Annotated in this window: 54 protein-coding genes and 1 pseudogene (1 of these 55 cut by a window edge); 13 read left to right on the forward strand and 42 right to left on the reverse strand. The window is 37.5% G+C overall.

All coding sequences use genetic code 11. The annotated features are described in order from the left end of the window. Window positions 1-1,099, forward strand: the 3' portion of a protein-coding gene (locus K6I41_RS09655; protein ID WP_250374183.1) for a thiolase family protein. It extends 74 nt beyond the left edge of the window; 1,099 of the gene's 1,173 nt are visible here — the last part of the coding sequence; its start codon lies beyond the left edge, outside the window; it ends in the stop codon at window positions 1,097-1,099. A gap of 45 nt (window positions 1,100-1,144) precedes the next feature. Here the strand turns inward: K6I41_RS09655 and K6I41_RS09660 are convergent, their stop codons facing one another. The 4 genes from K6I41_RS09660 to K6I41_RS09675 all read right to left on the reverse strand — a co-directional run bounded on the left by K6I41_RS09660 (window position 1,145) and on the right by K6I41_RS09675 (window position 4,235). Then, on the reverse strand, window positions 1,145-2,038 hold the full coding sequence (locus tag K6I41_RS09660; RefSeq protein WP_003651675.1) for a LysR family transcriptional regulator: 894 nt from the start codon (window positions 2,036-2,038) through the stop codon (window positions 1,145-1,147). Between the two features lie 243 nt (window positions 2,039-2,281). Then, on the reverse strand, window positions 2,282-3,175 hold the full coding sequence (locus K6I41_RS09665; protein WP_049836599.1) for a LysR substrate-binding domain-containing protein: 894 nt from the start codon (window positions 3,173-3,175) through the stop codon (window positions 2,282-2,284). 544 nt (window positions 3,176-3,719) lie between these two features. After that, window positions 3,720-3,941: a hypothetical protein gene (locus K6I41_RS09670; RefSeq protein WP_250375773.1), complete on the reverse strand. Its 222-nt coding sequence runs from the start codon at window positions 3,939-3,941 to the stop codon at window positions 3,720-3,722. A gap of 111 nt (window positions 3,942-4,052) precedes the next feature. After that, the gene (locus K6I41_RS09675; RefSeq protein ID WP_005305057.1) at window positions 4,053-4,235 is read right to left on the reverse strand and encodes a hypothetical protein; all 183 of its coding nucleotides are present in this window, start codon (window positions 4,233-4,235) and stop codon (window positions 4,053-4,055) included. 413 nt (window positions 4,236-4,648) lie between these two features. On the opposite strand from K6I41_RS09675, the gene K6I41_RS09680 reads away from it, so the two are divergent. Next, window positions 4,649-6,067 carry an aspartate ammonia-lyase gene (locus K6I41_RS09680; RefSeq protein WP_199987430.1) on the forward strand — a complete coding sequence of 473 codons (1,419 nt, stop codon included), beginning with the start codon at window positions 4,649-4,651 and terminating at the stop codon, window positions 6,065-6,067. Between the two features lie 55 nt (window positions 6,068-6,122). Here the strand turns inward: K6I41_RS09680 and K6I41_RS09685 are convergent. Then, window positions 6,123-8,328 (reverse strand): annotated as a pseudogene (locus K6I41_RS09685) (TonB-dependent siderophore receptor). A gap of 526 nt (window positions 8,329-8,854) precedes the next feature. On the opposite strand from K6I41_RS09685, the gene K6I41_RS09690 reads away from it, so the two are divergent. Continuing rightward, window positions 8,855-10,141 (forward strand): MFS transporter, encoded by a 1,287-nt coding sequence (locus tag K6I41_RS09690; RefSeq protein WP_049836597.1) that lies wholly within the window; start codon window positions 8,855-8,857, stop codon window positions 10,139-10,141. 39 nt (window positions 10,142-10,180) lie between these two features. Here K6I41_RS09690 and K6I41_RS09695 read toward each other — a convergent pair whose 3' ends face one another. From K6I41_RS09695 to K6I41_RS09735, 9 genes are all read right to left on the reverse strand, one after another. Next, a complete protein-coding gene (locus K6I41_RS09695) occupies window positions 10,181-10,462 on the reverse strand; it encodes a DUF971 domain-containing protein (RefSeq protein ID WP_250374184.1) in 282 nt (93 codons plus the stop codon). Beyond that, entirely contained in the window at window positions 10,446-11,444 is a 999-nt protein-coding gene (locus tag K6I41_RS09700) for a HEAT repeat domain-containing protein (RefSeq protein ID WP_250374185.1), read from the reverse strand. The genes K6I41_RS09695 and K6I41_RS09700 overlap by 17 nt, the downstream gene beginning before the upstream one ends. Beyond that, entirely contained in the window at window positions 11,441-12,280 is an 840-nt protein-coding gene (locus K6I41_RS09705) for an ABC transporter ATP-binding protein (RefSeq protein ID WP_250374186.1), read from the reverse strand. Before K6I41_RS09705 ends, K6I41_RS09700 begins: the two co-directional genes overlap by 4 nt. Before the next feature lies 1 nt (window position 12,281). Beyond that, window positions 12,282-13,136: an ABC transporter permease gene (locus K6I41_RS09710; protein WP_151822107.1), complete on the reverse strand. Its 855-nt coding sequence runs from the start codon at window positions 13,134-13,136 to the stop codon at window positions 12,282-12,284. Between the two features lie 34 nt (window positions 13,137-13,170). Further along, window positions 13,171-14,601 carry an ABC transporter substrate-binding protein gene (locus tag K6I41_RS09715; protein WP_250374187.1) on the reverse strand — a complete coding sequence of 477 codons (1,431 nt, stop codon included), beginning with the start codon at window positions 14,599-14,601 and terminating at the stop codon, window positions 13,171-13,173. Between the two features lie 19 nt (window positions 14,602-14,620). Continuing rightward, on the reverse strand, window positions 14,621-14,866 hold the full coding sequence (locus tag K6I41_RS09720; protein WP_000864073.1) for a 4Fe-4S dicluster domain-containing protein: 246 nt from the start codon (window positions 14,864-14,866) through the stop codon (window positions 14,621-14,623). A 20-nt stretch (window positions 14,867-14,886) separates the two neighbouring features. Continuing rightward, complete coding sequence (locus K6I41_RS09725; protein ID WP_250374188.1) at window positions 14,887-16,620, reverse strand: fumarate reductase/succinate dehydrogenase flavoprotein subunit; 1,734 nt, start codon at window positions 16,618-16,620, stop codon at window positions 14,887-14,889. 28 nt (window positions 16,621-16,648) lie between these two features. After that, complete coding sequence (locus tag K6I41_RS09730; RefSeq protein WP_005305029.1) at window positions 16,649-17,392, reverse strand: GntR family transcriptional regulator; 744 nt, start codon at window positions 17,390-17,392, stop codon at window positions 16,649-16,651. A 319-nt stretch (window positions 17,393-17,711) separates the two neighbouring features. After that, entirely contained in the window at window positions 17,712-18,566 is an 855-nt protein-coding gene (locus K6I41_RS09735; RefSeq protein ID WP_151822104.1) for a helix-turn-helix domain-containing protein, read from the reverse strand. Window positions 18,567-18,732: 166 nt separating this feature from the next. Between K6I41_RS09735 and K6I41_RS09740 the strand changes: the two genes are divergently transcribed. After that, a complete protein-coding gene (locus K6I41_RS09740) occupies window positions 18,733-19,650 on the forward strand; it encodes a DMT family transporter (protein WP_250374189.1) in 918 nt (305 codons plus the stop codon). A 31-nt stretch (window positions 19,651-19,681) separates the two neighbouring features. Here the strand turns inward: K6I41_RS09740 and K6I41_RS09745 are convergent, their stop codons facing one another. The 4 genes from K6I41_RS09745 to K6I41_RS09765 form a co-directional block, all read right to left on the reverse strand. Then, the gene (locus tag K6I41_RS09745) at window positions 19,682-20,686 is read right to left on the reverse strand and encodes a homoserine dehydrogenase (protein WP_192835886.1); all 1,005 of its coding nucleotides are present in this window, start codon (window positions 20,684-20,686) and stop codon (window positions 19,682-19,684) included. Between the two features lie 110 nt (window positions 20,687-20,796). Further along, entirely contained in the window at window positions 20,797-21,588 is a 792-nt protein-coding gene (locus K6I41_RS09750) for a sulfite exporter TauE/SafE family protein (protein ID WP_068565753.1), read from the reverse strand. Window positions 21,589-21,764: 176 nt separating this feature from the next. Then, window positions 21,765-23,420 (reverse strand): bifunctional protein tyrosine phosphatase family protein/NAD(P)/FAD-dependent oxidoreductase, encoded by a 1,656-nt coding sequence (locus K6I41_RS09755; protein ID WP_350028586.1) that lies wholly within the window; start codon window positions 23,418-23,420, stop codon window positions 21,765-21,767. A gap of 9 nt (window positions 23,421-23,429) precedes the next feature. Next, window positions 23,430-24,125, reverse strand: a complete 696-nt coding sequence (locus tag K6I41_RS09765) for an MBL fold metallo-hydrolase (protein ID WP_250374190.1) — start codon at window positions 24,123-24,125, stop codon at window positions 23,430-23,432. A gap of 191 nt (window positions 24,126-24,316) precedes the next feature. On the opposite strand from K6I41_RS09765, the gene K6I41_RS09770 reads away from it, so the two are divergent. Next, window positions 24,317-25,588, forward strand: a complete 1,272-nt coding sequence (locus K6I41_RS09770; protein ID WP_250374191.1) for a sigma-54 interaction domain-containing protein — start codon at window positions 24,317-24,319, stop codon at window positions 25,586-25,588. Window positions 25,589-25,657: 69 nt separating this feature from the next. Beyond that, window positions 25,658-26,569 carry a bestrophin family protein gene (locus K6I41_RS09775; RefSeq protein WP_005305012.1) on the forward strand — a complete coding sequence of 304 codons (912 nt, stop codon included), beginning with the start codon at window positions 25,658-25,660 and terminating at the stop codon, window positions 26,567-26,569. A gap of 49 nt (window positions 26,570-26,618) precedes the next feature. Here the strand turns inward: K6I41_RS09775 and K6I41_RS09780 are convergent, their stop codons facing one another. The 6 genes from K6I41_RS09780 to K6I41_RS09805 are packed head-to-tail and all read right to left on the reverse strand — an operon-like array spanning window position 26,619 to window position 33,465. Continuing rightward, window positions 26,619-27,677 (reverse strand): 2,3-butanediol dehydrogenase, encoded by a 1,059-nt coding sequence (locus tag K6I41_RS09780; RefSeq protein ID WP_250374192.1) that lies wholly within the window; start codon window positions 27,675-27,677, stop codon window positions 26,619-26,621. Between the two features lie 29 nt (window positions 27,678-27,706). Further along, a complete protein-coding gene (locus K6I41_RS09785; RefSeq protein WP_250374193.1) occupies window positions 27,707-28,492 on the reverse strand; it encodes an acetoin reductase in 786 nt (261 codons plus the stop codon). A gap of 26 nt (window positions 28,493-28,518) precedes the next feature. Continuing rightward, window positions 28,519-29,922, reverse strand: coding sequence for a dihydrolipoyl dehydrogenase (gene lpdA, locus K6I41_RS09790; RefSeq protein ID WP_250374194.1), 1,404 nt, complete (start codon window positions 29,920-29,922; stop codon window positions 28,519-28,521). A 10-nt stretch (window positions 29,923-29,932) separates the two neighbouring features. Further along, entirely contained in the window at window positions 29,933-31,468 is a 1,536-nt protein-coding gene (locus K6I41_RS09795; protein WP_250374195.1) for a dihydrolipoamide acetyltransferase family protein, read from the reverse strand. A 1-nt stretch (window position 31,469) separates the two neighbouring features. Continuing rightward, window positions 31,470-32,489: an alpha-ketoacid dehydrogenase subunit beta gene (locus K6I41_RS09800; RefSeq protein WP_049836581.1), complete on the reverse strand. Its 1,020-nt coding sequence runs from the start codon at window positions 32,487-32,489 to the stop codon at window positions 31,470-31,472. A gap of 13 nt (window positions 32,490-32,502) precedes the next feature. Continuing rightward, a complete protein-coding gene (locus K6I41_RS09805; protein WP_049836580.1) occupies window positions 32,503-33,465 on the reverse strand; it encodes a thiamine pyrophosphate-dependent dehydrogenase E1 component subunit alpha in 963 nt (320 codons plus the stop codon). Window positions 33,466-33,817: 352 nt separating this feature from the next. Between K6I41_RS09805 and lipA the strand changes: the two genes are divergently transcribed. Together lipA and K6I41_RS09815 are read left to right on the forward strand one after the other, a co-directional pair. Continuing rightward, window positions 33,818-34,804 (forward strand): lipoyl synthase, encoded by a 987-nt coding sequence (gene lipA, locus K6I41_RS09810; protein ID WP_250374196.1) that lies wholly within the window; start codon window positions 33,818-33,820, stop codon window positions 34,802-34,804. Between the two features lie 156 nt (window positions 34,805-34,960). Then, entirely contained in the window at window positions 34,961-36,100 is a 1,140-nt protein-coding gene (locus tag K6I41_RS09815) for a transcriptional regulator (protein ID WP_199944593.1), read from the forward strand. 50 nt (window positions 36,101-36,150) lie between these two features. On the opposite strand, the gene K6I41_RS09820 is transcribed toward K6I41_RS09815, so the two are convergent. Beyond that, the gene (locus tag K6I41_RS09820) at window positions 36,151-36,903 is read right to left on the reverse strand and encodes an iron-containing redox enzyme family protein (protein WP_250374197.1); all 753 of its coding nucleotides are present in this window, start codon (window positions 36,901-36,903) and stop codon (window positions 36,151-36,153) included. A gap of 320 nt (window positions 36,904-37,223) precedes the next feature. Between K6I41_RS09820 and K6I41_RS09825 the strand changes: the two genes are divergently transcribed. Further along, window positions 37,224-38,453 (forward strand): GGDEF domain-containing protein, encoded by a 1,230-nt coding sequence (locus tag K6I41_RS09825; RefSeq protein WP_151823218.1) that lies wholly within the window; start codon window positions 37,224-37,226, stop codon window positions 38,451-38,453. A gap of 242 nt (window positions 38,454-38,695) precedes the next feature. On the opposite strand, the gene K6I41_RS09830 is transcribed toward K6I41_RS09825, so the two are convergent. The 8 genes from K6I41_RS09830 to K6I41_RS09865 all read right to left on the reverse strand — a co-directional run bounded on the left by K6I41_RS09830 (window position 38,696) and on the right by K6I41_RS09865 (window position 46,066). After that, entirely contained in the window at window positions 38,696-39,421 is a 726-nt protein-coding gene (locus K6I41_RS09830; RefSeq protein ID WP_013198001.1) for a hypothetical protein, read from the reverse strand. Window positions 39,422-39,753: 332 nt separating this feature from the next. Continuing rightward, complete coding sequence (gene aroC, locus K6I41_RS09835) at window positions 39,754-40,845, reverse strand: chorismate synthase (RefSeq protein WP_013198002.1); 1,092 nt, start codon at window positions 40,843-40,845, stop codon at window positions 39,754-39,756. Window positions 40,846-40,857: 12 nt separating this feature from the next. Further along, complete coding sequence (gene prmB / locus K6I41_RS09840; RefSeq protein WP_250374198.1) at window positions 40,858-41,862, reverse strand: 50S ribosomal protein L3 N(5)-glutamine methyltransferase; 1,005 nt, start codon at window positions 41,860-41,862, stop codon at window positions 40,858-40,860. A 237-nt stretch (window positions 41,863-42,099) separates the two neighbouring features. Beyond that, on the reverse strand, window positions 42,100-43,305 hold the full coding sequence (trpB, locus tag K6I41_RS09845; protein WP_250374199.1) for a tryptophan synthase subunit beta: 1,206 nt from the start codon (window positions 43,303-43,305) through the stop codon (window positions 42,100-42,102). 37 nt (window positions 43,306-43,342) lie between these two features. Beyond that, window positions 43,343-44,530 carry a vWA domain-containing protein gene (locus K6I41_RS09850; RefSeq protein WP_250374200.1) on the reverse strand — a complete coding sequence of 396 codons (1,188 nt, stop codon included), beginning with the start codon at window positions 44,528-44,530 and terminating at the stop codon, window positions 43,343-43,345. A 15-nt stretch (window positions 44,531-44,545) separates the two neighbouring features. Then, the gene (locus K6I41_RS09855; RefSeq protein ID WP_002113662.1) at window positions 44,546-45,397 is read right to left on the reverse strand and encodes an AAA family ATPase; all 852 of its coding nucleotides are present in this window, start codon (window positions 45,395-45,397) and stop codon (window positions 44,546-44,548) included. Between the two features lie 29 nt (window positions 45,398-45,426). Further along, a complete protein-coding gene (locus K6I41_RS09860) occupies window positions 45,427-45,813 on the reverse strand; it encodes a hypothetical protein (RefSeq protein WP_250374201.1) in 387 nt (128 codons plus the stop codon). Beyond that, window positions 45,806-46,066 (reverse strand): YcgL domain-containing protein, encoded by a 261-nt coding sequence (locus tag K6I41_RS09865; RefSeq protein WP_009393366.1) that lies wholly within the window; start codon window positions 46,064-46,066, stop codon window positions 45,806-45,808. Before K6I41_RS09865 ends, K6I41_RS09860 begins: the two co-directional genes overlap by 8 nt. A gap of 516 nt (window positions 46,067-46,582) precedes the next feature. On the opposite strand from K6I41_RS09865, the gene K6I41_RS09870 reads away from it, so the two are divergent. Further along, complete coding sequence (locus tag K6I41_RS09870; RefSeq protein ID WP_250374202.1) at window positions 46,583-46,747, forward strand: hypothetical protein; 165 nt, start codon at window positions 46,583-46,585, stop codon at window positions 46,745-46,747. A 68-nt stretch (window positions 46,748-46,815) separates the two neighbouring features. On the opposite strand, the gene K6I41_RS09875 is transcribed toward K6I41_RS09870, so the two are convergent. The 3 genes from K6I41_RS09875 to K6I41_RS09885 form a co-directional block, all read right to left on the reverse strand. After that, window positions 46,816-47,151, reverse strand: a complete 336-nt coding sequence (locus K6I41_RS09875) for a hypothetical protein (RefSeq protein ID WP_081402159.1) — start codon at window positions 47,149-47,151, stop codon at window positions 46,816-46,818. A 179-nt stretch (window positions 47,152-47,330) separates the two neighbouring features. Continuing rightward, a complete protein-coding gene (locus K6I41_RS09880; protein WP_005304955.1) occupies window positions 47,331-47,597 on the reverse strand; it encodes a hypothetical protein in 267 nt (88 codons plus the stop codon). Window positions 47,598-47,694: 97 nt separating this feature from the next. After that, window positions 47,695-48,546: a LysR family transcriptional regulator gene (locus K6I41_RS09885; RefSeq protein WP_250374203.1), complete on the reverse strand. Its 852-nt coding sequence runs from the start codon at window positions 48,544-48,546 to the stop codon at window positions 47,695-47,697. A gap of 118 nt (window positions 48,547-48,664) precedes the next feature. Between K6I41_RS09885 and K6I41_RS09890 the strand changes: the two genes are divergently transcribed. Beyond that, a complete protein-coding gene (locus tag K6I41_RS09890; RefSeq protein ID WP_250374204.1) occupies window positions 48,665-49,345 on the forward strand; it encodes an FMN-dependent NADH-azoreductase in 681 nt (226 codons plus the stop codon). 457 nt (window positions 49,346-49,802) lie between these two features. Here K6I41_RS09890 and K6I41_RS09895 read toward each other — a convergent pair whose 3' ends face one another. From K6I41_RS09895 to K6I41_RS09915, 5 genes are all read right to left on the reverse strand, one after another. Then, window positions 49,803-50,927 (reverse strand): ribonuclease D, encoded by a 1,125-nt coding sequence (locus K6I41_RS09895; protein WP_250374205.1) that lies wholly within the window; start codon window positions 50,925-50,927, stop codon window positions 49,803-49,805. 324 nt (window positions 50,928-51,251) lie between these two features. After that, window positions 51,252-51,848, reverse strand: a complete 597-nt coding sequence (gene recR, locus K6I41_RS09900) for a recombination mediator RecR (protein ID WP_004792557.1) — start codon at window positions 51,846-51,848, stop codon at window positions 51,252-51,254. A gap of 9 nt (window positions 51,849-51,857) precedes the next feature. After that, a complete protein-coding gene (locus K6I41_RS09905; protein ID WP_005304937.1) occupies window positions 51,858-52,187 on the reverse strand; it encodes a YbaB/EbfC family nucleoid-associated protein in 330 nt (109 codons plus the stop codon). 281 nt (window positions 52,188-52,468) lie between these two features. Continuing rightward, window positions 52,469-52,702 carry a hypothetical protein gene (locus K6I41_RS09910; protein ID WP_005304936.1) on the reverse strand — a complete coding sequence of 78 codons (234 nt, stop codon included), beginning with the start codon at window positions 52,700-52,702 and terminating at the stop codon, window positions 52,469-52,471. Between the two features lie 194 nt (window positions 52,703-52,896). Continuing rightward, window positions 52,897-54,084 carry an O-succinylhomoserine sulfhydrylase gene (locus tag K6I41_RS09915; RefSeq protein ID WP_192454275.1) on the reverse strand — a complete coding sequence of 396 codons (1,188 nt, stop codon included), beginning with the start codon at window positions 54,082-54,084 and terminating at the stop codon, window positions 52,897-52,899. Window positions 54,085-54,219: 135 nt separating this feature from the next. Between K6I41_RS09915 and K6I41_RS09920 the strand changes: the two genes are divergently transcribed. Both K6I41_RS09920 and K6I41_RS09925 read left to right on the forward strand, forming a co-directional pair. Next, on the forward strand, window positions 54,220-55,305 hold the full coding sequence (locus K6I41_RS09920) for an alpha/beta fold hydrolase (RefSeq protein WP_250374206.1): 1,086 nt from the start codon (window positions 54,220-54,222) through the stop codon (window positions 55,303-55,305). A gap of 10 nt (window positions 55,306-55,315) precedes the next feature. Further along, window positions 55,316-56,188 carry an NAD(P)-dependent oxidoreductase gene (locus tag K6I41_RS09925; RefSeq protein WP_250374207.1) on the forward strand — a complete coding sequence of 291 codons (873 nt, stop codon included), beginning with the start codon at window positions 55,316-55,318 and terminating at the stop codon, window positions 56,186-56,188. 154 nt (window positions 56,189-56,342) lie between these two features. On the opposite strand, the gene K6I41_RS09930 is transcribed toward K6I41_RS09925, so the two are convergent. Beyond that, complete coding sequence (locus K6I41_RS09930; protein ID WP_250374208.1) at window positions 56,343-56,807, reverse strand: hypothetical protein; 465 nt, start codon at window positions 56,805-56,807, stop codon at window positions 56,343-56,345. Window positions 56,808-57,671: the final 864 nt, after the last annotated feature.

Consider the following 57,671-nt stretch of genomic DNA (forward strand, 5'->3'; position numbering starts at 1 on the left):
TGCACCAGAACTTGGCGCGGCTGTAATTCGTGAATCTATTCAACGTGCAGGTGTTACATCTGACCAAGTAGATGAAGTTATTTTTGGTTGTGTATTGAGTGCAGGCATAGGTCAAGGTCCTGCTCGTCAGGCGATGCGTAAAGCTGGTGTACCAGATCATGTGGGTGCCGTCACCATTAATAAACTGTGTGGTTCTGCTATGAAAGCGGTGTTAATGGCTTCAGACACCTTAAAAGCTGGTAGTGCCAATATTATTGTTGCAGGTGGAATGGAATCTATGACCAATGCGCCTTATATTTTGCCGAAAGCTCGCGGTGGTTACCGTATGGGTCACGGTGAAATTAAAGACCATATGTTTTTAGATGGTCTTGAAGATGCTGAAACAGGCCGTTTAATGGGTTCATTTGCTCAAGACATGGCAAACACCAAAGGTTTTACACGTGAGCAAATGGATAACTTTGCGATCTCGTCTTTGAAAAAAGCGCAAACTGCCATTACCGAAGGTTACTTCAAAGAAGAGATTGTTCCTGTTGAAGTCAAAACACGTAAAGGTGTCGAAGTTATTGATCAAGATGAGCAACCATTAAAAGCTAATCTTGAGAAGATTCCAACATTACGCCCAGCTTTTAGTAAAGACGGAACAATTACAGCTGCTAACTCAAGCTCCATTTCTGATGGTGCTGCTGCATTAGTACTTACCACAGAAGAATATGCTCAAAGCCATGGCTTAAATACTTTGGCGAAAATAGTTGCAACCTCTACTCACTCACAGCATCCAAGCGAATTTACCATTGCTCCAATTAGTGCAATTCAAAAAGTGCTTGAGCGCGCTGGCTGGTCTGTTGACGAGGTAGATGCTTGGGAAATTAATGAAGCTTTTGCAATGGTAGCAATGGCACCAATTCATGATTTAGGTATCGATGAAGCAAAAGTCAACGTACATGGCGGCGCTTGTGCTTTAGGACACCCAATTGGTGCAACTGGCTCAAGAATTATTCTTTCTCTTATCTATGCTTTAAAACGCCTGGGTAAAAAGAAAGGTGTTGCTGCGTTATGTATTGGTGGTGGTGAAGCTACAGCTGTCGCAATTGAAATCTAAGAGTCAAACCGTGCAGAAGGTGTAAGAGTTTTTCTTACACCTTTTTTAGACTTTAAAAAGTTCATAACAGGTTTGGCGGAACCATTTATGGCTACTTTTATGATGGCAAGACATATGCCAATGCTGTTTAACATCATAGGTTGGGAAGTCTAGAGGTGCTGGTAGAATCTGTAAATTTTCTCTCACCAATAAGACTTGGCTTAAATAATACGGCACCGTTGCGATCGCATCTGTTTCTTGAACGACTAATCCTACCCCAAGATAGCTCGGTAATCTAATTAAAATATTTCTATCTAATCCTTTGTTCTGTAACTCATTTTTAATATGGTAGTGCCCGATTCCTGCATCAATATCAATATGATATTCACGCATATAATCATCTAAAGTGAAATTATTTGGGTCCAAACGAGGATGGCTCTTAGAGCTAATCACCACATAATGTTGTTTGAAAAACTTTTGTTGATAAAAGCCTTCTTCTAATTGGGGTAAAAAGCCAATTGCAAGGTCAATTTCACCATTTGCCATTTGATAGCTAGTTTCTGGCGTAATCGGCCGAATATTTAACCGAATTAAAGGTGCTTTCTCTTTTAAATAGTTGGTTAGTTGCGGTAATAAGACAAGATGAGACACATCTGTCATCGCAATTGTAAAAAGCTGATCTGAGGTAAGTGGGTCAAAGTTCACACTAAAGTTATTAATGCTTTCAACTTTATCAATCACTTCACTAATAAGTGGAAAGATTTCTTTAGCCAATTCGGTTGGAATCATTTCATTTCCAACACGAATAAAAAGTGGATCATTAAAATGCTGACGGATTTTGTTCAGTCCATTACTAACGCTCGGTTGTGTAAGGCCAATAGCATCGGCAGCCATTGAAACGCTTTTAAACCGATAAATATGATAAAAAATATTTAGTAATCTACTATCTAGATCAAACAAAATTGTCTCCGTCTGGATCAAATAATCCATTCAAAAAGGACTGAAAACAGATATAACTTAAATAAAAATGCTAAACCTGTTTTTAGATTATTGATATATCGCCTAAATTAACAAAGAATCTAGACCATGGGCAATGCTTTATAAAGCCTTTCATCATAAAGACAAAAGCATTGCCTCTTTATTTGGTTACTTTGTATATAAATCTAGTGAATACAGCTCATATCGTTATAAATTTTTTAAAATTTAATCATGCTGAATTTGAAAACCTTTCCAGATCTGCTGGACTGATTTGTTATCACTCAAATTATTTTTAAAAATATAAATATCTTGAGGAAGACAATACTCATGATGATCTAACATGACCAGTTTTCCGTTAGCGAGATCTTCCTCTACATTGATTTTTGGAATCCATGCCACACCTAGACCTTGTAATACAAGCTCTTTCAAATTGGTGGCATTATCAGTTTCATATAAGGTTTTATAAATCAGCTTACCTTCAATCAGCTGATCTACTAATTTTCGCAAATAAGCATGTTTACTATAAGCAAGCAAAGAAAAATTAGTTTGAATTGTATGCTTAGGCGTATGGTCTGCTTCAGTAGCTGACACAGGAACAATCTCTGTTTCAGCAATCTTGATCCCACTTAAAATATCATCACCCACACGATTAATATTAGATCGATCTGCATAACAAATCATAAAATCGCAGGCACCTTCTTTTAAAAGAGATAAGCCCTCACCACTGTTCGTTGCGACAATTTCGATTTTTAAATCACGCATAAACGTTGGAAATTTTTTTAAAAAAGTCGTTAAAAAACCAGATGCTAATGAGTGGACTACACAAAAACGAATCGTAGATTCGGTTTCATTTTTGATGTTTTTAATCAGCTTGGCTGTTTCTTCTACCTGCTTCTCAATATTTTTAGACATGACCAACATAATTCGACCGATGTCTGTAAATTCAATATTATTTTTATTATTTCTAATAATGACTTCAGCTCCAATCATCTCTTCTATTTGCTGAATTCTACGCGTAAAAGCAGATTGGCTAATAAATCGTTTTTCGGCTGCTTTTGAAATAGAACGCTCTCGTTCAAGTGTCAAAAGGTCTTCTACCCAACGTACTTCTAAGTTCATTTTTGCATTCCCTTTTTATAGTTATGTCCTTAATTTGTCTGCTTGGGAAGCTGAATAAATAGCTGAATAGATGAATGAAAAATATAAAACATGGGAGTACCTGCAAAAATGCGATGGAAGGATGGCAAAGCCAAACGATAAAAGTAAGTATTTAATAATTCTGACATAGAAAAGAGTGTAAGAGAATAAAAGACTTTCATTTAGCGCAACAACTCATACAAATATAAAATTATTATTCTAAAAATTATTTTAAATCAAAAAGTAAGGTTGATATAAATCAAGTAAATAACCATTTAAGCTTTAATAAAAACTAAAAATACCCTCATCGTTTTATCAAGTCTTAATTTTTATAAAAAAAGTCCGCACCTTGGGGAAGAATACGGACTGTAAAACTAAAATTTTGCTAATTTGATTATTTCAGGATTTAAGCTTTCTGACCTAATCAACTAGTTCAAATCAGAAGATATATTTGCAGTATAGTTCAACTAAATAAACCTGACTATTCTACTAAAGTATCTACCCTATATTGACCTGAAATAAATTTTTAATATTCACCAATCAAATAATATAGCTTTCTTGAAATTTCAACCATCATATTCGCTGTATATTGAGTAATTTCAAAAACTTGCTTTTTCTGCGGATTGAATACCATATTATCTTTTTCATCACTAAAAAAGATATAAGTGGTGTATTTATCCATGTGATGGATATGCTCTTTTAAGCTTAATTTTTCCCCAGAATTGGGATCATAGGCGATAAACTTCATTCTCATGAATTTTGTCTCTATACATACAGTCTTTTATCTAAATTTCAATAAAATTTAGATAAAACAATATTTTGATGGTTAATATAAAATAGTTAGGCTGAGTAACCGTGGCTATTTATAAGATATTGGTACAATACTATTTGCTTTGTTTACTGAACTTTCAGCAGAAGCAATCGATTGCTCCGCGTCTTTAAGTAAACGGGAAGTTTTAGACTCACTTTTCTCTTCACCATGAAAAAGTACATAGTATGTAAAACTACCCAAAATGATTAATGCGGCTGTGACTTTTAACATAAACTTAAAAACTAAGATTTTTTCGTATTATAGTGTCTTTTATGTGAAATGCATCACATTTTTATATAAATTTGTTAGGTAAACTACACTTCCATTTTAATTGCCCTCATTAAATTAGTTGATATTTCACTTAAATTAACAAGTCTAAAATTTTGCATGCAGCTCTTTTTCAAATTACATCTTCATTTAGTTCATCATCGAACTTTTTATTTTTAATTTATCTAAAAAGTAAACCATTAATTTATAAAATAAAATTTCGATATAATTTGTGAATAAAAAAGTTTTTTTATTTTTAGGTTTAGAAAAGGAAAAAACTGATATGCAAAAAATGCATAATTAACTTGATAAATGCATTAGAAGTGAAGCATTTCGAAATCTAATATGAATTATCTACTCTACTAATTCGAAGTTTAATGATGAACGCTGAAATTACCACCCGTATTGAGAAGGATCTTATTGGTTATAGAGAAATCAATAATAATGATTATTACGGAGTTCAAACATTACGTGCTCTAGAAAACTTTAACTTAACACAAAGCAAAGTTGGAAATTTCCCACATTTAATTAAAGCATTAGCAATGGTAAAACTTGCTTGTGCTGAAGCGAACTATAATCTTAAAAGCTTAGATCAAACTAAATTTGAAGCGATTGAATACAGTTGTAATCAACTTATTCGCGGTAATTTTCACGACCAGTTCCCGATTGATATGATGCAAGGCGGTGCTGGTACTTCAACCAATATGAATGCAAATGAAGTATTGGCGAATGTTGCTTTAGAATATATGGGGCATTCTAAAGGTCAATATCAATATCTACATCCTAATAACGACATTAACATGTCACAGTCAACAAATGACGTGTACCCTACTGCGATTCGCTTAGGTTTGTTATTAAGCTTAGATGAATTAAACCTTCCTTTTAATAATTTAATCTTAAGTTTCCGTAATAAATCTCAAGAATTTGCTCACATCTTAAAAATGGGTCGTACTCAGTTACAAGATGCTGTGCCTATGACACTAGGACAAGAGTTTGGTGCTTTTGCAGTAACTCTACAAAAAGATCTTGAACAAATTAATACGCTTATTCCAAATGTTTTAGCTTATATGAACCTTGGTGGTACGGCGATTGGTACGGGAATTACCACTGAATATAGTTACCGTGAACTTGCGATTCAAGCGCTTGGAAAAATTTCTGGTAAGAAAATTAAATCATCACCTGATCTAATCGAAGCAACTTCAGATATGGGCGACTTTGTTCTTTTATCTGGTTTATTAAAGCGTACCGCAACTAAGCTTTCAAAAATTGCCAATGACTTGCGTTTACTTTCAAGTGGTCCGCGTACTGGTATCAATGAAATTAACTTAGAAGCACGTCAACCGGGTAGTTCGATCATGCCGGGTAAAGTAAACCCTGTTATTCCTGAAGCGATGAACCTTGCTTGCTTCCAAATTATTGCAAATGATTTGGCTGTAACTTTAGCTGCTGAAGCTGGTCAATTACAGTTAAATGCAATGGAGCCACTTATTGCATTCAAACTATTTGAATCTATGGATTTGCTTGGTAACGCGATGGCAATGTTCCAAAGTAAATGTATTGATACGATTACGGCGAACCCTGAGCATTGTAAAGCTTTAGTTGAAAACTCAATTGGTATTGTGACCGCACTTAACCCATACCTAGGTTATGAAACTACAACTCGTATTGCTAAAACTGCAAACGAAACTGGTCAAAGCGTATTGGCTTTAGTTCAAAATGAAGGTTTATTATCAGCACAAGTGCTTGATGAGATCTTGTCGATTAATAATATGGTTAAACCAAAAATGTCGGCTTAATTCCTGAAAATAAAAAAGGAGCTTTTATAAGCTCCTTTTTTATTTGTTCTATATTTTAAAAACTGAAAGTTGTAGAGAACTGGGCTATACGTGGATTACCTAAGAATAAATAGTCATCACCCATAAATGCACCCACATCACGCCAATACTTCTTATTAAATAAGTTATCAATATTGAATCTGAAGGTCGTGTCATGCCCAGAAAAATTTGTTTTATAGGCAGCACCAATATTAAAGACGCTATAGCCGCCTACTTTTGCAGTTCCCTCTTTGTTTGCATATTTACTGCTACTGTATTGCATACCACTAAGTAATCTTAACCCTTCAACTGAAGGTACTTTATAAGATAACTGCGCAGTTGCGCGTACTTTCGGTACATTTTGAGTTTGATGACCTTTGTAGCTGTCACTATCAATATCAACAAGACGAGATTTCGTGTATGTAATGCTAGAGCTTACGTCAACTGTATCAGTTAAGGCACCAGTTAAACCTAATTCAACCCCTTGATTGTGCTGTTCACCTTGTTCAATAAAATCGAAAGTTCCATCTGCATTTACTTTACTATATTGATTGTCTTGTTTTAAATCAAAAATAGCTGCAGTTACTAAGAAGTTGCGTATTTGTTGCTTAACACCAATTTCATATTGTTCAGAATTTCTAGGCGATAAAACTTCTAGAGGATTATTAGCAAACCATGGAGCTTCGCCACCATCCGATAAACCTTTGGCATATGAAGCATAAAGATTAGTCGTAGCAGTTGGGCTATACATGAGCGCTAATTGCGGTAAAAACTTATTTAAATCTGTGTCTCGGCTTTGCTGTCCATCTGGCTGATAGGCTTGCTCATCAAGATGAATAAGCTTCCCACCCAATAAAGTTGACCACTGATCGTTAAATTGAACTCGGTCAGATACAGTAAATGCAGTTTGATCACTCTCTAGAGCTTTGTAACGATCACCTGGACTTTCTGATGATGGACTGTAGTCAATCGTATCTTCATAGATATTGCCTGTTCCTACCGCTACATTTAGTGGTGTATGGTGCTTTAAGGTTTTATATGTACGTTGTAATTCGAAACCTACTTGATGCTGAATATTGCCAGTGTTGAATTGACCATTTAACCCAGCAGTGAACTGGTTGATAATACGCGTATCATCTGGACTGCGGAAATCGTAAATATCATAATTACCGTGTTTATCAAAAGTATTTCCCAAACCAGAATATTCACAAATATCGTTATAACATCCCCATGGGAAAGCACTATTATCATCAATCACAACACGGCTTTGAGACGCACTTAAGCTACCATTCCATTGATCGTTAAATGCATATTGATATTTTAAACTCGCATTTACACTGTTATTTACAACCGGTTTACTCCAAGACTGATACCCTAATAAACGGTCTTGATCTACATTTGTTGGTACTTCTTGCCCATCAAGCAGTTGATAACCCGGTACTGAGCGTTGGCTTTGATGCTGTGCTTCAATGTCAAACAGTAATTTAGAGCGATCATTAATTTTCCAGTCTAAAGCAACTGAACCAAACTCACGCTTACCATTTGCATGATCGACATTTGGGTGAATACTTTCATGCGCTAAATTTATTCGATAGCCAAAATTATCATTTAAAAAGCCGCCTACATCCGTTGCTAGTGTATAACCACCTTCTGAATTTGCATCGACCGTAATAGTTTTAATATCGGCAGGTCTTTTGGTTACATAGTTAATCACACCGCCTGGTGTCGACATTCCACTTTGAATCGCAGAAATGCCTTTTAAAATTTCAACTTGCTCTTTATTTTCTAAAGCTACATTTTGCTCGCCACGTATGGTATGGCCGTTAATGAGATAACTAGAGCCTAAATCGAGGGCAAAACCACGTGCTACAAAGTTTGGATAGTAGCCAATAGCAGCGTAGCCATCTCCTAACGATGAATCATTTTTAATAACATCAGTTAGCGTTTTTGCATGTTGATCTGCTAGGCGCTCAGATGTAATGGTGGTAATAGATGCAGGAACTTTCTTTACATCGCCTGTTTGAAAACCAGATAAATTAACTTTTTTAGATGTATATAGCGCATCACTATTTTGTGTAGCGTTCACAGTAATGGTTGGGAGCTGCGAAACCTCCGCTTCATTTGCATAGACGACAGATGTGATCAGTGCAATAGATGAAGCCAATGCTGTTTTAGAGCATGTCATGAAGTGAAGATTTAGCGTGTGTCTGTCCATTGAATAACTACCTGCCCATACCGTGCATAATATAAGTGTGTTAAAAATCGGAAGTATTCCATATTTTTAGCCACGCAAGAATACAGCTACAAATAGCCATAAACAACAAATTATATATTTTTTAGATTAAGTAAATTTTGTGTAATAAAGCATCATCATTATATAAATTTCATTTATTTTCTTTGAAATTGGGACTATAACTTTTTAAGTATTACCAAATAGTCAAAATAAAACTAAGCTCAGAAATAGGTCTAGACCAAGGAGGAATACAATAATCAATATGCTTGATAAATTAGATGTTTGATTTTAAATAAAGTTTATGGTGGATTGATCAACTCACTAAATTAAGGAATTGTTCGATAATCGGTAAAAATATCTTTAAATCGAACAAAAGATCATAGAATCACTAGAATGGAAGTTTAAAATTATAAAAAATAAATGGAGAGGAATTCTAAGAAAGTACTCAGGATTGAGTGATATTTAAAGATTCATTCTATTTCCTGTTCAGTACATCTGAAAATTTCTATTTTTTTCTGCTAACTGACGGAATATCTATGACATATACTAAGGAAGAAAAGAGCAGCAGAATACGAGGGATTGTAGGCGCAGCTTCAGGTAATTTGGTCGAATGGTTCGACTTTTATATCTATGCAGTATTTGCTGCTTATTTTACTCAAGCTCTAACTGCACCAGACATGGATAGTACGACCAAATCAATTTATGTTTGGGGTGTATTTGCAGCAAGCTTTTTTATGCGTCCTATTGGTAGCTGGATATTTGGACGCATTGCAGACCGACACGGTCGAAAAAAATCAATGATTGTCTCAATTTGCTTAATGGCTTTGAGCTCTTTTCTATTTGCAGCCCTACCCACTTATGAACAAGTTGGCTTATTTGCCCCTTTCCTTTTACTGGTAGTACGCTTACTTCAAGGTCTATCGGTGGGTGGTGAATATGGTGCAGTAGCAACATATATGAGTGAATTAGGCTTAAAAGGTCAACGTGGTTTTTATTCCTCTTTCCAATATGTCACCCTTTCTGGTGGCCAGTTACTTGCCAGCCTGCTTGGCGTAATCTTATTAACATTTTTAAGTGAACAACAATTACTTGATGGCGGTTGGCGTATTCCATTCATTATTGGTGGTATTGCGGCCATTCTATCTTTACTTGCACGGAGTCGTTTAGAAGAAACACTTTCACATCAAGATAGTGAACGCAAAGAGTCTGGTAGCTTAAGAGAGCTCTTTAAGAAGCATTGGAAAACTTTTTTATTGGTGGTCGGATACACTTCTGCTGGTTCATTAACGTTTTATGTAGAAACTGTTTATTCAAAAACCTATTTAACTAATTTAGGTATGGATGGAAAAACCGTTGGTTATATCATGACCTTCGCGCTATTTGTCTATATGTGTGCTCAACCTGTATTTGGTTCCATTTCGGATCGTATTGGGCGACGTTCTTCAATGCTGGCATTTAGCTTATTATCTGCGATTTTTATCTATCCAGTGATGGCAATTGGGATGCCTAACTATATAGATTCGCCGATCATTATTACCTTGCTACTCATTTTTATGATGATGATTTTAAGTTTCTATACATCTATTAGTGGCTTAGTAAAAGCTGAAATGTTCCCACCTCACGTACGTGCACTCGGGGTAGGATTTTCATATGCGGTAGGTAATGCTATTTTTGGCGGTTCTGCACCTTCGGTTGCCTTGCAATTCAAAGCTGCCGGAATCGAAAATACCTTCTTTATATATGTGATTGTCATGCTGATTATCTGTTTCTTGTGTAGCCTTGCGCTTCCGAAAAAACCAGACTATTTAGAACATGATCATTAAGTAAATGAGATGCCTTCTGTCCCAAGCAGAAGGCATTTTTTAGCACTTAGCAAATTCTTTTAAAAAAGCCCACGGAAAAATCCCTTTATCATGCCCATCACTAAAACAAATTTGGGCACCATATCCTTGATCGAACATAGCTGTTACTTCGACATTTTGATCTTCAATTTTAATTTGCTTAATTCGCTTCGCTCGACAAAAGCCACATGGGCAAATTTCCCTTAAATTTTGATGGCTCAGACATACGCTTAAACCATCAGTCCATATAAAGTGAACCTGTTTATTTGTAGCATCGACACGAATATCAGGTCTGGTTTGCATATTTCACCTCACCAATTTGATTTAATCCAATACGAATCGCTTTTCGTACTTCTGGGTCGGAGTCATTTTGATGTTGTTCTAATAGATTCTGAGCTTCTGATGTGCCAATTTCACCGAGTGCTAAAGCGACCTCTTTACGTAAATTACTAATTTCATGATTAAAGTTATCAGACAAATGAGCAACTGCCAGACGCGACTTGAGTAACCCTAAGCTTCGAACTGCGGCAATACGTACTTGCCAATATAAGTCAGATAAAGCATGAATTAAGGGAGTTTCGAGCTGAACGATATGTAATTTTCCAATCGTAAGTGCAGCTTCGACTCTTAATTGCCAACTTTCCGAAGTTAAAGAATGTTGAAGTGCTTGAATCACCTCAGCTGATATGGTCTGACTATAGGCCAAACCACCTGTTGCAATGCGGCGAACCTCATCATCTACATCTGTTTCAGCTGTTTTTGCCAATATCGTAATCGCTTGGTCTTGCTGTAACCAACTTAATGCACTGATTGCCTCACGGCGCACAAGAGCCTCTTCATGATGTACCAAAGCAGATATCTCTGTGAATAATGACTGTGGGCGTAAAGGTTTTAAAGCACGTAAAATTGTACTAAGAGCAAAAGTATCCGTATGCTTCAAATAAGGCGCAAGGATCTGGGCTGATGCCGCATTTTTTACTTCACTTAAACTTTGACTGGCAGCTTGTCTCACATTCAGATCAGCATCAAATAAGGCTTGGGCCAATACTTGTAAACTGGTTGGATCTTCCCAACTTTCTAGTTTTTTTGCCGCCTCTTCACGAACTAAAGCTGAAGAATCGTGTTGTAGTGCTGCATGCAACCAAGGAAGTAAATCCGGATTTTCTTCATCACCAATATTCATTAAAGCAACAAAGCGAATCTTTTCATCTTCGTGATTAAGCTGTGCAAGAAATTCCTGATTATATTCATCGAGGTCATCTAAAGCTTGATAATAAAAACTCATTCGTATTCCTTAATTTGTGATTTCTTTCCAAGCCCTAATGGATTTAAACGGCTTAACTCTTCTTGTTGAGTGGCTTCTTTTAATGTCTGGATGCAATGTTTTTTAATGGCTGTAAATTCACTACTTGTTACAAGCTCAACATCCCGTGGACGTTCAAAGTTAAGCGGAATTTCTTCAATAATTCGCCCTGGTCGATGGCTCATAATCAACACTCGATCGGCTAAAAAAAGTGCCTCATCAATATCGTGGGTAATAAATAAAACCGACGTTTGGATTTCTTGCCAAATTTCGAGTAATAGCATTTGCATTTTTAAACGAGTTTGAGCATCTAACGCACCAAAAGGCTCATCCATTAATAAAATACGAGGTTGATTAATCAGTACTCTCGCAATTTCAACTCGTTGCTGCATGCCACCAGAGAGTTCGGCTGGAAATTTATGCTCAAAACCTTTAAGCCCGACCAGATCAATCATTTTCTGAGCTTGTTCAATACGCTTTTGTTTAGCGATGCCTTTCATTTTTAAACCAAAGGCAATATTTTCAAGCACGCTTTTCCATGGAAATAAGGTATGTTGCTGGAACACCAAACCTCTGTCTGGATGTGGTTCAAGTATAGATTCATTATCGACCGTTAAAGTCCCAGAACTAATGGGTAAGTGTCCTGCCAAAGCACCTAATAATGTAGATTTACCGCAACCAGATGGGCCAAGTAGACATATAAACTCGCCCGGTTGTATTTCAAAATTAACCCGATCTAATGCCTGAAAACGATTTTTAGCTTGCCCTAAATGTAGCGATAGATTTTGAATACGCACATGGCCTTGTGTAATTGACATTTTATGATTTCCTCAATTGATACCATGGGGTAAATAGGTTCCCAATCACACGTACCAATGTACTGCTAAACATACCTAACGCTCCGATCAGCACCATGCCAACCACGATATTGCTATAGTTTTGCAAGGTGAACGATTCCCATGTGAAGTATCCAATTCCGTGTTGCCCCGAAATCATTTCGGCAGTCACTAAACAAAACCAACAAGTGCCCATTCCAATAGATAAACCCGTAATAATGTTAGGTAATGCACCCGGAATAATGACTTCATAAATGATAGCTAGATCAGAAGCACCTAGACTTTTCGCTGACGCAACGAGTCTTGGGTCAACTGCACCAACACCATGTACCGTGTTTAATAAAATTGGAAATAAAGCCCCGATAAAAGTGATAAAAATCATAGAAGCTTCTGAGGATGGAAAAATCAGAATCGCTAAAGGAATCCATGCAACTGCTGGAATTGGGCGTAGTACTTCTAATGGCGGCATTAGAAATGCAGCAAGTTTTTGATAACGTCCTGCTAACAAACCAATACCTACACCAATTAGAGCTGCCAATACAAAACCAACTACTACGCGAAAGACACTAGATTCAACATGTTCAAATGCAGTGCTGAGTTGAAAGAAAGCCCATAGCGCATGAATGACATCTAAAGGTGTCGGGACATTGCTAAAGTTCACAATGCCTAAATTTATTTTAAACTGAGCAAGTCCTTGCCAAATGACTATCCAGAAAGCTATAGATGTAAAAGCAATGGCATAGTTTTTTAAATGCGCCGGATATAACCTCAATTGTTGGAAAAATTTAACCAAAAATGTACTTTGGTTTTTAGGTTTTGTTTGGACTAAACTACTCATTCGTCACCTCCTGCTCATTAGGTAAGACAACACATCAGCTCTGTGTTACAAGCTGAATAGCTTTAAAGTCATATACTTTTCCGCCCTGTTGTTTAGCCCATTTTTCAGCATCATCTTTTAATAAAAAGGCCTGAATTTGTCCTGCTTTATCTGTGGCATACCATGCCAGATTGGCAAGTAACTTAATGTCGGACTGATGATCTTGGCTATAAACCACACGCACCGTTTTTCCAGCTGCTTGTATTTTCTTTAAATCTGAAAAAGCATGCTCAGGCGTTTCATAGCTACGAACTTTTTCTTCACCCTTTAGCCAAATTTGAGTCACCCGATCAAATGTTTTGATGGGTTGGCCCGTTAAAGCGTCATTGGCAACCAAAGGTGATTTTGCATAGTCGGCCAGTTGCTGGCTGTAATTAAGTCCAGATGCCTGAAATGCATCTTTAATATATTGGTCATCAATAAATTTATTTACATCAAGCGTACCGTCGTTTTTTCCTAAAACTTTTAAGGTGTCTATCGCAATTTGAGTCGCTTTTCGATATTCAGGTTTCCACGTTAAGTCACGAGTTTGCAGACCTAATGGACCATGAAACAGATAGACAACTTCGGCAGGAATACCAGTTTTTTCAGCAATAAATTCACTATATTTTTCAGGTTGTTCGCGAATCAGACGATTTGCTTCAATGGTTGCTTGTAAATAAGCTTTTATGACTTCTGGATGCTGCTGTGCATAATCCTTGCTGGCAAGTGAACCATGAAATGTAGGTGATTTTGCTTGTGAACCATCATAGATTTTTTTAGCAAAACCTTGGTAAGCAAATAACTCTCCAAATGGTACGAAGTCAGCATGCGCAGCAATCTTATGACTTTTTAATGCAGGTCCCGCTACTTCTGGCGCCTGAGCAATCACTTTAATATCTTTATCAAGTTGCCAGCCTTCTGCTTGAATCCCTCGCAGCAACAGGCCATGAGCAGTTGACGCAAAAGGTACGGAAATGGTTTGTCCTTTTAGTTCTTTCAGTGAGGTTACTTTTGAGTCAATTGGAACAACAATCGCATTGCCGCTACCATTAATACTGCCTGACAAAGGCGCTAAAAATATGCTTTCTTTTCCAGCTTTTTTAAATGCCGCTAAATTATTAACAGCAGGAAAGTCGGCCATTGCTCCCAAATCTAAACGCCCAGCCACCATCTCACTGGTAAGTGGTGCACCAGAGGTAAAGTTTTTCCATTGAATGTCATATTTAACATTCTTGTATTCACCATCTTTGGGTAAATATTTTGGTAATAAATTCAATTCACGAATGAGCAACCCACCTGTTGCACAGTTAATGGTCGTGTCTTGTGTACCAATGGCTACACGCACAGTTTCTGTTTTACTACCGCACCCCAAAGTGCCGAGTACAATGGCACCAATTAAGCTACTGAGTAATAGTTTTTTATTGATTAATTTATTTTGTCTCATGTTGAGTATTCCAAATTAATTATTTGAGTAGGTATGGGATATTTACTTTGACTGCATCCGTTGGGCAGTCCTTTTCACAAGGCATGCAGTACCAACATTCATCAAACTGCATGAAAGCTTTTTGAGTTGTTGGATCAATTGCCAGTAAGTCCATTGGACAAACATCTACACAGACTGTGCATCCTTTATCAGCAATACATTTATCTTCATCGATAATGACGGGTGCAACAGTACGGTGCTGTACTTCTTTAAAAATAAAAGCCATGATTTGAATTCCTGATTTATTTAGTCTGCTAGAGCAACGTCTTTTTGAATGCGTAAACGGTCATAGGACACAGCTTCATCTTGATTAATCGGAACCACATAAGGCTCGATTGGCTTTTTGAAGCTGACCATGTTGCCGTGTTCATCTTTTTTCAAATGCGCGTGACAGAACCAATCCGAGTTATTTTTTTGAGGGAAATCTGCTCTATAGTGGTACAGTCCCCAGCGGCTTTCTTCTCTAAACAGTGAAGCTCTTGCTGCCATTTCCGCGCAATCTCGGATAAAAGAAACTTCAGCAGCACGCATCAGCTCATGTGGGTTTCTTGCAGAAATTTGCTTAATATCCTGTTTAATTTCTTCAAAACGCTTGAGCCCAATTTCCATTTTTTGGCGAGTTTTAGGAGGTTGCAAATAGTCATTTACAAAACGGCGCAGCTTATATTCCACTTGTTCTGGAGGTAAACCTTCTGAGCAATCTAGTGGTGCAAATATTCGAGCTTTTTCTGCTTCTATTTCGCTTTGGTTTAATTCGCTATCTTCAATTGCATTCACATATTGCGCGGCATTTACACCCGCAAACCATCCGTAGGTAAATGCACCAAGCATATAGTTATGAGGTACAGCCGCCATATCGCCAGCGCTATATAACCCCTTAACCGAAGTCTCGGCTTTTTCGTTTACCCATACGCCAGAAGCACTATGTCCGCTACAGAAACCAATTTCTGAAATATGCATTTCCACCATATCTTGACGGTAATTGGTTCCTCGGCCCTCATGGAAACGACCACGGCTTGGGCGCTCATTGGTATGCAGAATCTCTTCAATGGTTTGAATTGTTTCTTCGGCCAGATGATCTACTTTTAAATAAACTGGACCATTACCACTTTCCAATTCTTGATAAAACTCCCACATCATTTGACCACTCCAGTAGTCACATTCAATGAAACGTTCACCTTTACTGTTGGCCGTATAACCTCCTAAAGGTCCGGTCACATAGGCACAAGCTGGGCCGTTATAATCTTTAATCAACGGATTAATCTGGAAACATTCTAAGTTGGCAAGTTCAGCACCTGCATGGTATGCCATTGCATAGCCATCACCTGCATTGGTTGGGTTTTCATAAGTACCCATTAAGTAGCCAGAAGATGGCAAACCTAAACGCCCTGCGGCACCACAACATAAAATGGCAGCTTTCGTTTTAATGACATAAAAGTCACCACTACGACAGTCAAAACCAAGTACACCATTGATTGCACCTTGCTCATTTTTTAAAAGCTTCGTGGTGACAATCCGATTATTAATTTTGACTTGAGCACGCTTTAACTGACGATATAAAACTTTTTTAACGTCATGGCCTTCGGGCATTGGTAAAACATATGCCCCCATGTGGTGTACTTTTTTTACTGCAAATTCACCTGTCTCATCTTTTTCAAACTTAATGCCCCATTGGTCGAGCTGTTGAATGGTTGTGAAACTATGCTTTGCATATGCATATACAGTGGTTTGGTTAACTACCCCATCATTAGCAATCGTAATTTCTTTGGTGTACTGCTCAGGTGTTGCATAGCCCGGAATGACAGCATTATTCAGCCCATCCATTCCCATTGAAATTGCTCCACTGCGCTTTACATTCGCTTTTTCAATGAGCAAGACTTTTAAATTCGGGTTTTCTTGTTTTGCTTTAATCGCAGCCATTGGTCCAGCAGTTCCACCACCAATCACCACAATATCGAACTCAAGATATTTAGTTTCCATTGTAAAATCCTTATTTTTATCTGAGTTATTAACGATGAATACGTAAACGGTACTGGAAGGTATCGCCCGAGAAATAGAGATATTCATAGTCAATCGGTTGGCCATTTGCATCATGAGTCAAACGTTCGACCCGTAATACAGGAGTTCCGATTTCAACTTGCAGCAAAGCTGCTAATTCTTCATCCGCTACTGTGGCATCAATACTTAAATCCGCATGTCCTAAAGGGATGCCACACTCTTGTTCTAATGCCTTGAAAATATCGGTTGTACGTAAATCAATCGCTTTTTCTTTAAGCTTCAAACCAATATGTTCTGGCAAATAAGTCAACTCATAAGACACTGGCTGACGGTTGAGCAAACGAACACGTTGAATTTCATACACATTGGCTTTAACTGGTAACTTTAATTTGGGTACTACGTGCATCGGGATCTGTTTAAGCTCGGCCGAGATGACACGGTTTAAAATTTCGTGACCAGCAGATGACATTGCTTCTGCAAAACCCTGCAAACTTGAAATGTTCTGGAATGTTTTTGGCTTACTTACAAAGGTCCCTTTACCTGGCACCTTAAAAATATAGCCTTCCAACTGTAATTGGTTGAGTGCTTGGCGAACTGTGATTCGGCTTACACCAAACTGTTCAGCAAATTCGTTTTCAGATGGAATTTGACTCAACACTGCGTATTCGCCATTTACAATTTTGTTAAGGATGAGTTCCCTTAACTGATCGTAAAGAGGCTTGTGATTTTTGGGATCGTGGGGTAGCTGGCTCACGGCTTACAACCTGTTATAACAACTTGAGCAAATAATGTTTAAAATGTTTCAGCTTTGGAAATAATTTAAAGCGATAACTTTAGTTAAAAAAATAATTTCAATTAATATCAATAAATTAGTAAATAGTTATCTATGGAATTTAATTATTGTTATAAAAAAGATATATGTATTTGTGTTGAATAAAAACTCTAGATAGCCCAAGAAATTTGAACATATTATTAACTACTGCATGTTGTTACCCAATGCAGAAGCACAAGAGTTAGCAACCTACTAGTTAAATTAATTGTTTATTTTTTATAAAAAATTAAAGGTGGATCAGTTATCTTAATTGTGAAGGGCTCATTCCATAAAACTGTTTAAAGCGATGGCTTAAATGGCTTGCTGAACTAAAACCACATACTAGGGCAATATCTTGTAAAGAAAGCTGAGATGACTGAATTAGCCCTTTTGCCTTAGTTAAACGTCTTTGCATGACATATTGGTGAGGTGCCATATTCATAGACTGTTTAAACATATGGGCAAAATGGTATTCACTTAAATTCACAACATTTGCCAAGTCTGACAAAGTGAGTGCTTGATCTAAATGCCCTTCAATCCAGTCTTGAATATATTTGAGTTTATGAGGAGCGAGCCCACCTTTAATGATAGGTTGCTGCCACTTAACATTGCTATATCTTCGAATTAAATGGTTCAGCAATAAACTGGCAGTTGTACTCATTTGTAAATGGTTTGCTGAATCTTTCCAATCACAATCTAGCAAGAAAAACTGATATAGCGCACGAATCTTTTCGTCGTCATTAAAGACAACTTCGTTTAGTTCAATTTGATTGGGCTCTTTGTCCCATATTTTTTCAGCAACATCACGCAAATGTTGGTCGGTATAATATAAGTGAACGAATTTAAGCCCACCTCGTATATCCCAAGTCGACTCCTGATGTTCAGGCAATAAGCAAAAACGACCCGGCCCACCGCCATTTTTCCAGCCAGCAGGTGTTTTTTGATAGCTTTCATAGCCATCTTGAATATAAAGACTTAAAGTATGGTGATCGCTACAGACACTTACCCGATCTTGCTCATTAGACCAAAATGCAAGTTGCATATTTTCATCAAGCACCACAGTTTCGTGAAGCTTGGCTTTAGATTGCTGTAGCTGTTCTAAAGTTTGATAGGCCATGCAAAATTAAAACGAATATCATTGAGCTTAAGTTAACCATATTCAGCAAAATTCAGCTAGTTTAGTTATATAAAAAGCGCAAGATCTTGCATGTATAACACAAGAATATATACGTGAAAAATTAAGCATTCCTAGATACTTAAGTTTGGTAATCGAGGATGAACTTATGAATATTTTACTCTATGTTGCGGTGGTGTTGATTTGGGGAACAACATGGATTGGAATTGCCGTTCAAAGCCATTATGCAACACCCGTTGTCGCGATTTTATGGCGTTTTGCCATTTCAGCCTTATTACTTTGGGTTGTTTTACTATTTTCAGGAAAATTACAGCGAATTGCTTTAAAAGATCACTTGTTTTGTATACTGCAAGGCCTTTGTGTTTTCGGCCTAAACTTTATTTGTTTTTATACCGCCGTTAAATATGTAAATAGCGGTTTAGAGTCCGTTATTTTTTCGATGGCTGTTTTCTTTAATGCCATTAATGCGCTTATCTTTTTAAAGCAAAAACCTTCCTCAAACTTTGCTCCAGCTGCACTTTTAGGCCTAGGTGGTATTGTTTTACTATTTTGGCATGACCTCATTAATAGCCAATTTAACGCGCAGTTATTAATGGGTATTGGGTTATGTGCAGTAGGCACTTACGGTTTTTCTTTAGGAAATATGATTAGTGTTAGACACCAAAAACGTGGTCTAAATATCTTTTCAACAAATTGTTATGCCATGACTTATGGTGCACTGGTGATGTTAAGTCTAGCTTTATTTACAGGCCAAGATCTAATGCCTCCAATGAATTTCCCATTTTTAAGTTCGGTACTTTACTTGGCTGTATTTGGTACGGTTATTGGGTTCTCGGCTTATTTTTCTTTGGTTGGGCGAATTGGTGCAGCCAAAGCAGCCTATAGCACATTACTTTTCCCTTTAGTCGCTCTAACAGTTTCTACCTTCTTTGAAGGATATGAGTGGACCTTAAATGCATTATTTGGAATTTTATTGATCTTACTCGGCAATTACTTAATGTTTAGTAAGTTTGAAATTGGAAAAAAGTTATTTAATACTCAAAAAAGTTGTGAGAAGCAGGCCTAAAAGCCTGCTTTTTTATAAACCATGATTAATTCTAGCAGCCCGTTTTTAGCATCAACTCGAAATCTTTTAAAGCTGCGGCTGCTGTGGCTAAAGGCGCAGATGCTCCTCCACTAACCACAAATTCACCCATTTCTTGGGTTAACACGCGAATGCATTTATTAGAACCTTGAAGATGGGCAAAAGGATGATTTGCTGGGACTAAACGTAATTCAACCCCTGTTTGAATTTGCTGATTTTCAATATGAATAAAACCCACCAGACGAGGAATTAGATCTTCTTTTTTCCAATCACGAATATGATCGGCAGTAACATGGCTGATTCCTTGTCTTGGAATATCTTGAATTTTTATATCAGCTCCCAAAACGGTATTTACCAATATCGTAATTTTAGCAGCAGTATCCCATCCATCTACATCAAAAGAACTATTAGGTTCGGCAATACCTTTTGCTTGGGCTTTTTCAAGAGATTCTACAAACGCACATTCATGTTGCAACATATCATTTAAAATAAAATTTGTGGTGCCTGTAAAAACACCTTCTATTTCTAAAATCTGACAGCCAGCCAAGTTATATTCAAACAAATCAACTGTCGGTAAAGCCGCAGCCGTCGCGCCGCTAAAAAATAATTTTTGATGGTGTTGATGTGCCAAATTAATTAATTTTTTACCCTCTACAACTAAAGCACCTTTAGATACTGCTATCGCATTCATGTTATGTGTTAGAGCATAATTTAAATAAAACAGGCCTTTTCCACCTGTCACATAATCACTTGCCCCAGTCTCAATAATGACATCCGCTTGTACCTGCTCTAAAAACTTTTGTTCAGTGAGGCCTGCTTGATATTGAGTTTTATCTAGCCATTTGGCAGCTTGCAAACCGTCTTGGTCAATTAAGCCTGATGATGAATTACATACCCCCACTAAACGGGCATCAATTTGATATTTTTGTTTATAGTATGTCGATCGATTTAAAAGAAGCTCTGCAATTTGTTGCCCAATCCGTCCAAAACCACAAATTGCCACGTTGACTCGCTTCATATCGCTTTCTCAAAAACTTAAAGGGTTTAAATAAAAACTTTCCAAAGTTAATTTTAAGGCTTCATTTGGAAACTTTGTATTTATAAAGGTAAGTTAAAATACTATATCACTTAGATATTTGTGAGATTAACAATCTTAACTACCATATAAATTGCGACAGCAAAAACCATTAAAGCAAAGACTTTTTGTACAATTGCAGAGGGAATAAAACGAATAGCTCTGCGCCCTAATAACATACCAACTGCACATGCGAGCGCAAACGCACTAGTAATGCCTACTGGATAGTGAAAACCCTCTGCAATATGCATCACAATACTCATTCCACTGATGAGAAAAATAATCATAAGTGACGTTGCAACAATACTATGCATATCCAAATTTGTGACTTTTCTAAGCGCTGGCACAATTACAAAGCCGCCACCAACCCCTAGCATGCCAGTTAAAAGCCCAGCAATAATTCCGATACTGGCAAGAACGCTTCCCGTTTTAAAATTCCAGATAAAACGTCCCGTACTTGGGTTAACCTGACACGGCGGATTATGAAAGTCTGATACTCGGTTACTAATAAGTCGATAACCTACTGTAAACATGACCAAGCTAAACATTAACATGAGCCAAACAGGTGAAATCGCGTTGGCTATTAAAATGCCGATATGTGCCATAGGTGCGCCAATAATGGCAATCCAGATTGCAGCACGATAACGAACCATCTTTTTAAATAGCCCTTCAATCGTTCCAATCAGTGTAGATAACGCAACAGCGAGTAAACCAATCGGTGCTGCTTGTGCCACACTCCAACCTTGACTCGTCATGAGCGCAGGTACAGCAAGAATACCGCCACCTGCACCAGTAAGACCAAGTAAAAAGCCAATCACGATGCCTTCAACGACAAGTAATAACATATCAAAAGCCTAAAATTGCATATACATCATTTGCAGTAGACTGCTGGATTAATGAGGACGTAGATTCTCGTCTTCTTGCGAAGCTTCAGCCGCTTCTCAGGATAAAGCGTTGCTTTGTTTATCCTCTTAACTCGAGCACAGCTCTCGTCTTGCGCTCGTACAAAGCGTTGCTTTGCTTAACCTCGCTCAGGTTTGACCATCCACTCACGGCCTTTGAGCATGCCTTGCCAGTAAATCGGCGGTAAAATCTGTTCTTTAAGCAGCCAGGCTAAACGAGATGGCTTTTGCCCATCAATCACCCATTTTGGAAAACTTGGAAGTAATTTGCCGCCGTAACCAAACTCAGCCAGAACGATTTTTCCACGCTCTACAGTAAGTGGACATGAACCATAGCCGTTGTACTCGCAGAAGTTTTGCTCACCGTTCAGTTGTGCTAGAACATTCACAGCAACGATAGGAGCTTGTGCCCGTGCCGCAGCAGCAGTTTTGGCATTAGGTGCATTCATCACATCGCCTAAAGCAAAAATATTGGCATGCTGTGTATGTTGTAGGGTTTGAGGATTCACGCTCACCCAGCCTGCTTCATCAGTGAGTGTGCTGGCACGAATAAAGTCTGGGGCTTGTTGCGGTGGAACAACATGCAACATATCGAAATCAGTCTCGACCAATACTGCATTTTCATCGTTCATCACCTTAAACCATGCTTTTTTTGCAGGACCATCTATTTTGACCAGTTGATGATTAAAGTGCAGTTCAGAGCCATATTTTTCGACATATTGCATTAGTGCAGGTACATATTCCTTCACACCAAATAAAACAGCACCAGTGTTATAAAAATGGATAGAGATATCTTTAAGTTTGCCTTGCTTTAACCAGTAGTCGGCTGAAAGGTACATCGCTTTTTGAGGAGCACCAGCACATTTAATCGGCATAGGCGGCTGGGTAAAGATTGCCTTTCCACCATTTAGTTGTTGCACCAATTCCCATGTATACGGCGCTAAATCATAACGATAGTTAGACGTCACCCCATTTTTTCCTAAGGTTTCGACTAAGCCTTCAATGCCATGCCAATTGAGTTTTAAACCAGGACAGACAACCAACGCTTTATATTGAATCGGTTGGCATCCTTCCAAAATGACCTGATTATGCTCAGGGTCAAATCCAGCAACGGCGGCTTTCATCCATTTTACTTTTGCAGGAATCACACTGGCCATTGAGCGTGCGGTTAGTTGAGGTTTAAAAATACCACCACCAACCATGGTCCAACCCGGTTGATAATAATGGGTATCTGCCGGATCAATAATGACAATATCTAAATTAGGTTCACGACATAAAAGACTAGACGCTACAGAAATTCCTGCTGCTCCAGCGCCCACAATCACAACGCTATAACAAGGAATTGTCGCTGGTTCATGGTCACGTTTTAAAATACGTGGCACTAAGCCTTTCAAGTTAAAACCAAGTTTGTTACCCGATTCTACTAACAGCGCTACATCTTGTGGAGCAACTTCAGCCAAAGCCCACAAACTGATTGCACGCATACCAGAACGACAATACGCTAAAACAGGTTTCTGAGCATTCTGATAAAGCTGCTTAAACTCGGTAACTTGTTGGTCGGTAATTTTGCCGCTGGTCACAGGCTGATAAATTACGTTTAGACCATATTGTTGAGCTGCTTCTTCAATTTCAATCACATTGGGTTGGTCTGCACCTTCTCCATCTGGACGGTTACATATCAGAGTTTTTACCCCTTGATCAGCAATTTTCGCAATATCGTCGGCAGTAATCTGGTCAGCAACATAAAATTCTTGATTAACTCGTTTAAGTTCCATATCGCCACCTTATGATTGTGAAGTTGAACCACAGGCCTGATTGGCAGGTAGTGCTTTATCGATTTGTTTTGGATATGGCAGATTTAAATTATTCATCAATTTAATAAAATCTTCTCGTGAGCGATTCTGACCTAAACGTGAATTTTTTAAACGTTCATAACCAATCGTTGAAGACAAACGCCCCTTATAGTCGTGTCCCGGATACACAATAGTCTCGTCAGGTAGGCTGAAAAGTTGCTTATGAATACTGTCATAGAGTGTGCCTGCATTACCTTGTTGGAAGTCAGTTCGACCGCATCCATCAATTAATAATGCATCACCAGTGAAAACCATGTTTTCAACCAAATAACTCGTACAAGCATTCGTATGACCTGGTGTATAACGTGCTTCAATACTGAGATTGCCGACTTTAAGCATGCAACCATCTGTAATTAAAATATCTCCGCAATTTACATCTGAATTACGGTGTAAAACCGATTTGCAATGGAAACGTTCACGAAGCAAATTCGCAGCAGTAATATGGTCTGCATGAACATGGGTATCTAATGTATAGATGAGCGTAAATTGATGCTGCTCTAATTCTTTTGTATAAATCTCTATATCTGATGCAACTGGATCAATTAAAACAGCCTCTTGTGTTTCTTTACACCCAAGCATATATGTATAAGTCGAACTTTCCTGCTCAAAAAACTGCTTAAAGAACATGATTTATACCCCAATAATTTATTTCTTTCCTATATTTTGCAAATAAGGTGCCAATTATTTAAAATTAAATAATAAATATAAAAATCAAATGTTTAAAATAAAAAGTGAAATTAAAGTTAGAAAACAAACGCAGCTTGATGTTCCTATGAAACTCAAGTATGTTTCAATGAAACGATTGTGAAACACATGAAATGGCAAAGTTAAATTTTAAGTCAGAACAAGATTTTTTTATTTTATTTGAGCAATTAAAAGTTTTATTCCCAAGTGCGAGTCTGTTTTTAGCAGACACAACGACTCAAGCAATTCACTATAAATTTAATACAGATGATCTTTCTGTTGAGAGCATGGCAGCGCTTACTCAAGATCATCACAATCAATATCTCGAAATTAATACTCCTAAAATGAGAAAGCGATTCATCTATCAGGAAAATGATATTTACATTGCAAAGCATCGTATTATCGGGAAGTTACATATTTTACAGCCGGTTAGCATAGAGAATGATATTGCTAATCAAGTAGAGCTAACAGAACAATTAGAAGACTTAGCCAAGGTTTTTAATAGCTGCTCGCCAGAAATGGCTCGTATGTTTTCAATTATTCAAAGAGTGGCAATTACTGAGTTTCCAGTGCTTGTCCGCGGCGAATCTGGTAGCGGTAAAGAACTTGTAGCACAAGCCATTCATGATTATAGCCAACGTAAAAATAAGATTTTTGTAGCTATTAACTGCGCAGCTCTAAATTCTAATATTTTAGAAAGTGAACTCTTTGGACATGTTAAAGGTGCTTTTACGGGAGCAATCCGTGACCATAAAGGCGTGTTTGAACGTGCCGCAGGCGGAACACTGTTTTTGGATGAAATTGCAGAGATTCCTTTAGAGCTTCAAGCTAAATTATTACGGGTTTTAGAAACAGGTGAATTTACTCCTGTCGGTGGTGAAAAACCGATTCAAGCCAATGTCCGAATTATTACCGCAACACATAAAGCTTTACGCGAAGAGGCTAAGGCTGGGCGTTTCCGTCATGATTTGCTCTACCGTTTACGCGTAATTCCAATTTTTATACCACCACTCAGAGAGCGGAAAGTCGATATTCCTCTTATTGTTGATCAAATTTTAAAAGAAAGCTCCACTCAACTAGACACAATGCCTCGTCATGTTAATCAAAAAGCCATGCAGATTTTATTGAACTATGACTGGCCTGGGAATGTTCGTGAACTTAAAAACACCCTGCTTTATGCTTTAACCATGGCAAATGGTAAGGATGAAATTGAAGTTGAGGACTTACCAAATGAGCTATTAAATGCAGAGGATTACGTTAAATTACCCGAGACAAATACAGAGCTTAGTCCAGAAAATGTACAAGCTGCTTTAGAAAAATATAACCATAACCTGAATATGGTCGCGAATATTTTTGGTATTAGCCGTACTACCCTTTGGCGCTATAGACAAAAGCATAAGCTTTAGTTAGGTATTTAACTCGTCTAAGGCGTATCATATTACACTTGGTTAGGTTCATTAGTTCAAAGGCTTTATATGATTGTTCGTGATAAAAGCAATGTATTTAAACTTTTATTTGCTTGGAAAGGAACAATTTTACCGAAGGTCTTGCCAGCACTGAGTTTTGTTGTCCTTATTTCAGCCTGTGTGGTCTGGCTCTCTTATTATCATTGGATTCAAATCCCTACCGTACCCGCGATCGGATTTACAATATTTGGTGTGATTCTTTCGATTTGTACAGGTTTTAGAAATAACGCGTGTTATGACCGATGGTGGGAAGGCCGCAAACTTTGGGGTGCTTTAATTGCCAATGCCAGACATATCGTTAGAGATAGCCATGTTTTATCTAATGAACAACGTGAACATTTAATCCATCAGGTCTTAATTTTTAGTAATTTATTGCGTGATCGTTTACGTCAACAAACAGTCGAACCCACAAAATTTCTTGAACATGCTTATTTAAATAACTCTTCACTTAACTATTTAAATGAGCATATTAATGCACCACAATTTGTACTCGAAAATATTCAAAAAGATTTAGTTAAAATACTAAAAGATGGCGAAATCAGTGACATTATCTATAGTACCTTAAATCGACATATTATTGAGCTAGGCAATATCCAAGCAGGTTGTGACCGGATTGCTGGAACACCTTTACCCTACTCATATTCAGTACTTTTACATCGTGCTGTTTATTGTTTTTGTTTCATCTTACCGTTTAGCCTTGAAGCTGCTTTAGGTATTTGGACACCGCTTATTGTGGGCTTAATCGCTTATATGTTTTTAGGTTTAGATGCCTTAAGTGCTCAAATTGAAGAACCTTTTGGTTTGCAAGAAAATGATTTACCGCTCGATTCAATTGTACGTTTAATTGAACGGGAGTCTTTAAGCTCTTTAGGACAACCATTACCCCCTATTATTGAAGCTCAAAACAACAACTTACTTTAATAAAAAAAGAGCGATGATTCGCTCTTTTTTTATAGGTTTAAGTGTCTATTTATGGATGTACGATAATCTTAACGGCTGACTCATTGTTATGAATTAAGGTTTCAAAACCTTGTGAAATCAAATCATCAAGTTGAATACGCTGCGTAATAAAAGGTTCCAGATTTATTTTACCTTCTTCAACCAGTTTAATGGTTTCTTGATGGTCATTTACATAGGCAATTGTACCTCGTACATCAAGCTCTTTCATTACCACACTGTGCACATTAATTGATGCTGGGTGACTCCAAATCGAAACAATAACAATAACGCCTGTCGGTTTTACTGCTGCAACCAAGGTATCTAACACCTTGTTAACGCTACTACATTCAAACGCGACATCAACGCCATTACCATTAGTAATTTTCATGACCTCAGAAACAACATCAACTTCTGACGGGTCTAAAATATAATCTGCAACACCCGACTCTTTGGCTTTTTCTTTACGTTTTGCACTTAGCTCGGTAATGATGACCTTAAGCCCTTTCGCTTTTAAAATTGCCGAAAGCAACAAACCAATTGGACCTGCACCACCAACCAGTGCAATATCACCAGCCTTTGCACCACTACGTACGAAAGCATGATGACCCACCGATAACGGTTCAATTAAGGCTGCCTGATCCAGTGGAATTTTATTAGAAATTGGATGCACCCAACGGCGTTTAACCGCAATTTTTTCCGATAAACCACCACCACGACCACCTAAACCAATAAAGTTCATATTTTTGGAAAGATGATAATTATCGCCCGGTCCAGTCGGCACATCATCGGCCACAATGTAGGGCTCTACGACGACATGTTGACCAATTTCAATATCATCAACACCTTCACCTACGGCATAAACCACACCTGAAAACTCATGTCCCATCGTAATCGGTGCAGATTCACCTGAAATAGGATGTGGATGTCCACATGGTGGAATAAAAATTGGCCCTTCCATAAACTCATGTAAATCTGTACCACAAATTCCACACCAAGCTACCTTAATGCCTATAGTGCCGGGAGTGACTTCTGGTTCAGGGATATCTTCAATGCGAATATCGCCTCTGTCATAAAAACGCGCTGCTTTCATTATTATCTCCCTCAAATCAGGATGTTGTTTTAGCGATAGACAATGCCGCCGTCTGTTAAAATGGATTGACCCGTAATATAGTCCGAATCTTCACTTGCCAGAAAAGCAACTAATGCAGCTACATCATCTGGTGTTTGGGCTCTACCTAAAGCAATGCCTTCCACATACTTTTTATAAGTTTCACCGATTGCTGCACTGGTAATTTCAGCAAAACGTTTATCGATTTCAACCCACATGTCTGTTCCGACAATTCCGGGACAATATCCATTTACCGTAATACCATGACTGGCATATTCTTTTGCCGCAGCTTGGGTAAGTGCTCGTACCGCAAATTTGGTTGCCGAGTAAATACCGAGTAAAGCAAACCCATCATGGCCTGCAATTGAGCAAGCATTAATGATTTTACCTTTATGTTGGCGTTGTTTAAATTTTGCAGCAGCAGCCTGAATGCCCCACAGCACTCCACCAATATTGATATCGACTATTTTTTGAAACTCATCCGGTGTGATATCAGCAATTGCCTGAACTTGTGCAATTCCAGCGTTATTAATCATGACATCAAATCCACCAAGTGTCTGTTCAGCATGATTTATAGCGTCAGATACTTGCTCGCGGTCACTGACATCGGCAATAAATATGCTCGCATTTACATCTAAAGCCTGAATTTCCTGCTGCACATCGTTCAGTCGATCTTGTTTCATATCAACTAATGCAATATGTGCCCCTTCTTGCGCCAAGCGCAGGGCAATCCCACGGCCAATGCCTTGAGCTGCCCCAGTCACTAAAACGACTTTATTTTTTAATCCCTTAACCATGTTCAACTCCTGTAAATGTAGAATTTCTACATATGAATCGCTCGTTGCATTGAGGCCAAAATGGACTCATGCATGGCTTCTGATAAGGTTGGATGTGCGAAAATCACTTGAGCTAAACTTTCATCAGTTGCTTCTAGATATTTGGCAATCGCAAAGCCTTGAATATGCTCGGTCACTTCATGGCCGACCATATGTGCACCAAGTAATTCACCCGTCTCTGCATGTATCACTGTTTTAACGAAACCTAATGCATCTCCAATTGCTAAAGCTTTGCCGTTTGCAGTTAAAGAAAACTTGCCGATTCGTATAGGTAAATTCTTAGCTTTTGCTGCATTTTCCGTTAAACCAATACTCGCTACTTGTGGATGAGTAAAAATACAACCCGGAATCTGACTACGGTCGAGCGAATGTACGTTTGCCACACCAGCAATTTTCTCGACACATATCATGGCTTCATGGCTTGCTTTATGGGCAAGACACGGTGCTCCAGCAACATCCCCAATGGCATAAAGCCCTGCTACATTGGTTTTACAATAGTCATCAATTGCCACAAAACCTTGTGGATTCAGTTCTACACCTAAACGTTCCAGTCCTAGCCCCGTGGTATTCGCCTGTACACCAATCGCCGAAAGTACACGGTCAAAAACGATCGTTTGAACATCATGTGCAGTTTCAACCACACAGTGAACTTGACCATTTTCAATTTGAATACTTTGAACGACAGCATCGGTTAAGACTTTCATTCCTTTTTGTTCAAACTGTTTTCTGACAAATTGAGCAACTTCTGCGTCTTCGGTTGGTAAAATCTGCTTGGCTAAATCAATAAGCGTGACCTGACAACCCAAGTCTTGATAAAGACTAGCAAACTCACTGCCAATTGCACCTGAGCCCACAACCAGTAAGCTTTTTGGTAACTGCTCTGGTACAAGCGCTTCTTTATAGCTCCAGACGTACGTTCCATCGACAGGAAGCTGAGGAATATGTCGAGCTTTAGCTCCAGTTGCCAAAATGATGTGTGGTGCACTCAAAGCCTGACTATTACCTTGAGCATCGGTCACTTCAATTTTTTCTTTCGCTATAAGTTGAGCACGGCCATTAAACACTGTTACCTGATTCTTTTTAAGTAAATAATCGATGCCTTGTACTAACTGAGCTGATACTTGTCGGCTATGTTGCACAAGCTTTTGAATATCAAAATCGAGTTGAGATACCTGAAAACCAAACTGTCCGGCATGTTTAAACTGAGTTGCAAGCTCTGCCCCTGCAAGCAAAGCTTTGGTTGGAATACAGCCCCAATTTAGGCAAATTCCACCTAAATGTTGCTCTTCTACAATTGCGGTTTTTAACCCGAGCTGGGCTGCACGAATTGCAGCCACATACCCACCCGGTCCCGCGCCAATCACAATTAAATCAAATTGAGTTTCTGACATGCGGGTTCTCCTACACCAAAATTAAAGCAGGGTTTTCAACAAACTGCTTAAAGCTGGCCAAGAATTTCGCCCCAACTGCGCCGTCAATGACTCGGTGATCGCATGACAACGTCGCTGTAACAATCTCACGAACCACTACATTGCCATTTTCAACAACAGCGCGAGATTCAGAAGCGCCTAATGCCATAATTGCGCCTTGCGGTGGGTTAATAATGGCATCGAACTGTTTAATGCCTAACATTCCTAAATTTGAAATGCTAAAACTACCGCCCTGAAACTCGTCAGGTTGTAACTTGCCAGTCTTAGCACGCGTTGCCAAATCACGCATGTCGTCGGAAATCTGTGCTAAAGACTTCTGATTCGCTGCTTTTACAATGGGTGTAATTAAACCGTTTGGAATCGCTACGGCCACCGAAATATCCGCTTGAGAGAACTGTAAAATTGATTGAGTCGCCTCATCAAATTGAACATTCACCTCAGGTACTTTAATCAGCGCGGCGGCAGCTGCCTTAATTAGCATGTCATTAATAGAAAGTTTCACTTGTGGAACAGTCTCATTAATCTGCTTACGTAGTTTTTGCAAAGCCTCTACGTTGAGATCAACCACTAAGCGGAAATGCGGTGCGTTACGTTTTGCAGCCTGTAACCGTGAAGCAATCGCTTTACGCATCCCATTCATCGCCACAGTCGTAATTGTCGATTGTGGTTGAGCTGCACATTGCACAGGTTGTTCATTTACTGGCGTTGGGTTATTACGATAGTAAACTGCCTCAACATCTTCTTTACAGACACGGCCACGAGTACCTGAAACACGGCAATCATTTAGGTTAATGCCCCACTGCTTTGCTAAACGACGTGCTACAGGTGTCGCTGAAACTCGGCTATCATCAGCAGTAGATTTAACCACTTTAGCCTGAGTTTGCTGCTTAACATCAGGCCATTGACCACCAGCAGCTTGTACAGCTTTCTGGATGTCTTGAACACTAATACGTCCTTCACGACCAGAACCTGTGACTTTTGCTAAGTTCACATTGTGCTTTTCTGCAAGCTTTAAGGCATGCGGTGTTGTAAACAATTCATCAGATGTTTGATAGCCTTGTAATGACTCGGGTACAGCATAGTCATCCTTAGCTACCTTTACAGGAGCTGGAGCGCTAGCTGCTGCAGTCTGTGGTTGTTCTGCTTTTTCAACAACAGGTGCAGATGTTTCCGCTTTACTTTGCTCCGAAGGTGCTTCGGGGGCTTGAGCTGCTGAACCACCTAGTGATGCGATAAACTTTTCAATTTCTGCATCAGAAACTTCACTATCAGCACATACTGCAATAAGACCACCGACGGGTAAAGTATCACCGTCTTTCGCCAAAATTTTACGGAGCATTCCTGCAAAAGGCGCTTCTAATACATTGACGATTTTTGTGGTTTCAATTTCACAAATTTCATCGCCTTTATTAAAGCTATCGCCTTCTTTAATCAACCATTGGGCAATCGTGCCTTCTTCCATGGATAATCCCCATTTCGGGATCTCCAGCGTTTTAATTTCGCTCATCCTAAGCCTCCAATGTTTTTCGCACAGCTTGCTCAATACGCTCTACACTTGGAATCCATTCTTTTTCTAAAACTGGAGAGAATGGAACAGGCGTATGTGGTGGCGTTACGAGTTCAACAGGTGCCTTCAAATAGTGGAAACCTTTTTGTGCGACCAGTGCAGCAACATCATGACCAAAACCACAGCGTGCTGCTGATTCATCCACAATAACCACACGCCCAGTCGACGCAACAGACTCTAAAATTCCTTCTTCATCAAGAGGTGAAATTGTACGGGGGTCTACCACTTCAACCGAAATACCATCTTTTGCTAGTTTGTCTGCTACTTCATTAGCGCGATGTACCATCAGGCCTAAAGCAATAATGGTCACATCTGTGCCTTCACGGGTGTAATTTGCTACACCAAAAGGAATGGTATAGGCATCATCTGGAACTTCGCCTTTAATGTCATAAAGCATTTTATGCTCACAGAACACCACAGGGTCGTCATCTCGAATAGCCTGAATTAATAGCCCTTTCACGTCGTATGGGCTAGACGGAACCACAACTTTTAAGCCCGGAACCGCAGCGAATACGTTATATGGTGACTGCGAGTGCTGAGCTGCCGCAGAGAAACCTGCGCCAATCATGCCACGTACAACCATGGGCGCTTTTGCTTTTCCACCGAACATATAACGGAATTTAGCGGCTTGGTTATAGAGCATGTCATGACACACGCCATAGAAATCCATAAACATTAAATCAGCAACAGGACGTAAACCTGTTGCAGCAGCACCGGCAGCCATACCGATAATTGCTGATTCGGTAATTGGCGTATCAATAACACGCTCTGAACCAAATTCAGTCCATAAGCCTTTGGTTACGCCTAATACACCACCGAAACCTTCAAGCGCGTTATCTTCGGTATTTTTACCACCATGCCCACCGCGAACATCTTCACCAACTACAAAAACCGTTGGGTCGCGGCGCATTTCTGATTCAATGGCTTCTTTAATTGCATTACGAAAACTTTTATTTGGCATCTTTACTATTCCTTTAGTAAGAGACATAGACGTCGGTAAGGAGTTGTTCTGGTTGTGGATATGCCGCAGCACGAGCTTTAGCAACGGCGTCATCAACATTCGCCTTAGATGCTGCATCAATCTCATCTAGCTTAGTTTCATCAATTTTGCCTTTAACTTTCTCTCGGAAAATTTTCAAAGGATCTTTATTTTCTTTGATGAACTCGACTTCTTCTTTAGAGCGAATCAAGCCAGGGTCACCTTCGAAGTGGCCATAAAAACGGTTTGTAATGGTTTCAATCACGCTTGGACCTTCACCACGGCGTGCACGTTCAATAGCAGTTTGGGCTGCTTCATAAACTGCAAAGAAGTCTGTACCGTCAACTTTAACCGCTGGTAAACCAAAACCTGCTGCACGACCAGCAATGTCTTTGCTTCCTACTGCGTAATCATGACCAGTTCCTTCACCAAAACCGTTATTTTCGAAAACAAAAATGACTGGAAGTTTAAGAACAACCGCCATGTTCATTGCTTCAAAAGTAAGACCTTGGTTTGAACCGCCGTCACCTGTAAAAGATAGTCCGACGCCACCAGTCTTTAAAGTTTTCGCTGTCAACGCCGCACCAATTGCTAAAGGAGGTCCACCACCCACAATCCCGTTGGCACCGAGCATACCTTTATCCAAATCGGCAATATGCATAGAACCGCCTTTTCCACGGCACAGTCCGTCATCTTTACCAAAAATTTCCAGCATCATGGCGTGAATGTCACAACCTTTTGCAATACAGTGCCCATGTCCACGATGGGTTGAAGTGATATAGTCTTTGTCGGTTAGGTTTTCACAAATTCCGACTGCTACAGCCTCTTCGCCACTATATAAGTGAATAAAACCTGGAATATCACCATTGGTATTTTCTTCGTGAAGTCGATCCTCAAATTCACGAATATCACGCATACGTTTATATGCTGCGAGTAATTGCTCTTCCGTTAATTGCATATCCTTTTCCTTTATTATCTTGATTTTAAAAATTCAACCAAGTTTCAAGCGAAAATCTAATTCGCTATAAATACTTAAACTCAAAATTAATAATCAATCTATTAGACTAAAAAGTTTTTAATTAAAATATATGTAATTATTTTTTAAATTTCAAAAACTTAATTATCAAAAATAATTTTAAAAAATTTTTATAATTTTCATTAATTTATAAAACAAACCTTTAACCAACCTTTCTTATTTTATAATACTCGCCACACCCTGTGTTTTTAATTAATTGCGCTTTTCAATATGATCTAATTAAATTAAAAATATAGGATTTTAAGCGGGTTTTAAATAAAATGGAATTATGAATATGGATTTTAAAAGACAAGTAGAAACTGGTATAAAATTAAGAGGAGCAGATAAAGTCGCTCGCATTCCGATTAAAATTTTACCTACAGAAGAGTTACCGACTAAACCTGATTGGATTAGAGCCAAAATAACCGATTTTGAAGAAATTAAACGCATAAAAAATTTGCTGCGCCAACAGAAGTTACATAGTGTTTGCGAAGAAGCAGCATGCCCCAATTTACCTGAATGTTTTGGTGAAGGTACGGCAACATTTATGATTATGGGAGATATCTGTACTAGACGTTGCCCTTTTTGTGATGTTGCTCATGGTCGCCCAAAACCTTTAGATGAAGATGAACCTAAGCATCTTGCAGAAACAGTCGCAAATCTAAACTTAAAGTATGTTGTGATTACCTCTGTAGACCGTGATGATCTACACGATGGTGGCGCTGCACATTTTGTAAAGTGCATTGAAGAAATCCGAAAAAGCTGCCCAGAAACTTTGATTGAGATTTTAGTACCAGATTTTCGCGGTCGTTTAGAGACAGCGCTTTCGACTTTGAGCTTATCTCCTCCAGATGTGTTTAATCATAATATTGAAACAGTTCCGCGTTTATATAAAGCGATGCGCCCTGGCTCAGACTATCAACATTCACTAGAGTTACTTAAACGCTTTAAAGCATATTGTCCCGATATCAAAACCAAGTCTGGCCTGATGGTTGGATTAGGAGAAATTGAAGCAGAAGTACTTGCTCTACTGAACGACTTAAAAGATTATCAGGTAGACCTTATTACTATTGGACAATACTTACAGCCATCAAAGTCACATGCACCTATTCATCGGTTTGTAAATTTACAAGAATTTGAAAGATACACGCGACACGGTAAACGATTAGGTTTTAAAAATATTTGGAGTGCTCCTATGGTCCGCTCTAGCTACTTTGCTGATCGACAATATTTGGGAGAAGAAGTACCAAAGCCTTTCAGCCGACAAGATGTCTTATCTTAAAGATCAGATAATTAACAAAACTTATCCAATAGGATAATGGTCAAGGCTTATAAAATTATTTAAGGTAAGGAGATAATCAGGAAATAGTCACAATAAGAAAGTTATAACGGTTGAGCGGCTACGGATACGCCATTTCAATGATAAAGGAATTTCGATATGGATATGTCAAAACAATTATCATCACCCTTTTTAGATACCACGCCGTCATTATTCCGGCCAGAAAAGTCATCTCATTCTCAACAATTAGTAAAAAAACCACCAGTTGACCTCGAAGCGGCTCCGTTATTTGACCTAACCGAAGAATGGGAACATTCATTGTTTGGTCGTTCGATTCACGAGTGCCATCGGAATTTAATGCATATTGCCGAAGATGCTGATATGGCAATTGGTGTGACCGACCCACATGGCACTCTACTTTGGACATGGAGTAGTACACCTATGCGCTCATCGGCAGAGCAAGTTCATTTTGTTGAAGGTGGTCAGTGGTCAACTCAGGCAGTAGGTCAAAATGCAATTGGTTTAGCATTAAATACTCATTCAGCTAACTGCGTTTACTCACACGAAAACCAAATGAATAGTGTAAGAGATTGGGTCTGCTATGCAGCACCAATTACCGATACAAATACAGGCCAGTTTTATGGCATTATGAATTTGTCGACAAAATATCAAAAACATAATTCTCTTGGGCTTTTAGCTGTTGAAAGATGCGCTGATATTGTGAAACAAGCAATTCAGCTTCATCAGAAAAATATTTTATATATTAAGGCCTTTGGTACTCCTAAAGTTCAATATAACCAACACAGTCTTACATTGACTCAACGTCAGGTTGAGATTCTGTGCATTCTGACGCTTTGTCCCGAAGGGATTAATCTTGAAGAACTTCACTATGCTTTATATGGTGATCGACCAGTTAGTACCACTACTTTAAAAGCAGAGCTTTCTCAACTTAGAAATCTAATCCCCGATGTTATCGAGTCTCGCCCTTATAAACTTAACTGTGAAATTCAATGTGATTTCTTAATGGCAGAGCAAGCATTAAACCTAGGGTTCACATCGACTACTCTTACGCTCTATAGAGGAAGTTTTTTAGCTAAATCAGAAAGCCCATTTTTGTGTGCATGGAGAGATTGCTTTGATGCTCGCTTGAGTCATGTGATTTATCAGATTGAAGATGTTGATCAACTATTACGAGTGGTCAGTCGTGTGCCAGATCGTGTAGATGCTGTTGAACGTTTACTTGAATTATTACCTGAAGAAACACCTTATCGAACTAAACTTTTAAAATTACTCGAATAAAATAAAAGGGAGAATATCGTATAGATATTCTCCCTTTTATTGAGGCAAGATCAAGCAGAAGCTTGAAGCTGCACCCGATAACAATCATCTAAGGCTAATTCATAATAACGCAGCCCTTCTTCAGCAGCATGAAATGCTTTTTGCTGCCAGTCAGGACGATCATTACATAACCGCTTAATCAGCTCCATGGCTTCATAAGGATGAAGATCATCATAATGCGCATGTGCACGCAACCAAGCCAAAGAACGTTTATCAATCGTTACTTCAGGATGATCAGTGTATGCATGAATACCCTTATAGACCTGAATAGACCAGTCTCCAGTTGCCCATTCAATTGCCAGATTTGTTGCAGCAAGGCACTCTGCCAAATTACCACGATGACTTATATTCCATAAGAAATGGTTTACTGCATTCATCGCAGCTGGTGGCCGCACACTATCAAGCTTTTCTACAGTTAAACCAAAACCTCCAGCCCAATCGCGATACCATTTTAAGTGCCGCTCTTCGACCTTAATATTTTGGATTAACCAATCTCGTGCTTCTGTAACGCCAGGTTCAGAAAACCCTGTTGCTTTGCCTAACGCCCCAGCCATATATGACGGGAAATGCGCGACTAATGGATAGAAATTAAGTAAAGCATAACGGAAACTATTTAGGCTCAATCCCCCATTGGCCATTTCCGAAAAAAACGGATGTTTACTTACCCGTTCTTTCGCTGGTAGCAGGTCATCCCAGAACTGCTGTGACCATCCATTATGCGGTGTAATTTCTAAATGCATTCCATATTGATTTAGAGCAGTCATTGCTAATTTTCCTATTTATATGACAGCAATCATCTGTATTTCACGCTATAAGTCTATCCGAAAATGATAAAGATACAATCGTTAATCGACCATTTGTAACTTTTTTCGATGGATTGCGACGCTTTAGATAATTGTTACGCTAATCATTGAAATGTCGTGATTTTTATCACATTTAACTCAGATAAAAATCATTACTTTTTTTAAAAATCTGTATTATTATTTTGAATAAATCACACATTATATAATCAATATTTTTAGATGGAACTTTACTAAAAATAAGTCTCATTTTATGACAACTTCCAATATAGAGAGCATTAATTATGAAGTTGCAGGGTTCCAATATATTGGGACAGGAACAAATAGATTTATTAACCACACGAGGATTAAATTTCGTATGGTTTCCAAAGCAGCTTGAAACGATTTATCGTTTTCAATACCAAAACGGTGCTGCCTATGAGTTCCGCTATAGAGCGCCTATTATTTTAATATTATATATATTTTTAAGCTTTGGTATATATCAAGTATTGCCAACTGAACAAGTTTTACCCTGGTTTAGTTATTATTCTTGGGTGGGTGTAATTATTTTCCTTGCCTGGATTTTATCGTTTATTAAAAAATTAAATCAGTATTTTGATTATTATGTAGGAATTGGCTCAGCTTTAGCGGTAGCAATTACTTTTATTTTAATTAACGTTATAGAAAATGGCCAAGAGAACGTTCTTTTTCATGCGGCGATGATGTATGCGATTGTAATTATCTATGGTGCAGTAGGTATGCGTTTTTATACCGCCATATTTGCTGGATGGGTTGGAGGACTTGTTGGAATTTTGGTAAGTAACTACTTAAATGGGGTGATCGACTGGACTTTCTTGAACCGAACTTACACCTTCAGTAGCTTCTTGGGCATGACCCTTGCCTATGCAACTGACCGCCAACATCGAGAAAACTACTTACAAAACTGCATGATCGAGCTGAATCGCATTGAACTGATGCAGCAAGCACAGCAATTATCTTTGCTTTCCCAGCAAGATGCACTCACCGGTTTAGCCAATCGACGCTATCTAGACGAAACACTGGATAACGAATGGCGCCGTGCTTTACGGCATGAAACATCGCTTACCATCATGATGGTCGATATCGACTATTTTAAAGCTTACAACGACACTTTAGGACATCTAAAGGGTGATGAATGCTTAAAAGAAATCGCTATTGCTATTTCCTCTATTGCTGCACGCAGTGGTGATTTAGTTGCTCGTTATGGTGGCGAAGAATTTTTACTGTTATTTCCGATGACAAATTCTCAGCAAGCCTTGATTCAGGTTGAACGTTTAATGAATGCTATTGATAAAATTGCAATTAAACACCCATGTAGTGATGTTTCACCACAAGTCACTATTAGTGTTGGTGTGGCAACCACGATTCCACGTCTAAATGATTCAATTTCTGCTTTCGTAGCTCGCGCTGACCATGCTTTGTATAAGGCAAAAACGAATGGGCGTAATCAATATAAGATTGCTGTAAACGAAGAACAAATTGTAGACTTAACTTAAAAAGTCTGACTTCCATTTGAAATGACTCAATATAAATAATTAGCTTTTCCATCCGTGGCAAAGCTAAAAAATAATTTAGAATCAGTACATACGAAAACCTCTTTTATTTAAATTTAAACCATCTGTTAAAAATAGCTTATATAAACTTAATAAATTTAGCGACTTTCAATTAATCAACACTCTATTTTAGATAATAAAAATTACAGGCTCCAATCCATATAATGTAGAAAAATTCCACTTCATTAGAATCCTCTCTTCAGTTTCTTCCAAAATTTAATTAAAAAATAAAAAAAAGAATTTTGTTCTATTCTCTGCGGCACAGTAGAAATATTTTCAGCCGAAAATGGTAAAATCGAAACAATATTTTCATGTATTGTTTCATAATTTGGATAAGCTTCTTTTTTTATTATTTCTATAATTTTTTGTATTTCATCAAGGGATAAATTCAAAAACCTCTTAATTTCTTGAGCTGTTTTTGACTCAATAGATAATAAAGCACAAACTCTAGTAACATTAACAATCTGCTCTGCATGAATGTTTTTAAAGTTTGGATAACAAACAAGTTTATAAAGAATCTTTGTCTCTAAATGATCTTTAGAAACGATATTCTCATTATTTGTTATACGTTCTTGATGACTAATTTTAAAATATTCATTCTTCTCAATATCTTGTAAAATATTTAGAAGCTCCTGATACCTTATTGGTCTCTTCAAACCATATTGGTAGCCTTTTAAAAGTTCAGGATTATTACTTAATACGATCTTAATTTTTTTTGGAATAAGTATATTGGTGTAACCGCTATCTAAATCAATAATATGTATGTCTGGATTGTCTTCGCTGTATATCCAATTCCCTAAAAGATGAGATGACAAAGATAAGTCATGAATAACTTTTATCATTGCCTCTAAATTTTTAGGCAATAGCCTATCCTTTGACATACAGCCAATTCTATATGTGCATTGATTCATTGATATTTCCCCAATTTCAATGATGACTTTGAAAATTCTTTGTTTAAAGTAATAAAAATTTAAATGTGTAGTAAGCTTATATAAAAGCAATTTGATTAAATTAACTTTATTTGATAAATATAAAAATCTGGTGTAGTAAAAATTAACAATATTTAATTGCTGATTTTACAGATGAATATATTCAAAAATAAATCGCAGAATATTATATTTATATAAATATTATAAGACAAGACAATAATTTAAAATTTAATCAAACTTCAGTGTAATAAAAAATTAAAACCCCATATTTAAATTAAATACGGGGTTTTATGTACTATAATCAAAAAATATGATTAAGGTTCAATTGGCGCAAATGGCGGAATAACATCTGCATTTTGAGCGCGATGGCGTAGGAAGTGATCCATTAAAACAATCGCTAGCATTGCTTCTGCAATCGGTGTTGCACGTACACCTACGCATGGATCATGACGACCTTTAGTCAACACATCGGTATCTTCACGATTTAAATTAATCGTTTTACCTGGTGTCGTAATGCTTGCTGTTGGTTTTAGTGCAATAGCAACTCGAATGGATTGACCACTTGAGATACCACCCAAAATCCCACCAGCATGATTCGCTAAAAAGCCATTACTGGTCAATTCATCACGTGTTTCATGACCAAACTGTCCCGCAACTGCAAAACCATCACCAATTTCTACCCCTTTAACCGCATTAATACTCATCATCGCATGAGCAATATCAGCATCTAAACGGTCAAAAACAGGTTCACCCCAGCCTACAGGAACTTTTTCAGCTAAAATTTCTAGCTTCGCGCCACAGCTTGTTCCCTGTTCACGTAAAGAAGTCACCAAAGCTTCAAAACGTGGAACAGCATCTACATCACCACAGAAAAATGGATTATTCGGAACTTCATTCCAATCCAGTTTTTCGGCAACTTCATTGCCGATTTGAGTAACATGACCACGGATCAAGACGCCAAATTTTTCTGCCAAATATTTTTTAGCAATTGCACCCGCTGCAACACGCATAGCAGTTTCACGAGCACTTGAACGGCCACCGCCACGATAGTCACGGAAACCGTATTTTTGCGTATATGTATAGTCGGCATGGCCAGGTCTAAAAGTTTGGGCAATATTGCCGTAATCTTTTGATTTCTGATCAGTATTCTCAATCAATAAACCAATTGGCGTTCCTGTCGTTTTACCTTCAAAAACACCTGAAATGATTTTAACCTGATCTGGCTCTTTACGTTGAGTCGCAAATTTAGAAGTTCCCGGTTTACGACGGTCAAGATCTTTTTGCAAGTCTTCTTCAGTTAGCTCAAGGCCTGGTGGCACACCATCAACAATTGCCATTAAGCCAACGCCATGAGACTCACCACAAGTGGTTACACGAAAGAGTTGTCCAATACTATTCCCTGCCATATGCCCAACTCCTTATATTTGCTCTTCAAATAGTTTTCTATAACGGCGACATTGTTCAGCAGTCAAAGCAAAAATACCTGAACCACCTTTTTGGAAAGTGAGCCAGTTGAAATCAATCGTATTAAAGTTTTGACGCATCGACCATTCAGAATTACCTACTTCAATGACAATAAGTCCATCTTCAGTTAAGTAATCTGCCGCTTGTGCAAGCATTTTACGAACTAAATCTAAACCATCTTGGCCTGCTGCCAATGCAAGTTCAGGTTCATGTAAAAACTCTTCTGGTAAGTCAGCCATATCTTCAGCATCAACGTATGGCGGATTACTTACAATCAAATCATACTGATTTTCAGCTGGAATCTTGGCAAACAAGTCAGATTCAAGTAATGCAACTTGATATTGCTTATTGTGGTGTTCTGTATTAATTGAAGCAACTTCTAAAGCTTCTTTAGAAATGTCAGTTGCGTCTATTTCAGCGTCTGGATATGCATAAGCTAAAGCAACCGCAATACAACCAGAACCTGTACACATATCTAAGATACGTTGTGGAGTTTTAGGTTTTGCATTTTCTGGCAAATTATTGAGAGCTTCACGCATTTGACCATTTTCATCTAAATAATATGGTGCAAAACGTTGCTCAATTAATTCTGCAATTGGTGAACGTGGAATGAGTACACGCTCATCTACATAGAATGGCTTATTAAAGAAATAAGCAAGATTTAATAAATAAGATGTTGGAATACGGTCATTAATACGACGTTCCAATAAACTTAAAAATTCCGCTTTTTCGCTTGGTAATAACTTCGCATCTAGAATTTCTGCGTCTGCTGACCATTCAAGAGATAAGGTTTGTAAAACTAATGCAGAGCTTTCTGCAAAATAATCTTCAGTACCTTGTCCTAAATGTGCATCATGTTGACGTAATGCTGATACCCCAAAACGAATAAAATCTCGAATTGTTGATAAATTTTCAGCCGCTTCCTGTAAATTTTCAGGGCTAATCGTCGGTCGCTCCACTTAGGCGTCTCCAAAGGCAAATTTTGCAAAGTGACTATTCTACTGAGTGAGGTACAGCAAAGCAACGCTTTGCCTTGTGAACAGGAGTTTTACATGCCGATCTCTAACAATCACACGTTAAAATCAGAATACTTTGTTTTAATTAAGAAATAATGAACTTTTCACTAGAGATTGATTTAAATTTTTAAAATAAAAAAGCGGCCTTTAAATACTGACCGCTTTTCGAGATTAGTCGGCTTAAAGCTTAAGCTTTTCAGCAACATAATCAGAATCTTTATCTCCACGACCTGATAGATTCACCACAATCATGGTTTCTTTAGGCAGTTTTGGTGCTTCACGAATTGCCCATGCGACAGCGTGTGAGCTTTCAAGTGCAGGAACAATGCCTTCAACACGAGAAAGTGTCATAAAAGCATCTAAACATTCTTGATCAGTTGCAGTGCTATATTCAACACGACCTAAATCTTTTAAAAAACTGTGTTGTGGCCCAACACCCGGATAGTCTAGTCCTGAGGCAATAGAATGCACGGGTAAAGGTTCACCAGCCTCATTTTCAAGCACATAACACGCCATACCATGAATTTGACTTGGCTTACCTAAAGTTAGCGTTGCTGAGTGCATATTGGTTTCTAAACCATGTCCAGCTGGCTCAACCCCAACAAGTTTTACGTCTGAGTCATTTAAAAATGCAGTAAATGCACCTATTGCATTTGAACCACCACCTACACATGCCACAACATAATTGGGACTTTTTCCAAATCGTTGATGCGTTTGATCTTTAATTTCATTGCCAATAATAGATTGAAAATCTCGAACCATTTTAGGAAATGGATGTGGACCCACAACGGAACCAATGGCATATATAAAGTTTTTTGGGTCTTTTAAATATTCTTCAAATGCACTATCTACAGCATCTTTTAATGTTGCTGTACCACGTGTAACTGCCACCAAATGAGCACCCAAAATTTTCATTTTGACCACATTTGGATGTTCTTTTTCGATATCGACTTGACCCATGTGAATTTCACAGGGAATTCCTACTAATGCACAAGCGGTTGCCAAAGCGACCCCATGCTGACCAGCACCTGTTTCAGCAATAACTTTCTTTTTGCCCATATATTTAGCAAGTAAAGCTTCACCTAAGCAGTGATTAATTTTGTGGGCGCCCGTGTGGTTCAAATCTTCACGTTTTAAGTAAATTTGTGCGCCACTTAACTGTTCAGACAAACGCTTCGCATGAAATAACGGACTTGGACGGCCTACATAATTCGTAAAGAGGTCTGATAGTTCATTTTGAAATTCAGCTGTATTGCGAATTTCTTCATAGGCAACATTAATTTCATCCATTGCTTCTTTTAGATGTGGAGGAATGAATTGTCCGCCATATTCACCAAAAAATCCTTGTTCATTCGGCAAAGCAATACCGTTAATTTGATGTTGCATATCATCCCTCTTTTTTAAATTATTAAAGTTATTAAGCTTATCGAGAAAGGTAACGCGTCAAATCCTCAATGCCTTTTAGCGTCATTGGATACATATGATTTTCAAAAATCTCTTTAATCCAACCAATGGTTTGAGTGTAATGCCAATACCCTTCTGTTTCAGGGTTTAACCACGCTGTTTTATCAAAATGTTGACGTAGGCGACGTAACCAAACCTCGCCTGTTTCATCATTCATATATTCAACCGAGCCACCCACCGATTTCAACTCATACGGTGCCATACTGGCATCACCCACTACAATTACACGATAGTCGCGTCCATAGGTGTGAAACAAATCCCATGTGTTCATGCGGGTTGCAGTTCTTCGGTAGTTATCTTTCCAGACATAGTCATAGAGACAATTATGGAAATAGAAATATTCGAGTGTCTTAAACTCACTTTTAGCGGCGCTAAACAGTTTTTCGCATTGTGCAATATGAGCATCCATCGAACCGCCCACATCGAACAACATCAGCACTTTTATTCGGTTTCGACGCTCAGGTACCATTTGAACATCTAAAATACCTTGCTTAGCTGTTTCACGGATTGTACCGTCAACGTCCAACTCTTCAGCTGCACCGTGGCGCGCAAATTTCCGCAAACGGCGCAAAGCAATTTGCATTTGGCGAGTACCAAGAAATTGGTCATCATCCAGATTTTGATATTTACGTTGTTCCCAGACTTTAACTGCCGAACGTTTACGCCCTGGTCCACCAATTCTGACACCTTCTGGATGATCTCCAAAAGCCCCAAAAGGTGAAGTACCACCAGTACCCACCATGCGGGTACCCCCCTGATGTTTTTTATGCTGTTCGCGTAACCGCTCTTCCAGCATTTTCATCAGTTCTTCTAAGGAACCTGCTTTTTGGAGTTCTGCCCGTTGTTCAGGAGTTAAATGCTTTTCTAGAAGCTCTAAATCAAACCAGTCTTTTGGCAACTTATGAACTTGCTTGAGTAACTCGTCCAGATCAAAGGTTTCAATGCCGTCAAAATAATCTTTCATGGCACGATCAAACTTGTCAAAAAAGCGCTCATCTTTAACTAAAATTGTTTTAGCAAGTTGATAAAACTCTTCTTGATCAGCAAAAACTAAGCCTTCACTCACAGCACGGTTTAAGTCAATGAGTTCACGAGTTGTAACTGGAACACCGTATTTACGTAAGGTGTAAAATAACCGCACAAACATGGGTTATTCCCTCCTTTAACGTCGAGACATGAAAGCCAAACGTTCGAGGAGTTGCACATCCTGCTCGTTTTTGATCAGCGCACCATATAAAGGTGGAATCGCTTTTGATGTATCTCGATTGCGTAATACATCCTCTGGCATATCATCTGCCATGAGTAAGCTTAACCAATCAATTAACTCAGAGGTTGATGGTGGTTTCTTCAAATTAGGGATTTCACGTAGTTTAAAGAAAACCTGTAAAGCTTCGTTTACTAGTGTTGCAGAGATATTTGGGAAATGAACTGCAATGATTTCTCGCATTGTAGCTTCATCTGGAAACTCAATGTAATGAAAAAAACAACGACGCAAGAAAGCATCTGGCAATTCTTTTTCATTATTCGAAGTAATAATTACAATTGGGCGCTGTGTTGCCGTAATTGTTTCATTGGTTTCATAAACATAAAAAGACATTTTATCGAGTTCATGCAGCAAGTCATTTGGAAACTCGATATCGGCTTTGTCAATTTCATCAATTAACAAAACACAACGCTCTTCACTCGTGAAAGCTTCCCACAGTTTACCGGGTTTAATATAGTTCTTAATATCGTAAACTCGATCATCACCCAACTGGCTGTCTCGTAAACGAGAAACCGCATCATATTCATACAACCCTTGCTGCGCTTTGGTTGTCGATTTGATATGCCAAGTGATCAGTTTTAAACCCAAACTTTGTGCTACTTGTTCAGCAAGTAAAGTTTTACCCGTGCCAGGTTCACCCTTAATTAGTAAAGGTTTTTGTAAAGCACGAGCTGCTTTTACAGCGAGCTTAAGACTATCAGTCGCGATATATTGATCTGTACCGGTAAAATGTTGGGTATCAGCAGACATGTAAAGACCTTATTTTTCTATTTCAATGGTTAGATGGAACGCATGCTTTTGTTTGTTGAATATTTTGACCAACAATAGCCAACAACCAAACCTAGACCAACTACAAACAGAATTAAAGATAAATTTGACCAAATCAGAGGGCTATCTTTGGTTAAAACACCAAATAGGAGTCCAAAAATAGCCGGTGCTACTGATGCATTCGGTCCTTCAGACACTGTTGGGGTAACTAAAACAGCAAATACAATAAGCCAGCTAATTGCACCAAAAGTTGTAGGAAGGCGACGCATTAATCGCCACCAACACCATAAAGCAATAATAGCGCCTATTCCGTAAGCTGTTAAAGCAATAACACCTTCAGGAACAACATCCAAAAAAGAGAATAATTGATTCATTATTCCAGTTTGATCTTCACGCACCACGTAAGCCCTCTGGTTCAACCGCATTTGGGTTAATTAACCCTTCTGGCGGCATCTGAATAAAGAAACCTTTTGTTTGTAATGAGTCTAAAACATGTAAAACATTAGCACGCGCCAATTTACGTGTTGGAGCTAATTCTAAATGCATGACAAACGTTGCACGACCAAACGCTTGTAAAACAGCTTCAGGAACATTTTCAAACGGATCAGCTTGTTCCGCATCGTCAGGATAGTTTGGACGAGCAATATACATGTACATTTCATCTTTTTTGCTCGATCTATAAATATCACAGTGCATTTCAAATCAACTCTTGAACTAAGGACAGCATACATGAAAAAAAACGACTCACACACGCAGGTTTGTTTACGCATCAGTCGTTTTTTTAATTCTTGGGAAATATTAACCTACAACATTGATTAAGGTCGATAATAACTTTGTTCCAGATAAAAACTGGTTTTCACAACAAATTAATAAATATTTGATTTTAAATACTAAAATTAATTTTCAACTTTAATAAAATAAAAACAATTTTTAGGAAAAAAGAAAAAATGTTTGTTCCTGAGCACTTTTTGTGATCTATTTTTAATACTTTCACACTTTAATACTATGAAATTTATGATATTAAAGTGAGGTATTACCTTTTTAAATTCACATTTAAGTAAAACTTCTAAGCACTTAATACACATTGGGAGACATTACTTAACTGGTTTAAATTCTCAGCATGTTTAAATATTAAGTATCTTAATCATAGATGTGGAGGATGAACCTATGCCTCGCGGTGATAAAACAGCTTATACAGCAAAGCAAAAACGTCAGGCTAAACATATTGTTGAGAGTGAAGTAGATAGAGGTCATTCTCAAGAAGAAGCCGAACGAATTGCATGGTCTACTGTCAATAAACAAGATGGTGGCGGTAAGAAAAAGTCTTACTAAAACAAACATTAAATACTTCTTTAGCTTGGGCTAAAGAAGTATTTTCATCAAAAATAAATTAATAGTGTTTAGAAAACTCGAGAGCTCTTTATATAGTCATCGCTTACTTGATTTAAGGCATTCAAAATAGCGCTATCATTTTGGCTTAATAGAGCTTCATTTAAACATTCCATGTAGTCTATAAGCATAGACTTAGAGGTGTTGGCAAATTCAGACGTTACGGCTTCATCTTCATATAAGATCACGTAGCTACGCGCAAAACCATAGATTAAATAGACGGCTGCTTTTTCTTTTGTATTTTGAGATTCTTTAAGAGACTGTTCACAAGCATTTTTTAAATCTTTAAATGCATCTGTACCAGTAGATTGATTTTTGAAAGATAAAAGTATTGTTTGGAAGTTCATATCCATATTCCACTCAAAAAGTAAAGCTACAGAAGAAGATGGAAGCTGTCAAATAATATCCTGATTAATATAAATTTAATTGTAAATAAATTTATATTTACTCTCCATACATTACGAAAAAACATGCAACAAAAAACCACCCTTGTTTTAAGGATGGTTTGGTTAAAACACAACGATAATTAGAAACTTATTTCAATTGTGATAGTAGTACCAGAGTGCTCAATATCAGTTGAGACATTAAACCCTCTGTTTTTAAGCTCCTCTTCAACCAGAGTAAGATGATCAGGGCTTATAGCATCAACAGGAAACCAGAAAGTTGCTTTTCGCTTCCCTTCCTTAGATTCAGACTCAGTACCAGTTAAAATTTTTTCCAATATGACGTCTTGATTTATTTTAAAGTTTTTAGCATTTTGACGAGCTTGTTCAGCATTAAAGTTGTTAAGCATATTTATCTCTCTAATTATTAATTTATCTAAGTTTATAGCATAAAAAGGCTATATGAGTTTTAGTGTTGTGTAGTTAAAACCAATCAAAGATATAAGTTTATTGGTTGAATAAACTTTCTACCCATTCAATAAATTTTCTCGCATTTCTATTTTTAAAATCTTCCTTATTTGGAATGTAGTAACACAGTTCTGATTGAATGGGTTTGGTTTTAAACTCCTGTAAAAGATTCGCCTTAACGAACCTATGGGTAAGTGTAGCAGAACAAAAAACTAATCCATTGGCAGATAAAGCCTCATGTATGCCAAAAATTTCCTGATCAAATTTCTTAATTATCACCCTCTCCTTTTTCCATCCATTCACCTCAAGCCATGTGTCTAATGGTGGACTTGGTAATGCTTTATTTTTCCATTCAGTGGTGAATAACGTTATTGGCTCACTCACATCTTTGGTCAGAGCAATTTTAGATGCACCAAATACATTAAAAGACTCATATTTAAGGATATCTTTAGAAGGTACTGAAGATACATCACCATATCGAATAGGCAATGTATATAAGTGACTTTCTAAAGTTTCGCCTGTAGAGAATTCAACTGAGATATCTGGGTGCAATTGATAGAATTCATTTATAGAAGGAATTAACAGCATTGCAGCGAGTGAAGACGTACTAGCCACTCTCACTACATTTCCATTTACTGTTATTTCATCTAATGCATCTTCAATTTTACGAAACCCTTCAGAAATTGCCCCAGCAAGTCTCTCTCCGGTGGCTGTAAGCGTTATTTTTCTTACTTGTCGATGAAATAAATCAACATTTAATCTGCTTTCTAAATTAGTAATATGATGTGAAATCGCAGTTGGTGTTAGCGAAAGTTCTTCAGCAGCCAATTTAAAACTTCCCAATCGAGCGGCTGATTCAAATGCCTTAAGTGCTTGCAAAGAGACTTGCATGCTTTCTCCAAAGTTATATTTATAGGTGATCTAAACTCATCTATAAATGTAATTTTCTCGTTTGTCTACTTATCTTTTAAAACTCAAAATAAATTAAACCTTAACTTTTTTGGAATTTATGATGAGTAAAATATTACATATAGATGCTAGTGTAAGAGCTGCGATTAACCCCAATCCAAACCATAATTCGATTTCTAAAAATATTGCCAGCCGATTGGTCAGCTCATGGAAAAAGCAACTGGCTATAGATGAGTATATCTATCGTGATGTAGGAATGAATCCGCCACCATTTATTACTCAAGACTGGATTGATGCTGTATTTACACCTGAAAATAAAAGAACCCAAGCTCAATGTGATGTTTTATCTATATCAGATCAGTTAATAGCAGAAGTTTCGAGTTCAGATATTATTTTAATTTCTTCACCTATGTACAATTATGGTATGCCTGCTCAACTTAAAGCATGGTTTGACCAAATTATTCGGATTAATAAAACATTTGATTTTGACCTTGCTCGAGGAGACTTTCCTTTACAACCACTTCTATCTGGAAAAATTTTAATCATTATCACCTCTAGTGGAGAGTTTGGTTTTGAGAAAGATGGCATCCGCCATCACATGAATCATCTGGTACCTCACCTTCGCACGCTCAGCAAATATTTAGGCGTAGAGAAAATTTATGAAATTGCTTCAGAATATCAAGAATTTGGAGATGAAAGACATATAAAATCATTAGAAAAGGCTTTTCAAAAAGCAGAGAACCTCGTAGCTGAACTTTCCATTTCATATACAGAAAGTTAGTAAAATATGAATCCTTAATTTTTAAAATTTAAGAATCTACTGACATTTTAACTGAGTTATATGGTTAAAAATAAAAAGCCAACCCATTTGGGTTGGCTTTTTTATTTCTGCACCGAAACAAACTTATAGTTATATATTATTTATATTGAAATTGTTTTTCTTACAACCAATAATATACAGACCTGTATGTTTAATCAATTGAATTTTTCTCATTGAATCAGTTAATTTAATTCATTATCAATTTTACAAATTAAAATTACTTCAACCCATCACTTTACTAGCTTTTTAATAAAGTTAATTATTTAATATAGCTAACATAAACATTTACTTTATTAAATATTAATATTGAATATCTATTATTTATAAATAAAAACTACTCAATTTAAATTATTCATTACTCTTCATTAAAAAAGCCCATCACGAAGATGAGCTTTTAAATTTTAACAATCACATCATTTTAAATGGATAGACTTTGTTTTTCTTCTTGAAATAACTGAATTAACGGTTGAGTTAATAGCTCATAACGCCAACCCAAAAGATAATCAGGCAAATCTTGTTCATCCCCTTGAGAAAGAACATGTTGATGAATTGCATTTAGCCATTTCTTTCTAAGCAATACTTCTTTAGGAATAGAAGTTTCACTTATTGCATGGGCAAGTACCATATCCATTTTATGCAAAGTTTCTTTAGATGTTACTTTAAAAGGTTTAGCAATTCTTGTTGGCCATTCACTTTCAATCGGTAAATCTTTAAGTAATTCTAAAATAGTTTTTCCATATTCACGAACTACATTTGGGCGAATATCTTTAACTTGCGAGAGTTGAAAACTATTACGTGGATTCTTTTCAACCATATCAATCATGGTCGAGTTTCTAAGAATGAAACTACGTGGCTGATTCGTTGCTTTAACAATGTATTCACGCCATTCACTTAAATTTTGCAGTTGCATCAATTGACGGCGCGAATGACGATAATTACCAACATCGCTATAAAGCAACTCTGTCGGCGTTTCACTAATAATTTCTTTAGTTAAACTACTACAATCTTCAAGAACATAGTCATAAAGCCCTTTCTGCTTAAGCTGTTCTTGAATATGATGCGCTAACTTCATTATATATAGAACATCATTTGCCGCATAACAAAGTTGCTGAGGCGATAAAGGTCGAGCTAACCAATCAGATCTTGTTTGATCTTTTTCAATATCAATGTCGAGGCAAAGCTTCAACGCGCCTTGGTAACTTACTTGCAGTCCATGGCCTAAGAAAGAAAGCCCCACTTGAGTATCAAACACATTAAGCAGATCTTCTTGATCAGCGTAATGATAGATTAAATCGATGTCTTCCCCACATGCATGAAAAATGTTCTGCTGAGCGAGAAATATTTTTTTCCAAAACTGACTTAGATCTAATGAAACACCATCCAACAGATAGACATCGCCATTTACATTAACTTGGCATACTCCAAGTTTAGGCCAGAGTGTGTCAACCTTAATAAATTCTGTATCAAGTCCATATATCGAACATTGATCCATTTTTTGAAGAACATCAACCAAATCGGTTTGCTGTTGGATAAACTGAAACATGCTTTCTCAAGTAAATGCAAAGAGTGCTTAGAACTCTGGTATATATAACATAGAAGTAGGAAATTACCACTTAAACCTTTATGAATACTCTATTTTTGAACAATTTTTCGAAAATAGATAATTTTTTGATCTTTTATTTATATTTTTAAAGTTAACTCCAAATATTCATTGTTTAAAATCTATAAGATCTTTTTCATTCTTATGGGCTTTCATATTTTATTTAAACTTTTTTAATTAAAGACAAAATAACATTCATCTTTTATAACTAAATTAATAAATCTAATTCAATTTTATATGACATCAATGAAACAAGCATCGAAATGCTTATTTCATTCTCATACGATTATGAACTGCCTGACTTAAGGTATGGCTATCTACATACTCAAGTTCACCACCTTGCGGTACACCTTGAGCAATACGTGTCATTTGTATAGGTAAATGCTTAGTCGCCTCTACCAAATAATGAGCGGTCGCCTGTCCCTCTACAGTCGCATTTGTTGCCAGAATCACTTCTTCAATTTTGCCTTGGCTTAAACGCTGAATCAGATAAGGAATACCAATTTCTTCTGGACCAATACCATCTAAAGGCGATAGATGCCCACCTAAAACATGGTATTTACCACGGAAACTTCCGCTTTGCTCAATCGCCATTACATCTGCTGGTGATTCAACCACACACAATAGTTGATCTTCTCGCTCAGTTGAGGCGCAAATATCACAAATTTCATGTTCAGTTAAAGAATGGCAAACGCTGCACTCATGAATATAACTTGAAGCTTCATGTAAAGCATGGGCTAATGCAAACGCACCTTCTCGATTTTTCATCAAAAGATGTAATGCCATACGTTGAGCCGACTTCGGACCAACGCTAGGCAATATACGTAAAGCTTGAACGAGTTGTTCAAATCTATCGCTAAACACAGAATTTCCTTAGAACATGCCCGCTAAGCCAGGTGGCAAGCCCATACCAGAATTCGCTTTTTGCATTTTTTCTTCAGAAATAACTTCTGCTTGACGTACAGCATCATTTACCGCTGCAGCAATCAAATCTTCAATCATATCTGGTTCATCTTGAAGTAATTCAGGGTTAATTTCGATACGTTTTACAAGATAGCGCCCAGTCATGGTTACTTTAACCAAACCGCCACCAGCTTCTGCATGAACTTCAGTTTGAGCAAGCTCTTCTTTCGCCTTTTTTATATTTGTTTCCATATCTTTTTGCATGCGCTGCGCTTGCTGCATGAGCATATTGATATTCATAACTTTACTCCGTATCTCTATCAAATCTTTAAAGTATTATGCGTTATCTGGTAATACTTTATAAAAACTTAATCTCATTGAACCAACCTATGCGATTAAAATACATACAGATTAGTGCATTGAACTCAAATTAATCCGTAATTCTGACACAATAGGCTAATGTTTTCTATCAGTATCTCTAGCTCTATTTTACGTAGCGACATGAGTAACATGCTCATACTTAGGTACACTTCCTAAATACTTAGATGGAATACGTTAAAGTCTAATAAAAACTCATAGCACTATTGAGATGCCTGTAGACCTTTATCAATTGTTTTATATTCACTTAAAGGAACTTTCTTAAAGGAGGTATTTGCTTCTTGAATAGATTTATCTGCTTCTTGAACAGACTTCTCTGCATTGTTGATCAATAAAGTTGTCTCATTCACTGGGTTCTGACTCGGTTTCGTCAGCAATTTATATCCAACTACCCCGATTACCCCCACTACAACGACAATAGCAATAGGCTTAAGCATTTTAAAACTCACATTTCTTTTAATTAAATTTACAGTCTTTATACCTTGTACACTTAGCTCTCATTTAAACAAAAATGTAGTTTTTTTATTGTAATTCTGAAATTTGAGTAACATTTAAATATAAAAAAACCATCTCGATTAAAGAGATGGTTTCATGAAAAAATAACACAAAAGAATTATTTAGATAAGGATAATTAGATCAGATCAAGACCACGTGAGATATCACGGATAATGTCATTAATATCTTCTAAGCCTACCGATACACGTATTAAACCCTCTTGGATGCCCGCCGCAGCTTTAGCTTCAGCAGAAAGTTTGCCATGTGTAGTCGTTGCAGGATGTGTAATTGTTGACTTCACATCGCCTAGGTTACCAGTAATCGAAATAAACTTAGTATTATCAATAACCTTCCAAGCACCTTCACGTTCGCCTTTAACAACGAAAGAAACAATCCCACCAAAACCATTTTGCTGTTTAGCGGCAAGTTCATGGCCTTCATGAGCTGGTAAACCAGCGTAGTAAACTTTTTCTACTTTTTCATGAGTAGATAACCATTCTGCAAGAATTTGAGCACTCTCACAGTGTGCCTTCATACGCAAACGTAAAGTTTCTAAACCTTTTAAGAAAACCCATGCATTAAATGGACTCATTGATGGTCCAAGCGTACGGACAACACCAAAAACTTCTTCTAATAACTGATGATTACCGACAACAGCACCGCCTAATGCGCGCCCTTGCCCATCTAAATATTTAGTCGCCGAGTAAATGACAAGGTCTGCCCCAAACTTTAATGGTTGCTGTAAAACAGGCGTACAAAAGCTGTTATCAACCGCAAGTAATGCGCCATTCGCATGAGCAATATCTGCAAGCGCTTGAATATCTGCGATCTCTGCTAAAGGATTAGACGGCGACTCAACAAATAAAAGTTTAGTTTCTGGACGTACCGCGTTTTTCCAATCGTCCAAATCACATAAATCGACAAATGTAATATCTACACCAAACTTGGCAATATATTTTTCAAACAAGGCAACAACTGAACCAAATACTGCTCTTGAGCAAATAACATGATCACCCGCTTTGAGATATGCCATAGTAACTGACAAAATCGCGCCCATTCCAGAGCTTGTCGCAACAGCACGTTCAGCACCATCTAAAGCTGCTAAACGTTTTTCGAACATCGATACAGTCGGATTGGTAAAACGAGAATAGATATTTCCTTGAACTTGACCAGAAAATTTTGCTGCAGCTTCTTCTGCATTTTCATATACAAAAGATGATGTCAAAAAAATCGGTTCGCCATGCTCACCTTCAAAACTACGAGTATGTCCGGTACGAATGGCTAAAGTATCAAGTTGGTATTCTAAATCATCAGACTGGTTCATTAAATGTTCGCCTTTACTGGTCATGTACTAAAAAACTATCATCATTTTGAGTGTCTAAGGTATTTAAGGTCAAGGTAAACCTGAAAATTATCGCTTAGACTTTATTTAATTTTAGTAAATAGTTGGTAAAGCAAGATGAAACGCTTAAAGTCCCTTGTCTCTGAACAAAGCCAAATCAAGTACCTTTCTGCCCGACTATTTCATTCAGAAACATTGGTACTATCACAAAGTACCCCCTTTGAGGTGATTGGCGAATTCAATCAAACCCGTATTCGTTATTACGCAGCAACACAAAAAAAATTTAAAGAACCATTAGTGTTTGTTGCACCACTCGCAATTAATATGGCGATTTATGATTTATATCCTTATCGCTCTCTTATTAAATACTTTCAAAATGCAGGTTTTGATGTTTATTTAGTCGATTGGGGACGCTTAAAGTTTAAAGATAGACACCTTAACTTTTTATCATTTATTGAAGATTTCATTCCTAAAGCAATAGAACTCGTTCGCGCACATTCAAGAAGTGAGCAAATCTCGCTCCATGGCTGGAGTATGGCAGGCATATTCGTTACTTTATATGCTGCTCTGAACCAGCCCAACCATATTAAAAATTTAATTGTTCTTGGTAGCCCAATAGATAGTTATGCATCTGGCCATATTGGCAAGCTCTATCAAACCATAAATCAGTTGATTAGTCGCAATAAGAAAATACAGGAACGTATTTACTCTGGATTGCCAAAACGTCTGATCCATAGTCCCGGAATTTTAAATTCATTAGGTTTTAAAATTCTTGATCCTAAAGGATGGTTTGATGGACATGTGCAATTGCTGAAGAATCTTGATGACCTGCAATTTGTACAAGAGCATGCAACTTTAAGTAACTTTTTAAATAATATGATTGACTATCCGGGTGGTATTAATCAGGACATGTTGTTTAATGTCTGGCTACAAAATCCGCTAAAACGCGGCTTTATTCAGTTAAAAGATAAGAAAATCGAATTAAAAAATATAGATTGTTCCCTCTTAGTTGGCGCGGGTCGTAGTGATCAGTTGGTCACTGCTGACGCTGCTTCGCCATTAAGTCAATTGACAAGCAGCCAGGATGTCACGTTTACTCTCATCCCCGGTGGTCATTTAGGCCTAATGTCGAGTCAAGCAAGTGCTCTGGAGTTTTGGCCGAAACTAGCTGCATGGCTCGCCGAACGTTCAACACAAATTTAAGGATAAGGTCATGAGTCAATCTGTTGCATTTATTGGTTTGGGTGCAATGGGCTACCGTATGGCAGCGCATTTACCAAAACACTTCGATACTGTCTATGTATGGAATCGAAATTTTGAAAAAGCCAAACAACATGCAGCAGACTATGGCACTAAGGCTGTCTCATTAGAGCAAGCTGTACAAGCAGATATTATCTTTTCATGCTTACCGACAAGCACTGATGTAGAAACGCTAATTAGCAATGTAGAAATTAAATCTGGAGCAATCTGGATAGACTGTACCAGCGGGGTTCCGGACTCTGCCCGTGCATTAGCTAGCTCATTAAAGCAATTAAATGTTGATTTTCTGGATGCTCCAGTAAGCGGTCAAACAGTAGGAGCTGAAAATGCAACTCTGACTGTAATGGTGGGTGGTGATGCAGCAGCTTTCGAACGCGCATTACCAGCTCTACAAGTGGTAGGAAAATTAATTAAACATGTCGGTAAATCGGGTGCTGGATTTGCAGTAAAAGCAGTTAATAATATGCTACTTGCGGTCAACCTTTGGTCTGTTGCAGAAGGTTTCAGTGCTTTAAAAGCGCATGGGGTAAGTTTGAACGAAGCTTTAGAGTGTATTAACGCTTCAAGTGGTAAAAGTCTGGTAACAGAGACTATCTTCCCACAGCGTGTATTGAGTCGTGAATTTCCAGTAACCTTTGGCTTACCTCTTCTTGCCAAAGACACAGGAATTGCTTTGGATTTAGTCAAGCAAGCAAAGCTTCCTGCCCCGCTTTTGTCTTTAACGCAAAGTTTAATCCAAGCTGCTCACTTAACTGCTGAAGATAACAGTGACTTCTCTGCGGCAGTTAAAATGTATGAAGCGTGGACAAAGATTACATTAGAGTAAATTTAATCTTTTAGAGGGCTGCCTATTAAACTTAATTTTAATAGGCTCACTAAGAAATACTATGAAACCTTAAACATGCAAACTCATTTCATTCATTACGAAATTTTTTGTATATATGGAATCACTAAGCAACTGAAAGATTATTATTTTTATACTACGTAGGTACTTTATTAACCTTTTTATAATCTGAGGATCTAAAATAATTTACAATCATTTGCGCACTTTTTTCGGATACAACCTTAGCTTGTTCCATTTTTGCTGAATAAGGATTGGCAAGCATACAGCTGGGAAGCAAAGTATTAGTAAGTGGTGGAAACTTTTCTCTTCCTCCTAAAGTTATTTTTTCAATAAAACTAGCCAACCACATAATATATTCTCCTTTATTTTTATATGTTGGCATTAAACTGATATCGAGTTTGGCTGAACATTCATTGGCTGGCTTATTTAAACATTCTTCGAAATCAATAAAGTTATATTTTAATTTATATGAAGTATCTTTTATCTCTTGTCGGATCATACTAACTAAGCGATTCAAGTGCTCAATAATATCCTCTGAGAAAAGCTTTTCTTCTTCAGATTTTTTATAAACTCTTTCAGCAACGAGTAAAAACTGTGACATTCTCTATTTCCTTTTAATCCTGTCTCCGATAAATAATCAGATCCTTTAAGGAAGTATGATGAATATAACATTGCTATATGTAAGTAGGTTAGACTAAAAAGTAACCACCATAGTAAAAGTGAAAGTTGTATGCGAAATGCATCACATTAATTAAACATATAGCTAATTACAACTCTCAATAGTGAGGCTAAATTAATATATTTCGAAATAACTTAAATAAAAAAAACCCATCTCAATTTTAGAAATGGGCTACAAAAACAAAAAACTATCAAACGCAGCAATTTAAGGACTATATAATAGAAGTTAAAACATGCAAAATCAATACATCTTTCACTTGAAGTGTAAAATAAGATTACTTTTGGCCTATTAATATTTTACAGCTTAAAAGAAAAAGCCCATTTCCGTCTAAATTAAAATGGGCCCAGTGAATTCCACTTAATCCTAAAAACACAAACTGTGATAATTATCACGTTTTGTGTTTTTGATGATGTCATTGCTTATCCCCTTTTTCATTGACCTAATTTCAAACTTCATCTGTCTATTTAGCAAATGGAATAGGCTATAAGTTCTCATCTTTTTCTAAAATTTTTTATATCTGATTACCTCAATCAGAAGCATATTTTTATATTGCCAATGAAAGTTAAAAGTGAATTAAAAAGAATCAAATTCTAAAAAAATATATATAATTTCTCTTAAGTTTATGTTTTTATTTGATTTTTATAAATTATTGATATCTAAAGTTTTTATTTGTTTTATGAACAAATTATCACCCAAAATGACATTTGAGTAATTAATAATCATTGAAATATTGGTAATAAACCTTATATTGAGTACAGGTTCATACCTTTAACTGAGGAAACGCTC

The organism is Acinetobacter sp. AS23 (genome assembly GCF_023612055.1).
Taxonomy (GTDB): Bacteria; Pseudomonadota; Gammaproteobacteria; order Pseudomonadales; family Moraxellaceae; genus Acinetobacter; species Acinetobacter oleivorans.

Bases quoted from the DNA above. Each gene is read 5' to 3' on its own strand.
- K6I41_RS09665 (WP_049836599.1), bottom strand. From the start codon at position 3,175: ATGAACTTAGAAGTACGTTGGGTAGAAGACCTTTTGACACTTGAACGA.
- K6I41_RS09670 (WP_250375773.1), bottom strand. From the start codon at position 3,941: ATGAAGTTTATCGCCTATGATCCCAATTCTGGGGAAAAATTAAGCTTA.
- K6I41_RS09675 (WP_005305057.1), bottom strand. From the start codon at position 4,235: ATGTTAAAAGTCACAGCCGCATTAATCATTTTGGGTAGTTTTACATAC.
- K6I41_RS09680 (WP_199987430.1), top strand. From the start codon at position 4,649: ATGATGAACGCTGAAATTACCACCCGTATTGAGAAGGATCTTATTGGT.
- K6I41_RS09690 (WP_049836597.1), top strand. From the start codon at position 8,855: ATGACATATACTAAGGAAGAAAAGAGCAGCAGAATACGAGGGATTGTA.
- K6I41_RS09695 (WP_250374184.1), bottom strand. From the start codon at position 10,462: ATGCAAACCAGACCTGATATTCGTGTCGATGCTACAAATAAACAGGTT.
- K6I41_RS09700 (WP_250374185.1), bottom strand. From the start codon at position 11,444: ATGAGTTTTTATTATCAAGCTTTAGATGACCTCGATGAATATAATCAG.
- K6I41_RS09705 (WP_250374186.1), bottom strand. From the start codon at position 12,280: ATGTCAATTACACAAGGCCATGTGCGTATTCAAAATCTATCGCTACAT.
- K6I41_RS09710 (WP_151822107.1), bottom strand. From the start codon at position 13,136: ATGAGTAGTTTAGTCCAAACAAAACCTAAAAACCAAAGTACATTTTTG.
- K6I41_RS09715 (WP_250374187.1), bottom strand. From the start codon at position 14,601: ATGAGACAAAATAAATTAATCAATAAAAAACTATTACTCAGTAGCTTA.
- K6I41_RS09720 (WP_000864073.1), bottom strand. From the start codon at position 14,866: ATGGCTTTTATTTTTAAAGAAGTACAGCACCGTACTGTTGCACCCGTC.
- K6I41_RS09725 (WP_250374188.1), bottom strand. From the start codon at position 16,620: ATGGAAACTAAATATCTTGAGTTCGATATTGTGGTGATTGGTGGTGGA.
- K6I41_RS09735 (WP_151822104.1), bottom strand. From the start codon at position 18,566: ATGGCCTATCAAACTTTAGAACAGCTACAGCAATCTAAAGCCAAGCTT.
- K6I41_RS09740 (WP_250374189.1), top strand. From the start codon at position 18,733: ATGAATATTTTACTCTATGTTGCGGTGGTGTTGATTTGGGGAACAACA.
- K6I41_RS09745 (WP_192835886.1), bottom strand. From the start codon at position 20,686: ATGAAGCGAGTCAACGTGGCAATTTGTGGTTTTGGACGGATTGGGCAA.
- K6I41_RS09750 (WP_068565753.1), bottom strand. From the start codon at position 21,588: ATGTTATTACTTGTCGTTGAAGGCATCGTGATTGGCTTTTTACTTGGT.
- K6I41_RS09755 (WP_350028586.1), bottom strand. From the start codon at position 23,420: ATGGAACTTAAACGAGTTAATCAAGAATTTTATGTTGCTGACCAGATT.
- K6I41_RS09765 (WP_250374190.1), bottom strand. From the start codon at position 24,125: ATGTTCTTTAAGCAGTTTTTTGAGCAGGAAAGTTCGACTTATACATAT.
- K6I41_RS09770 (WP_250374191.1), top strand. From the start codon at position 24,317: ATGGCAAAGTTAAATTTTAAGTCAGAACAAGATTTTTTTATTTTATTT.
- K6I41_RS09775 (WP_005305012.1), top strand. From the start codon at position 25,658: ATGATTGTTCGTGATAAAAGCAATGTATTTAAACTTTTATTTGCTTGG.
- K6I41_RS09780 (WP_250374192.1), bottom strand. From the start codon at position 27,677: ATGAAAGCAGCGCGTTTTTATGACAGAGGCGATATTCGCATTGAAGAT.
- K6I41_RS09785 (WP_250374193.1), bottom strand. From the start codon at position 28,492: ATGGTTAAGGGATTAAAAAATAAAGTCGTTTTAGTGACTGGGGCAGCT.
- lpdA (WP_250374194.1), bottom strand. From the start codon at position 29,922: ATGTCAGAAACTCAATTTGATTTAATTGTGATTGGCGCGGGACCGGGT.
- K6I41_RS09795 (WP_250374195.1), bottom strand. From the start codon at position 31,468: ATGAGCGAAATTAAAACGCTGGAGATCCCGAAATGGGGATTATCCATG.
- K6I41_RS09800 (WP_049836581.1), bottom strand. From the start codon at position 32,489: ATGCCAAATAAAAGTTTTCGTAATGCAATTAAAGAAGCCATTGAATCA.
- K6I41_RS09805 (WP_049836580.1), bottom strand. From the start codon at position 33,465: ATGCAATTAACGGAAGAGCAATTACTCGCAGCATATAAACGTATGCGT.
- lipA (WP_250374196.1), top strand. From the start codon at position 33,818: ATGGATTTTAAAAGACAAGTAGAAACTGGTATAAAATTAAGAGGAGCA.
- K6I41_RS09815 (WP_199944593.1), top strand. From the start codon at position 34,961: ATGGATATGTCAAAACAATTATCATCACCCTTTTTAGATACCACGCCG.
- K6I41_RS09820 (WP_250374197.1), bottom strand. From the start codon at position 36,903: ATGACTGCTCTAAATCAATATGGAATGCATTTAGAAATTACACCGCAT.
- K6I41_RS09825 (WP_151823218.1), top strand. From the start codon at position 37,224: ATGAAGTTGCAGGGTTCCAATATATTGGGACAGGAACAAATAGATTTA.
- K6I41_RS09830 (WP_013198001.1), bottom strand. From the start codon at position 39,421: ATGAATCAATGCACATATAGAATTGGCTGTATGTCAAAGGATAGGCTA.
- aroC (WP_013198002.1), bottom strand. From the start codon at position 40,845: ATGGCAGGGAATAGTATTGGACAACTCTTTCGTGTAACCACTTGTGGT.
- trpB (WP_250374199.1), bottom strand. From the start codon at position 43,305: ATGCAACATCAAATTAACGGTATTGCTTTGCCGAATGAACAAGGATTT.
- K6I41_RS09850 (WP_250374200.1), bottom strand. From the start codon at position 44,530: ATGTTTGTGCGGTTATTTTACACCTTACGTAAATACGGTGTTCCAGTT.
- K6I41_RS09855 (WP_002113662.1), bottom strand. From the start codon at position 45,397: ATGTCTGCTGATACCCAACATTTTACCGGTACAGATCAATATATCGCG.
- K6I41_RS09865 (WP_009393366.1), bottom strand. From the start codon at position 46,066: ATGTATATTGCTCGTCCAAACTATCCTGACGATGCGGAACAAGCTGAT.
- K6I41_RS09870 (WP_250374202.1), top strand. From the start codon at position 46,583: ATGCCTCGCGGTGATAAAACAGCTTATACAGCAAAGCAAAAACGTCAG.
- K6I41_RS09875 (WP_081402159.1), bottom strand. From the start codon at position 47,151: ATGAACTTCCAAACAATACTTTTATCTTTCAAAAATCAATCTACTGGT.
- K6I41_RS09880 (WP_005304955.1), bottom strand. From the start codon at position 47,597: ATGCTTAACAACTTTAATGCTGAACAAGCTCGTCAAAATGCTAAAAAC.
- K6I41_RS09885 (WP_250374203.1), bottom strand. From the start codon at position 48,546: ATGCAAGTCTCTTTGCAAGCACTTAAGGCATTTGAATCAGCCGCTCGA.
- K6I41_RS09890 (WP_250374204.1), top strand. From the start codon at position 48,665: ATGATGAGTAAAATATTACATATAGATGCTAGTGTAAGAGCTGCGATT.
- K6I41_RS09895 (WP_250374205.1), bottom strand. From the start codon at position 50,927: ATGTTTCAGTTTATCCAACAGCAAACCGATTTGGTTGATGTTCTTCAA.
- K6I41_RS09905 (WP_005304937.1), bottom strand. From the start codon at position 52,187: ATGAATATCAATATGCTCATGCAGCAAGCGCAGCGCATGCAAAAAGAT.
- K6I41_RS09910 (WP_005304936.1), bottom strand. From the start codon at position 52,702: ATGCTTAAGCCTATTGCTATTGTCGTTGTAGTGGGGGTAATCGGGGTA.
- K6I41_RS09915 (WP_192454275.1), bottom strand. From the start codon at position 54,084: ATGAACCAGTCTGATGATTTAGAATACCAACTTGATACTTTAGCCATT.
- K6I41_RS09920 (WP_250374206.1), top strand. From the start codon at position 54,220: ATGAAACGCTTAAAGTCCCTTGTCTCTGAACAAAGCCAAATCAAGTAC.
- K6I41_RS09925 (WP_250374207.1), top strand. From the start codon at position 55,316: ATGAGTCAATCTGTTGCATTTATTGGTTTGGGTGCAATGGGCTACCGT.
- K6I41_RS09930 (WP_250374208.1), bottom strand. From the start codon at position 56,807: ATGTCACAGTTTTTACTCGTTGCTGAAAGAGTTTATAAAAAATCTGAA.